Origin of the sequence: Hymenobacter artigasi, from assembly GCF_012275535.1 — a bacterium.
GTDB lineage: Bacteria > Bacteroidota > Bacteroidia > Cytophagales > Hymenobacteraceae > Hymenobacter > Hymenobacter artigasi.
Window position 1 is genome coordinate 1 of sequence record NZ_JAAVTK010000025.1, and the last position, 48,217, is coordinate 48,217.

The window sequence follows — 48,217 nt, forward strand, 5'->3', positions numbered from 1 at the left end:
GGGGCCTGCACTTGCAGCACTAAATTATCGAAGAAAAAGCGGCCGTTTCCTTCCAGCCCGGTGTACAGATAGACGAGGTCGGCTTGCGGGGCCAGCGTCCCTTCCAGGGTAAAGGTGCGCCACTCGTTGGGCAAGATACGCTGGGCGAATCGGTCTGTTTTCTTGAAGTCGCCGGCCTGCTTGCCCCACTGGACCGCCCATATTTTAACCTTGGCGGTGGTGTCGGCTGGCTCATAGCGCATGCTGACGGACCAGCGGTAGAATCGGCTCTTGTACTTCCCCAGCGACGCCTCCGCCACGAAGGAAAAATTGGTCGAGCTACGATACGCCTGGCCCAAGCCAGCGATGGGCAATCCGAGCAAAAGCAGGGCAAACAGTAGTTTAAAGGGCATGGTTGGGTGAGGGAACTCCGGGTCCGAAAGCAGTTGGGCTGCCCGACAAATATGCACCAATTGCGGCCATTAGCCCTGGCAACGGGACCCTGGGACAGCTTTTGCTATCCCCTCGGCTGCCACCGCAGGGACGGACCGGTCCCCCACTCGGGGTTCCAAGTGGGCAAAACGTCTATTGCGCCCACGTCGCAGTTTTTGAGCTTACGCCCCCAGCAGGTGCCACGATTTAAATAAGTCATACACTCTTTTACGTGTTGTAAACGGTCTGAAGGTAAGCGAGCTCCGTTTGGCGCAAGGAAGTTTATTTTGGTGCAAGGAGCAAACTCCATGCGCCGACTTCGCCCCAGTTATCTCCCGAAATCCTTCGGGCCGTCCATCGACGGGATTACCCGGCACTGGACCAGTTGGTGACAACCACCACTGTCAACCTGCCCGACCGCAATGGCCGGAGCTTGCGGTGGTTGGTGGTGAACCCTGGAGACGCGCCCTTGCTGCAGTGGCTGCTGCCCAAAGGCCCCGCGCTGGACCAGCAAGACCGCAACGGCTGGACGGCGTTGCACGTCGCGGTCCAAGGCCATGCCGTGGACATGGCCGCGTTGTTGCTCGCAGCGGGTGCCACGGTCGACGTGGCGGACGCCTATGGCAATACCCCTTTGTGGCGAGCCACGTTTGAATCGCGTGGGCGGGGCGAGATGCTCCGACTCTTGCTCGCGCACGGGGCAAATCCCGACCAGCCCAACGCCAGCGGCGTGAGCCCGCGGCAACTGCCCCAAACCATCGCCAACTTCGATGTCAAACAGTTCTTTTCGCTGTAGCCCATCACGCAATGGCGTTTAAGCAAACGGTCCGAAGCTAAATGCCCGTTGTTTAAAATAATGAGCTTTTTAGTCATCGATTCCGCTCTGGTTTACCGCCCGTGCTTGGCAGCTTGTTTGGTGCAAGTCGTCGCCCCTATCTTGCGTTCTTCAACCTTTCGTTGCCCTGATGCGGTCACCTGCCCTGTTTTTGTTATTGCTGTTCGCCCTAGGCGCCTGTAAACCTACCGGCCCATCCCCTTCGACGCCCACCGCCTTGCTGACGGCGCACCCGTGGCACGTGGTCGCCCTGACGACCACAACAGGGGGGCGAACGACGGACCGTTACGCAGACATTCCTTCCTGTAGCCGCGACAACCGCCTCCAGTTTTACACCGACCACCGGCTCGTTACCGACGAGGGGGCAAGCCGCTGCGCCGCGACCGACCCGCAGCAACAGACGGGGCAATGGCAGTGGGCGGCGGGAGAAACGCAATTGACCGGGTCTGTCCCCTATTTGCCCTATTTGCTGGCCAGCACACTAACCGTTCGGGAGCTGTCGCCGTCGAGCTTGCGGTTGCGTTACCAAGAAACCAATTCCCCGGACTTTGCCGATTTAACCTTTGAGGCCGACTAAGTGCTGAAGTCCTTCCGGTGGCGCTTTAAGTAGGATGCCACGTACTGTCGCTTTTTGGTGTTCAGGAAAACGGTAGCAAGGTGAACGCGCGCTAATAGATTGTAGGAGCAACTCTTTGTTATACTCTTGTAAAACGGAGGGAAGAAACCGCCTCCTTCTGCTTCTCAACTCCTTCTACCTTCGCAGTTCACGGGACTTGCGACAGTATTACCCACCTAATTGCAGACATGAAAGCAAGGATACTCTTTTTGTTCGCGCTCACCGTTTCTTCCGCCGCTTTGGGTCAAATCCCTTGGCCGACCACGCAGTGGGAGGCCGCTTCTCCTGCCCGTTTGGGCCTAAACAAGGACGCGCTGGCCGCATTGGACCGTGCCCTGGCCAGCGGCAAGTACGGGCACATCGACGGCCTGCTGGTCATCCGGCACGGCCAGGTGGGCTACGAGAAAGCGTACCGCCACGACTACGCCGCCCTCTATAAAACAGAAGCCTCGACGAAAAGCGCCTTGAACAGCAGCGACCCCGGCGGGCCCTACAACTATTTCAATCCGTGGTGGCACCCCTATTACCACGCAACGGACCTGCACACCCTGCAGTCGGTGACGAAAACCGTCACCTCCGTCATCATCGGCGTGGCCATCGCCCGGCACGAGTTTCCGGACTTGGACACCCCGGTGCTGCGGTTTTTCGACACCACCGCGGTCCAACACATCGACGGCCGAAAACGACGGATGACGCTCCGGCACCTGCTCACCATGACGGCCGGCTTGGCCTGGAACGAGGACCGCGTGCCCTACGCCGACCCCACCAACGACGGCAGCCGCATGGAAGCGGGCCACGACTGGGTAACCTACGCACTGGACAAGCCCATGGCGGCCGAACCCGGCACCGCATTCAACTACAACGGCGGCGCCACGCAAACGCTGGCGCACGTCTTTCGGGTGGCCACCGGCCTCGATTTGGAAGAATACGGGGCGAAGTACCTGTTTAAGCCGTTGGGCATCCGCCGGTATTACTGGAAACGCGCGCCGACCGGCCTGGCCGACGCCCAAGGGGGGCTCTACCTCGCGCAAAGAGACCTCGCCAAAATCGGTTACCTCTATTTACACGCGGGCAAGTGGCAGGACCAGCAACTGGTGAGCGCCGCGTACGTGCGCCAATCGGTCGCCCCGGTGGTGCGCGTTTCGCCGGACGTGGCGTACGGCTACCAGTGGTGGCGCCAGTCTTACGGGAAAACAAGCCGGGAGGTGGCTTGGCGCGCCAGCGGGTTTGGCGGGCAGTTTGCGCTCGTGTTGCCCGAGTACGACGCGGTGGTCGTGCTGACGGGCTGGAACATCCTGCCGAACATGCCCTACCCCACGGCGGCCTTGTTGATCGACGCCCTCCGCCGCGCCGTCGACGGGCCCACCCAAACAAGCCGCGTTCGCCCCTAGCGCGTGGCGCCAGGGGCGAACGCGGGGTTGCACGCGGAGGCAAGGGCGGGTTGCGACTTCGCGGCCGCGGCGTCGCGGGCGATTCCTAGGCGCCCCTTTGCGAAAACGCCCGCCGGCCCAGCAGCGGGAGCCGGCGTAAATCCGTCGCCGGTTCGCTCCGGCCGCCGCGGGGCCGGGACTTGGCCGCTGCACCCCGCCCATCAGCCCGGTGTGCCGGCATGCAACGGCCCGGCGGGGCATCTTTTCCAGCGCGGCTGGTCCGCCGAACCAGTGGGCCGGTGGCAGCGGTCCGTTTAAATGAACGAGGATATCATTAGCTGCCCAAAGCAATGAGGGCCTGCCTATATTCCTACCCCGTTAACGCCTCGATGGACCTAAACGACATCATCCCACCTGCGGACCACGCCCACCGTGAGGGCTTCACCAACGAGCCGCTGCTCGATGCCTTAGGCGCGCCCGACCGCCGGGCGCTCGAACAGGTATTGGTCGCCGACTTGCAGGCGGGCTCCATGGATTTGTTGGTTGTCGAGACGTTAGCGTACCTGCAAGCCGAATCGGCGGGGCCTGTAGTCCGGACCTTTATCGCGCGGTGCTCCGACCCCAGTACCCGGCTCGGAGCAATGGCCGCCCTCTACCGCCTTACTCAGGACCGGACGCTGCTCGCTCCCGCCTTGGACTGCTTCCGTGCCTTGGAAGCGCGCGCCGACGCCTATCGCGTCTACGCCTTACTGGGCGGCTTGTACTATTTGGCCCGGTTCGAAGGGCCCGAAGTGGACCTCGTGCTGGAAACCTACACTCACCACACCGACTTTCTGCTCTCGTACAACGCGACCCGTGCCCGAAGTATGCCCCGCCGCGTCATCAGGCCCCTACCCGGGGAGACGACGCCTGAATAGCCAAAGGGAAACCACTAGAGCCAGCCGACAGAAAGATTCGCAATTAGTGTTCACAAAAACGGTCGTGGCTTGAACGCGCTCCGTTCAAAGGGAGGAGGGTATTAATGCCTAGGCCCGCTCCGGGGTGCTGTCATCAGCGCGTTGTGCGCGTTCGCTTGACCAACGGAGTCCCGGGTGGGTCGACGAATCCCCACTCGGTGGTGATGTGAACGTGGGCACTATCGCGGACAATCTGCATGCGGTTGGCTCCGGCCACTTTGATGACCCGGTCCCCGCTGCGCAGGTAAGCCCCAGCGGGAACCGGCATGGCCAGAAATAAGGGGCGAGAGGCAGCGGTGTCCGACAAGCGCCTGACCACAGGCAATCCATGGCTGTAACCCTGAACCAGCACGTAGGCATCGATGCCCATACTGCGAAAATTCTCTTGCGCCCCGTCGAACCCCGACAGCATATAATTGAGCAGGCCGGCCCCGCCCACCACGAGCAGAAAGAGGCCCGCCCATTTTCGGGAGAAGGATTCGCGCCTGAAATTCACGGATGCTGGATGGACACAAGAGTAAGGGACGACGGATGGGCCGGGTCTTCCCACACCATTGACCAAAGGACGCGGCAAGGTACTGCGACAACCGTACTAATGTAGGCTCAGCCGACGACCTGCTATAGTTCACTCAAAGGGTCGTGGCTGTTGCTGAACTCGGTTTGTGAGATTCACTTTCTGAATAGCCGCTTCTGGATTGTCCGGGTTGGTGCTTCGGGGCGTCTGTGACGCCGCCAGGAGCGCCTGTTGGCCGCTAATAATGGACTGGGCAAGGCCACGGCCAGGCTCAGCTGCTGTTGCGGGCGGTACTTGAGCAGCTTCTTGAGGTTGTAGGCCACGGCCGTGAGCAGCATGGTTTTATGGGCCCCGGCGTGGCCGCGTACGTTCATCCGGCGCAGGCCGTAGTGGTGAATTAGGCTGCCGAACACGGGTTCGACGGTGCTTTGCCGGACCCGGCGCATGCGCTGCCCGCGCCGGCTTTGCTGGCGTTGCCACGCCCGGCGGTAGGCCGCGTCGTAAATGTTGCGGGTCAGTTGCTTGCGCTTGGCCCCGGGCACACACGTGGGCTTCAGGGGGCATTGCTGGCAATCCGAGCAGGTGGCCCAGTAAATTTTGAGCCAATTGCCGTCGGCCCGGGTGTCGTACTTGCGAAACGGCAGGACCTTGCCCGCCGCGCATAAGTAGTCGTCCGTTTGGGCACGGTAGGTAAAGCCCTCGATTTCGGCTTTGTACTGGCCAAACACCGGAATCCAAGCCGTGACTTTCTGCCCTTCAAGCAGGGCGTAGTTGGTGCCGTTGGCGTACCCGGCGTCGGCCAGCAGCTCGCGCAGGCGCAACTCGTGGGCCTGGAGTCGCTGCTGCAGGCCCGCGAGCAGCCGGGGCAGGTGCAGGCTGTCGCGGCTGTCGGCCAAATCGGCCTGCACGTGGCTAATGACGCCCGTTGCGGTGTCCACGGCCAGGCTGCAGAGGTAGTTCAGGGCCCGGGCTTTGCCGGGCTTGATGGAAATGCGCGCGTCGGGGTCGGTCGGGCTGTAATGCGTTTTGTTGCTCAACAGGCGGGCTTTTTCGTGCCGGGCGCCAGGTACGCTGGAGTGGGCGACGAGGCGAGCCTGGTGGGCGGCCAGGTTGCGCAGCTGGTGGGCGGGGGCCGTCACCACCGAGCCGGCCGGGGCCGGCCCAGCCGGCGCGTCCGTGGCCAACACCGGGCCTCGCGGGCCAGGTGGTTGCTTCTCCAGCACCGTTTCCAACGACGCGTTGGCCTTGACCGGCGCCGAATCCACCGCCTGTCGCTCGCCCGCTACCAGGCCGCGGGCCACACACTGGGCAAAAACGTGGTCGAAGAGGCGCTCGAAGACGGCCGCCGGAAACAGCTGGCGGGTGCGGCTCACCGTGGAGTGCCAGGGCAATTCCTCGTCTACTTCGTAGCCCAGAAACCAGAGGATGTCCAGGCGCAGGGCGCAGTGCTCGACCAGGCGGCGGTCGCTGACCAGGTTTTCCAGCCGGCCCACCAGCACGAGCTTGAAGAACACGACCGGGTCCAAGGAGGGCTGCCCGGTGCGGCTGTAGAGCGACCGGGTCTTCTCGTAGAGAAAGGACCAATCCACCAGCTCCGCCAGCCGGCGGTACAGGTTATGGGGCGGCACCCGTTCGGAAAGTTTGAACCGGGTCACCTCTTTATCGAGGAACTCCTTCTTGCCTTGCATCTTCCTTCTACGAACCCGGGTTCTGCAACAGCCACGGTCGAGAAGGTAGCCCGGTAATGAAACCAACGGGCCCGTGTAAATGTACTTACAAAGTACGTACATTTGGATTATGAACACGCGCCTGATTCGGGTGGGCAATTCCCAGGGGATTGTCCTGCCCAAGAAGCTCCTGCAGCAGTACCATCTCGCCGGCGAAGTCGACCTGCGGCCCACGCCGGACGGCTTGCTCATCACGCCCGTTGCCGCGCCCCGCCGCCAGGACTGGGACGCGCGCTTTCAGCAGGCCCTGGCCCAGGGCCACGCGCCGGAGGGCGAGTTGCTGGAAGGCTTTTCCGACGACTTCGAGAACGCGGAATGGCAGTGGTAAGCGTGGCGCGCTTCGAGGTGTGGCTCGTCAACCTCGACCCGACCCAAGGCAGCGAAATCAACAAGACCCGCCCCTGCCTCATCGTCTCCCCCGACGAGATGAACCGCTACCTGCGCACGGTCACGATTGCCGCCCTGACCAGCACCCGGCGCGACTACCCCTCGCGGGTGGACTGCGTCTTCCAGGGAAAGGAGGGGCAAGTGGCGCTCGACCACCTGCGGTCCGTGGACAAGACCCGCCTGGTGCGCCGTTTGGGCGTGCTGCCCAAGGCCACGGCCAAGGCCGTCTGCGAGCGCTTGCAGGAGATGTTTCAGTTCTGAGGCTCAGCTCCAGCGAAGCTGGCTAGTAACGGCCTGTTTACTCAAACGAGCGTTTTGCTAATCACTGCTTTCCTCATCTTAGCTAATGTCCTTTTATTTGTTGATAAATTACTGATAATTAGCGTACTATTAGTTGATATGCGCCGATTAAACAGTCGAATAAGACCATAATTACGCTGGGAAGAACACAGAATGCGCCCTACGTTAGTGGCCCCGTCCGGAGCCCAGACGCCCTAGCGGGCGGAACGTGACTCCGGTTTTCGCTTTTCTTCCACGAGCACATGCGCCCGTTCCGGGGCAGTGCGAGATAACGCCGTACCCCCATGCCCAGAAGAATCCCCTGGCCAACGCTGCTGCTCGTCTATGGCTTTTTTAGCAGCGGGTGCGTCCTGGTCAGTCAGCGCAAATCATGGCAATACACGCAGCTAATCCCTAAAACGGAACAGGCCAAGCCGTTCATCCAGATAAACTTGGAGAAACCAACCATTCCGCTGCCTTTGCCCATTATCATGTGGGAAATAAGCACCGCGAAGAGGTACTGTTTCGACATCGACTTTCTGACGAAGAATAGGCAGTACCAACGGCTGGATTCCATTGGTTTTGCCCTCTACACCCCGGACAAACAACTGGTCGCTTCTGGCGTGTTACCCATCGTCAATGGCGAGCTGAGTTACCGCCCGTATTCCCCGGACGTCCACCGCGCCCAATGCCAGACCTCACCCCGGATTGCCTTGGGCAACCAGCGCCAAGAACTCACCGGCACCTTCGTTCTCTACGCAACTGATTTGAATAACCAGCGAGCATTAATCCCGCTTGACGGGGTTGCGCTCCATTACTTCAAAGCTAGAATTGCTAGTTTTTTCTAACCAATGGGTTCACGGAAACGGTCGAGCCCTAAACTTAGCTTCGTTTAGTAAAAGAAGGGTCTTAACGAATTTGGCAATTCTTACATGAGGGGCCAGGTTTCCAAGGCGGGGTGGACCTGCAGCTGCTGCGCAATGGCCAGCGAACAGCCCAGTGCCAACTCTTGGTCCTCCCCCTGGTAGAGGCACCACGTCCGGTTCGCGGCAAACGTGTAAGTGGGCCAACGGCGCTCCTGCTGGTACAAGTCAACTACGTCCCCGGCGTGCCCTTGCTCCAGCCAATCGGTAGGCAGACCCTGCGCGTCCCAGTGGTACGCGCCTTCGGCCACCGACCCAAAAAAGTACGTGTCCGTCTGCGGGTCCAACACCTCGACCAACTGCTGCGCGAACGCCACTTCCAGGGCCAGGCTGCTGCCCAAGTGCGGGGGCCAGCCGCCGTAGGCGCGGGAGATGGCCTCGTTGCCAAAGGCGGGAGTAAAGGCCACGCCTAGTTCGGCTGCCACTTGGCGGTATGTTATCGGAGTTAAGCGGCCTGGGGCCGGTTGGCCGTGGTGGATGCCGTGCGTGTTCCAAAACGCTACGCGGGCGTTGAGTTGCTCCACCGTGCGGGCCTTAAACGAATAGGCGGCCACTGGAATGGAACGGTCAATGCCCAAGGGAGGCAACAGCGTCAGGTACGCCGCGAAGCCCAGCGGCAACCCTGAGACGGCGGTTACGTCGTCGGTCAACGGCAACCAGTCGAGCGGAGAGAGGTCGGAAACGGGGCATCGGCTCATGTCGGCCACAGCGGCAAGGAGGAAGTAAGTACCGCTCATAAAAGTAAGAGCACTCGTTCAGCGAAACGGTAATTCAAGCAAACAAGCCCAATCATGCGTAAATAAGCGATTTCGCCGTATTGTGCCGCCGATATAGCCAGATTGAGGGGAGTGCAGGCCGCGATTGGCTGGGCCAACCCGCTCCCGAGCTGGGCGAATTCGCCCGCCGGCTCCGGGCGAATTCACCCCCACGGCGGGGAGAATACACCCGGTTGGCTGGGAGAATTCGCCCAGGTCCAGCGGGCGAATTCTCCCGCGCCGCTTAGCTTTGCTTCCCTCCCCGGACGGGCGACTCCGCCCCGCGGCCGCGCCGACTTTTCCCGGGTAGCCCCCATGCCATACCTGAACGACACGCGGCGCACGATCACGCTCAACTTCCAGCCCGCCGAATACGCCGCCGTAGCCGAGCAGGCGCTCGCCGCCGGCTACCCGACGCCCGGTGCCTACGCCAAGGCCTTGGTGTTGGACCCGCCGGCCCTGACGTCTCTCGTGGCGGCTTCGGACCCCGCCGTCCCGGCCAAAGCCGTGGCCAAAGACGCGGCCAAGCTTGCGGCCGCTGAGGCGCGGGCCAAAAAATGGGAAGTCCGGGCCAAGCAGGCCGAGCAGGCCTTGGCGACGACCCAGCAGGCGCTGGCCGCGGCCGAGTACGCGGTGGCCCACCCCCCGGAGCAATTCACGGAGGCGCATCGCCAGGCGTTCGAGCTGCTGCGAAGATGAGGGCCCCCTTCTACTGACCCATTCGCAAAACCCCGATTTAAAAGGCCCCGAAAGCACGTGTTTTCGGGGCCTTTTTCGGGCTTCTCGGGACCGTTCGGAATTTGGTAGTTTTGGGAATCACTTTTAATTGATATGAGAATGGCTCGCTACAAGTATGTGGACGTGATGTATGAGGGTCAATATCCCATTCATTATGGTTTGATATTGATGGAAGAAGTAATGCGAATGGAAAACCCTGCGCAACTGGCTGCTATTCTAGAGGAAAGGTATCCTGATAGAATAGTAGCAGTTGATGTCTGGGACAGCGACATACTTCAAGCACTTCCATCTAATACAGAGCAATACGAAGTTGCTCTCAAGTTTCTCAATAGTGTAAATGCTTATGCTTTCAAGGGGAAGTGGAAAGATGGTGAAGTTTAACTTACAGAATGATCGCCGCCCTCTACGCCCGCGTTTCCACACGTGACAAGGGTCAAACCACCGACAACCAACTCTTGGAACTGCGCGCCTTTGCCGGGCGGCTGGGCTTCGCTGTGTACCGGGAGTACTGCGACCAGGAAAGCGGCAGCACTGCCGAGCGCCCCCAGTTCCAGCAGCTCCTGCTCGACGCCCACCAGCGGCGCTTCGGCGTGGTGCTATTCTGGAGCCTAGACCGGTTCAGCCGGGAAGGGGTGACCGAAACGCTCAACCACCTGCAGCGCCTGACTGCGGCCGGCGTGCAGTTCAAGTCCTTCACCGAACAGTACCTCGACAGCACCGGCGTCTTCCGGGACGCCCTCATTGCCATTCTTGCAGCCATTGCCAAGCAGGAGCGCGTGCGGCTGTCTGAACGCATCAAAGCTGGGCAGGCCCGCAGCGCCAAGAAGCCGGGACGGCCAGCGCTCGCCGCCACCAAACTGGCGGAGGTGCGCCGGTTACGAGGGGAAGGGCTCAGCTTCAAAAAGATTCAGCTCCCCACGGGCGTGCCCGTGGGGACCATGCACCGCTATTTAACAACCGGGGCCGCCGGGAACGGGGCGTGAGCCCTTGGTGAGCCCTTTCACAGAAGCAGCGGCCCGTCTAAAAAGCACCCATGGATGTCAGGACAGCGGTTTTACGGCCGATGGGTCGCCCACCCGGTCCCCCGTTGAACCCTTGGTGAGCCCTTTCCGACCGCATCTGGCCGCCAGCCCACCCGTCACGGGGCAGCCGGTGGGCAACTCTGTGCCCGGCCCGTTGGCGCACCGGGCCTATTCTTCCGTCAGGGGCGTTCCCCGAGTTTCGGCGGTCGGCGTGGCGCCCAGGGCCGCTTCCAACTCGTCGCTGCTGGGGAGGCTGCGCCGGAGCTCGGGTGGCAGGGCGCGCGTGAGTTGCCATTCGGCCACGCCGATAGGCTGGCTCAGCCCGCGCAGGGCGTACTCGGACACCACCCGATTGTGGGTCTTGCACAGGATGAGCCCGATGGTGGGCTGGTCGCTGGGGTGGCGCAGCAACTCGTCGGCCGCGGCCAGGTAGAAGTTCATCTTGCCACTGTCCTCGGGCTTGAACTCGCCCATCTTCAGGTCGATGACCACGAAGCAGCGCAGGGTGAGGTGGTAAAAGAGCAGGTCCAGGTAGTAATCCTGCCCACCGACTTCCAATGGGTATTGGCTGCCGACTAGGGCAAAGCCTTTGCCTAGCTCTAATAGGAACGAGCGCACGTGTGCCAACAAGCCACGCTCCAATTCTCGTTCCTGGGCGGCGGGGCCCAACGCGAGAAAGTCAAATGTGTAGGGGTCCTTGAGCAACTGCTGGGCCAAGTCCGACTGCGGAGCGGGTAGCGTGTGGACAAAATTGCTCACCGCGCGGCCTTGGCGCAGGTAGAGGCTGCTCTCCACCTGCGCGACCAGCACGTTGCGGCTCCAGCCGTGTTCGATAGTTTGCTGCGCGTACCAAGCGCGTTCGGAGGGGTCCTGCACCGCTTCAAGCAAGCGCACATTGTGCCCCCAGGGAATTTGTGCAACAACTTGTTGCACAAACTCGGCGTCGGGCCAGGCCTTGGCGAAGGCGCGCATGTATTTGAGGTTGCGCGGCGAGAAGCCGGTCAGGGCAGGGAACTCTCGGCGCAGGTCCTGGGCTAAGTGGTCAATCACTTTGGTACCCCAACCCTGCTGCTCCTGCTGATGCAGAATCTCGTGGCCGATGCGCCAGTATAGCTCGACCAAAACGGCGTTAACCGCCAACGCGGCGCGCACCTGGGTTTGGCGGATGCGCGTGGTCAGTTGGGCCAGAAAGCCGGGATAATCAGCAGGGAGGGAAATGCCAGTCATGTTCGTGGAAGCAAGTCCCAAACCTACGTACGAATCCGCAGTCGCGGCCAAGACAGGAGTCAATGAAAAGAGCCCCTCAAGTACCGAAAATCGGGCCTTAAAGCCTAGAATTAGGTGCTTGGTTTTTGCTATATGGCACTATGCCCTTGCACAGGAGAGCTTAGACAAACGCTGCTCCCTTGTCGGTGAATAACCATGTTTAGAGCTAGTAGCTAGGGCTAAATTATTCCGCAACTTAGGTTAGTTAAACTCGAATCCGAACAATCCACCACCAGGTTCATCAGTCAACCGTGGGGGAATGATATAGTCCTCCAAAGGAAAATTTGTGACCCTTTCTTTCGGGATTTGGTCTGAATTCAAAGTTACAATGTATTGAAAGCCAACCTGCTCAGCCAGTCGGGCTCCATACTCCAAGGCTCTCTCTTTCTGCCGCTCGTCAATAGGGTCAAATAGGCTGCTGTCATGTACCAAGAACCCTGGAGAAATTCCGCGCCTAGCAGCCATTTGCATAAGCATCATGTCAAAGCAAAATATCTGTGCATTGTTAACCCCTTGGCTTTTCATTCCCTGAATGGTCACCTCAAAGTTCGGCCCCGTTTCACTAGGGTAAATATTGAGATTGCCGGCATTCTCATATAGGGCTCGAGAAGCCTCCTCAAATGCCAAAATCGCATCTTTTAATAGTTGTTCGTTTTCGATAAAGTCGCGCTGCAATCTTAAGTACAAGCGTTGTTGGTCAATTTTAAACTGAGCAACGCGCTCAGCTACTTCGTGTAAAATAGACTGCTGTTGCTTTATCTGTTCTGCCCGGGCCTCTGCTCTACTCAATTCGCTCTGCAGCTTTGAGTAATGCTGTAAGGCACCATGGGTCTTTAAAAGCGTCATGACCTCAGTACGCTTATCATCAAGTTGCATCATTTTGCGCTGCCTGGTTTCAACATTTAGGCGAGCCTGTGTCAACTCTTCTTCCAAATACATTTTGCGATTGCGCACCACTGATTCGTGAAACTTGCGGACCTCTTCAAAACGCTGCAATGCTACTCCTGGCAAAGACACACCTGCCTCAGAGTACATTCTCTGCACATCATCCAGTTGCGGAGCTAACTCCGAGCTTAGCGAGACTTCCAAATCATGGATGTACAGGCTGTCTTGGGCATTCTCGTCCGCTAGCTTATTTATCTCGCGGGTTAGAGCATTTGCTTCCTTCTCTCGCTCAGCATAATCAGGTAGCATTCGAAAGCTGCGAACAGCCTCTGTCATTCTATTGACATCTTCTTGGACTAGAACAGATTGAGTAAGCAGTTGCTTAGGGTCACCAGTAAGTCCTTCTAGGAGACCATCCTGTGCTGCTTTCTGCAGCTTTTTTGTGTTTTCCGCAGATTGCCTTAATTGTTCCCGCTCCATACTGATGCGCCAATCCAATCCCAGTAGGTAGGAAAGAGCTACCCGAGTATCCGCCGGGCTCTGTTTGCTTGACTGTTGTTGTGGATTGAGAAATGCCCCACTGCTAGCTCGGCGAGCGAAGTAATTGAACAGCATGCCGAACTTGGGCCCAAACTTCTCCGATCTTTCGGGCAGTTGAAAAATGATTCTCCCTAAATCGGATTCCCATTTTGCGCTAGAAACAGTTGCCTCCCATTCTCCGTCTAGCGCATCAACCGGCCATTCATTGACAGCTTTGGATGCATCAACTTGTCTTAAATGCACCTTGCCGAAAGTACTGCCTGAGCGGGTTGCGCGGACGCGTACTCCTCGGAGGTCAAATTCTATCCCGAAATCATGGTCTTTCAACTCGGGCTTGCGGAACAGGGAATTAGGGTCTCCTTCTTTGCCGAGCGCAAAATGAATCAATAGGACTATGCTTGATTTACCAGCCTTGTTGCGAGTTTGCCCCGCTCCTGACGCTTCGCCTTTATCAGCAATAATAATATTTAAGCCTGAGCGGAAAGCATAAGACTTAAAACTAGGCAAGGAACTGAAAATAGAATAAATCATGCAGTGGTAATCCGGGCAATGCGTTCGTTTGCGAAATGAATAATTCCCATTGCGGATAAAAGGTCAAGCGCGAGCACGAACCAGTCGAAGGAAATCGAACTATCCTGAGAAGAGTCATGCTTAATATCTACCCAAAGCCGTGAAACTGATTTGGGTTCTTGCAGATGCATCAGCAATTGCGCACCAATAGTGAGCAAGGCACGCTCAGTGGGCAGATGTTTTGTAGGTAGAATCATGCCTCCTGCAAAGTTGGTGTGCTACTGAGAGGCTCAAAAATGTCGCACCGCTCGAAAAAATAGGCTAAAATTGCCAAAGCTGCTGCCTCAGATGAGTGTTGATGCTGCCTAATTAGATTAAAAAGAGCACTGTAAATCGCATCCGGACCAATGCGAGACTCTTTTAATCGTAGGTATTCATTTCTAAGCACTTCAGCAACTCGATTCCCAAGCTCCGGGTCAAATCTATGGGAGCCAAAAAAATCGCCAACACGTGGAGCAAGTCCCATTCCCATACGAGCTAGGTTTCGGCTATTTGAGCTAAGGCTGTTTGCATCAAGCTTTCCTGGAGGCACCTCTTGTATTTGAGATGGTTGCTCGGGAAGCGAGTGTGTAAGTTGTTCTAAAACATGCTTAATCTCCTCAAAGGTTATTTGTGAAGGTCTCGTAGGTTTGTAGGGCATTCCCAGAACCGCGATAATGTCATCCTCATCCAAGCAAAACAGCTTTTTTGAGAGGTCAATTGGGCTGAAAGGAGTAAGTTTTATAGGGTGGTGCTGCTTTTCCAAAGCGAATATCGTCTGTTGGATATGAGGTCCTAATCCATCAAATGCATTGTGCACAAAGGACCACTTGTCGAAATCAGAGCCCCAATGGGGGAGTGCACCTAAAAAGTCCTCCTCAATTTTCTTGACGGCTTGCGCCGCGGTCATATCATTTGGGGCATAAACTTGGTACAGATGACGCTCCGATTTCAAAAAACCATCATTCTTTTTGTCACCTAGGTTACCCCATGGCCGTGTTTTCATGAAGTCTTCTGGATAGGCCCGCTGCATTACATCAGAGAACAGAGCTTGATATACATCGCCCTTGCCTTCGTAAACGCGAACCTTGAATCGCATTTCATACATTTCACGAGCTTCTGGATGCATCAAGTAAACAGGTTTGAATAGTGGTTTAAAAGTCCGAGCTGGCCTTCCCGCAAGCTACGACACCTATACGAAAGGAGTGAAGTTGCCTGCTTTTTACAAGCCTAGCTCTTTCGCTGAATTATGCTGGCGGACGTTGTCGAGGCGGGTGTAGCGGCGGATCATGGCACTCGTCTTGTGTTTGGTCTGGTTCATCACTTTGCTATCATCCGCGCCGTTAAGCTTGGAGACGGTGACAAACGACGCCCGGAGCGAGTGGGCCGTGTACTGGAGCCCCAAGTAGTGCTGGGCAATGAGGTTGATGTACTTGGTTGTCATCCGTCGGGTGGTCAGGTGCTGGTTTTTGCGCAGGGACACAAACACGCACCCGGTGTCCCGGTCGAGCACCCGCAGCCAGGCCTGCAGCGAGCGGATGGGGCACAGGGCCGGGTCGGGGGAGTAAAAGATGGCCTTTTCCTCCGCCTGCCCGAGCTGGTTGGTTTTGCTCTTGTCGAGCGAGACCACGAGCCCTTCCTCGTCGAAGGCTAGGTCCTCGATGTTGAGCGCTTCGAGCTCCGACCGCCGAAAGGCCCCGGTAAAGCCTAGCAGCAGCAACGCCCGATTCCGCAGCCCCGTGGGCGTGGTGACGTCAATGGCGCGGATGGTGCGCTTGAACGAAGCCAGCGAGAACGCGGCCGCCTGCTTAATGCGCGTTTTCTTTTCCCGGGCGATGCCCTTGAGCAAGACCTTCACTTTCTTATCCGCCGTGGGCGAGTCCAGGCCGGCCAGCTCGTGGGCCTTGGCGATGGCGGCGGCGTGGCGCTGGATGGTGGCCACCTTCTTGCCGGCGTCGGCCAGCTCGGTCAGGAATCCGGCGAGCGCTTCCACCGGCGCGGGCAGCGACGCCAAGCCGTGGAGCGCGCACCAGGCGGTGAAGCGTTGCCAGTCGCCGGCGTAGGCGCGGATGGTGTTGGCCGCCCCGCGCAGGCCGGACTCCACGTAGCGGGTCGAGGACTCCAGTAGGTGAGCCGGCACCTGGGCCGCGGGTGTTTGGGGAATGGCAATGGTTGTACTCACGGCAGCTATGCAGTACGGAGGAAAACGACGGAAAAATGCCGTCTCCCAAAGCTACTTCATAAGGCCTGATAAGTAAACCTTATCAGGCCTTATGCCTTGTGCTGGCCCGCAGCAGTTTTGGGCGCCGGCGGCCTCCCCGGCCAAGTGGTTGAGCAGCTTTTCGGCGTCTGCCTTCAAGTAGGCGGTGCGCACGTATTCGTGCGCCTGGGTAAGGAAAGCGACGGCGTAGACGATTTCGCCGAGCACGACCGGGGGCCCTTCGTCGAGTAGGGGTTGCGTTAGTAACTGGACAAAGAATTACGGTAAGGCCTTGTCGACCGCCTTTGCGGTAGCCACAGGGGACTTTTCATTAATCTGGCAGCCAGCGAAGCGCAGGATTTTGTAGAGGGTGCGTCGGGAGCCAATCTGGAAGTAGGCCATAAGCTGGCGGGTGGATTGCTGGCCCGCCTCGTAGAGTTCCTTGACCGCCGGCGCAATTTTCTGGTAGCGCGGGGCCAGGCCGGGGGGCCGGCCGCCCTGGCGGCCGCGGGCGCGGGCCGCCTGTAGGCCGGCGCGGGTGCGTTGCACGAGTACGTTCCGCTCGTGCTCGGCCAGGGCGCAGAAAATCTGGAACACGAGTTGCCCGCCGGGCGAGGTCGTGTCAATCGGGTCCTGGAGCGAAATCAGGTGCAGCCCACGCCGGCTCAGGTCTTCGACGACTTCAATCAGGTGCTTCGTGGAACGGCCCAGTCGGTCGAGCCGCCAGATGACCACTGTGTCGCCCGCCCGGGCGTACGCCAGCAGTTTTTCCCAGTTGGGCTTGTGGGCCTTCACCCCGGAGACGGTGTCGGTGAACAGGTCGTCGCAGCCGGCTTGACGCAAAGCGTCGAGTTGCAGGTCGAGCACCTGCTCCTGGGTACTGACGCGGGCATAGCCGAGTTTCTTCATGGCAAAAAACGCGTGAGTGGTACCGGAAAGAGGCGAAACACGAATTTACGGTATCTTGATTGCCGGAACCAGTTTCGGGTACCGTAATCCCCTCGCTGGAACGCCTGTTTTTGCGGGCGTCGGGGTGGTACCGGAAAAGGGGCGTTTGTTTACCACTTGCCGCCTGCCCATGCCCGCCGACTTCCTGACCGCCCTGGAGCGCCAGCGCTACCAGACCCTGCCCGCCGACCTGCGCGAAGAAGACCTACAAGCCTCCTGCTGGCTCACCCCTGCCGACCAGCAACTGGTCGCGCAGCAGCGGCGGGGCAGTAACCGCCTCGGCTTCGCCGTGCAGCTAGTGGTACTGCGGCTGCTGGGGTACCTGCCCCCGGAGTGGTACCGCCAGGTGCCCGATAGCCTGGTGCAGTTCGTGGCCCGCCAGCTGGAACTCGACCCAGGGCTGTTTCAGGCCTACGGTGAGCGCGAGGCGACCCTGACCGAGCACCTGCGCGTGCTGCTGAGCCATTTGCAGGTGCGCCGCTGGCAGCCCGTGCTGGATGCCCCGTGGCTCGAAGCGTGGTTGGTGGAGCGCGCCCTGGAGCACGACAACGAGCGTCTGCTGCTCACCCTGGCCCTGGGCCACCTACGCCAACACGGTATCCTGCGGCCCGGCATCGTGGAGTTGGAGCGGCTGGTTGGGGCGCTGGCCGAACGGGCCCAGGCCGAAACCTACCGGCGGTTGCTCTTGCTGCTAACGCCCGAAGTCGTCACCCAACTCGATGCCCTGCTGGTGGTCGACCCCGCGCTGGGCCTCTGCCGGCATACCTGGCTGCACCAGCCCCCAAACAGTAGCTCGGCGACCAGCATCCAGCAGGTGCTGGGCAAGCTGGCGTACCTCGACCAGCTCGGCGTGCCGGATTGGCAAGCGCCGGACCTGCATCCGAACTGGCAGAAGCGCCTGGCCCACACTGCCCGTAACAAAACCAACCAGGTACTCCAGCGCTTCGCGCCGGCCAAGCGCCATCCGCTGCTGGTCGCCGCCTGCCGCGAGGCTTACCGCGACCTGACGGATGTGGTCCTGAAAATGGTGGACGAGCACTGGGAGCACGCCGTGGCCCGCGCCCGCCGGGCGCTGCAGGACGACCAATTGACGCACGCGCGGGCCAAAGACCAAGCCTTGCGTACGCTCGGGCAGGCCGTCGGCTTGGTCATGGACGAGGAGCACGTGCCAGACGAGGCGCTACGGGAGCAGATTTACGCGCAGGTGCCCCGCGAGCAGCTGCAAGCTGCGCTCACCGCTGTAGCCGACTTTGCCCGCCCGGCCCGTCACTCGTATCTGGACTACCTACTACCCGTGGCCGCCCGCTTGAACACGCTGCTGGGCAGTCTCTTGCAGCAAGTAGCGTTCGAGCAGGCCTTTGCGAGCGACGACTTTGCCGACGCGCTTATTCTGGTCAGCCAGCTGCACACGGGCCAGCGGCGCAAACTGCCCGAAGACGCCGCCACAGCCTTTATCCCCGCCAGTTGGCGGGCCTTCGTTTTCGACCAAGACGGCCACGCGCACCGTCAGCGTTACGGCTTGTGCGTGTTGGCCACGCTACGCGAGCGGCTGCGGGCGGGCGATACCGTAGTGAATGCTTCGCGCAAATACGCTTCGCTCGATACCTACCTGCTCTCGCCAGCCGAATGGGCGCGCCAACGCCCGGACCTGCTGACGCAGTTGGGGAGCGCGCACCGGCTGGACGAGCGCTTGCAGGAAGTAGAAGCGCAGTTGCCGCTGCTGGAGCACTTGCTGACCCAGGGCCAGGACATCCGCCTCGACGAGGACGGGGAGTTGGTCGTTACGCCGCTCCGGGCAGAGGAACTGAGCCCCGAAGTCGAGCAGCTGCGCGCGCTACTAACCGCTTCGTTGCCGCGGGCGGAGCTCACGGAAGTGCTGGTGGAAGTCGACCAGTGGACGGGCTTCTCGGCCGAACTGACCGGCCTCGACCAGACCACGCCCCGCGCCCCGGAGCATCAGGCCCTCCTCTACGCGGCCCTGCTGGCCAACGCCTGCCATATTTCCCTGCGCGAGATGGCGCAGAGCACGGGCCTCGACTATCAGTCCCTGTGCTGGGTGGCGGCCAACTACTTACGCGAAGACACGCTCAAGCGCGCCACCACCCGCCTGGTCAATCACCAGCACCACCAGTGGCTGGCCCAGCACTGGGGCGGGGGCACGCTCTCGTCTTCCGATGGCCAGCGCTTCCCCGTCAGTGGCAAGATTCGCAACGCCCGCGCCATCCCCCGCTACTTTGGCTACGGGCAGGGCCTGACTTTTTACACCCACACGGCCGACCAGTACGCCCAGTTCGGCAGCCGGGCCATTTCCTCCACCACGCGCGACGCCACCTACGTGCTCGACGAGGTGCTGGGCAACGAAACGGAACTGCCGCTGCTCGAGCACACCACCGACACGCATGGCTACACCGATATCGTGTTTGCGCTCTTTGATTTACTGGGCCTGCAGTTCTCGCCCCGCCTGCGCGACCTGGCCAATCAGCGTCTCTGCCGCATCAAGGGCCGCGAACTGAGTTATCCTTCGCTCAAATTCACGGCCCATTTCAACCCTGATTACGTGCGTCAGCACTGGGACGACCTCTTGCGCGTGGCGGGCTCGCTGAAAACGGGTTGGGTCAGTGCTTCGCTGCTCATCAGCAAGTTACAGGCCTATCCTCGCCAGCATCGCCTTACGCACCTACTCCAGGAATACGGGCGGCTAGTCAAAACGGCCTTCATCCTGCGCTACCTGCACTCCCCGCCGCTGCGCCGGCGCATCCACGCCCAACTCAACAAGGGTGAGCAGCTGCACGCGCTGCGCAGCTGGCTCTGGTTTGGGGGCGACGGGGTACTGCGTCAGAAACAGGAAGAGGCCCAGCAGGAAGTCGTACGCTGCCTCAACGTGGTCACCAACGTGGTCGTCGTCTGGAACACAGTCTATTCGCAACTGGCCTTGCAACGCCAGCAAGCAGCGGGGCCACCGGCGCTGCACGAGCACCTGGCGCAGCTCTCACCGGCTCGTTTTGCCCATTTGAACCGCCTGGGCCGCTATTCTTTCCAGTTGCCAGCCAACGTGCTGGTCAACGGCCTGCGACCCCTGAGGTCCTTACCGTAATTCTTTGTCCAGTTACTAACGCAACCCCGAGTAGCAGCCAGAACCGGCCGCGCACCGTGTCGGCCGGGTCGGTGCGCCGGCGGGCGTCAAAGGCCACCTGCACGTCGGCGGAGAGCTGGAGTTGGGTGGCGAAAATCGCGGCGAGGTCCTTCATGGCGCGTCGGGGCAGCCGCTGACGGGGCTATCCTTACCGCGTGGAGCCAGCGTCGAACGCGGCGGGTGGGTGCTGGAGCAGACTGGTTAAGCGGGCAAGTTAAAGACCGAACGGTGCTGGACCAACGAAGCCGCGCGGGCAATACGCTTAGCCGGCCCTTGAGCGAACACTTGCCGAACGCACGTTTAACAAACGTTATAAACCCCGTGATTGCCCGTCTGATGTGGTAGTGACTGCTGGGAGAAGCTCATCAGGCCTTATGATGAGTGCCGATATGACGCTTTCATTCGCGAAATGGAGTCTTTCTGGACAAAACCAATATTCCAATAAATTGCCCCAGCGCGCTGGGCTTACAATCTCTCGACCTCAAGCCCGTAACTATTTAGTTTATCGATTTCCGTTCCGGGCGAGATACACCCTGTCCAACTATTGGCTCTACTATGATGCGCCATTGGCCGCGCTGCACGACGATTATAAGCCGTAAACTCGATAGTCTCGCTCAATAGCATGCTGCAGGTAGCCAACGCCCGGTGACTTAAGTAAAGGTTATTGAGCGCCTCCTCACGACTACCTTAAACACGTTAACGAGGCTTAAGGCAGTTTTATTAACCGTTTTGTTTCAATGACGTGGCCCTCTGTTATCAACTGTAGCCAGTATATTCCAGAGGTCAGATTATCCCCGATCGGGAGCACACACTCTTTTTGACCTGTGGAAACTGGAATGCTTTGGCGTAACACTTCCCGACCAACGGCATCTTTTAAACACACCTCAACCGAGCGCGACAGTTGAGAAACATCCACCGTCAGTTGACGAGAAAACGGATTGGGGTATGCTTGCCAATTCAATGCCTGGGACTGTTTGCTGCCCAGAAGCGCATTGTCTTGGATTTGTAGCACAACCGTGTCAAATTTGCCTCTGCTGCTAGAAGCAAAGGGGCCAAATTGTGTGGTGTTTCCAAACCCAACTGTTAAAGATAGTCGCCCATTTACCCCGTAGGCGACGCCCCTGGCAACTTCGTATCCTACCCCTCCACCACGTACGGCCCACGCAGTATTGCCCATTGTACTCAATCGTTCCAGAACGACATCCCCGCTTCCGGCACTTATCAGCGTTTGGCTACCCAAAGTAATTGTTCCTTCAAAGCTGCTCAGTGCGTATACATCGCCGTTGAGACCAGTAGTTAAACTCCCTACTTCATCATAGCCGATTCCCCCTATGCGATGGACCCAAGTGGCGTTTCCTGCTCCGTTACACTTCAAGACAAATCCATCGGTATTGCCCTGGCTGACCAATGACAGGGCAATACCAAAAGACGCGGTTGCGTTGAATACCCCACCCAGCCAAGCATTGCCAATCGCATCAACGGCTACAGCGGTGGCAAAATCGTCACCCGCACCGCCGTAATTATTCGCCCAGGCAAGTATGCCTTGGGCGTCGTACTTGGCCAGAAAAGCGTCGTACAAGCCATTGCTCACAATGCTCTGCCCACCCAACGTGAGGTAAGAGGCGAATGAACCGGCAACAAACACGTTGCCTTGCGAGTCCAATCGGATACCGGCAACATCGTCATCCGATGAGCCGCCAAGGCTACGCGCCCACTGGATAATGCCTTGGTTATCGTACTTGGCCAGAAAGGCATCGGTGTTTACCGTACTTAGACTCGTCAGCGAAAGCGCACCGAATGAAGCCGTTCCCGAATAGGTGCCGGCGACAATTACGTTTTCGTTGGCATCGACCGCAACGGCATGGTTATCAGAGCCAGTTTGGCTGCTAATGGTCTTCGCCCATACCGGTATTCCACTGGCCGAGTACTTAACTAAAAAGGCATTGATTCCGAAGTTGTTTCCCGTGAGCGTTATGGTTCCAAAAGTAATCGTTCCGGTATAATCGCCTACTACATACACGTTGCCGGCATTATCAGTGGTGATGTTGAGACTGGTAGCGGTGTAGCCATTGCCCGGGCCAGCGTCGCCAGCCCGGCGCGCCCATAACAGTGCGCCGGCACCATCGTACTTGGCAACGTAAATGTTGCGGGTGCTACCAGTCTGGCAGGACAAAGAGGTCGTTCCTAGCTGCACGGTGCCTTCGAAATAGCCAGTGGCGACGGTATTGCCTATTATATCGGTCGCAACTGCGCCCGGGTAATCGTCGCCAGTGCCCCCAATTTGCTGCGACCACAGCCAAGTGGGGGATGATTGCGCGATGCTCCGGTGAGCAAGTGAGAACAATAGGGCTACGCAAAAAATAAGACTACGCATGACAGAAGGCTAACATTATTTTCCGGTGTTGGAGGTACGAGGTTGTGCTGGGCCGCTTGGTATCACCGGTGTTCCACCACTACCAGGCGTACACACTATGGGCGTTTGTGGGATATCCTCAGTATAAGTTGGACCAAATTGATAAGTTTTCCACCAATTCAAGTGACCACCAACGCAGCCCCTGGCGTCCTGCCTGCTACCAATCCATTGCCCGACGAAGCACGTCCCGGCCCCCCCCCCGGTTGTTGGTGCCACAAACCGTTCTAGAACATTGGGGTCGGAGTTGCAGACATGGCAGGTACTGGCCTTCCCGTTGACCGCCTTAACCGTATTAGTGGTATTGTACGTTGGACTCAAGGGATTCACATCCATTTCACTCCGTATTTCGTAACCATTGATGGCCCCGTCAGGGTTTGTCTCGCATTGATAGCTCACGGTTACCCAATTGGGCGCAGTACCCCGGGCATAATTATATTCGTATTCCTTTACCAACTTCTGCGCCGTCGTAGCGTCGTTCGGGCGGTCCAACGTTTCCTTATACACGCGCTTGAGTTTGCCCGCTTTATCGTACTCGTACCGAACATAGAGATTTTCGTTGTCGAGGGAGTAAGTCAACCGGTTGGTTGGGGTGTCGTACACCCGACTAGACATGGACGCCGTTACGGGGCAGACCCGGAAATCGTCAAAATAAACCGGCGTCGCGGCCGTATTTGCGCAGCCAAACGTAATGAGTTGGCCACTGGCACTGCTCGGTAGGGTGGCAACCAACGATAGACGGTACCAACTCCCCGCTTTTTTCGTTTCAGCGGCCGCAATAGACGTTTGGGCGACCGTAGTGCCATTAACGGCAATATACAATCGTCCGGCGTGGGCTACGGCATCATTGGCGTGTACCCAGACGCTTAGCCGGTAAGGCTTATTTAAGTCAAGTTCAGTCCCCCCGGTTGCCTGATAGACAAACCCTTGTTGCCCATTCTCCAGGCGTAAGCTTGCCAGTCCCGTATGGGCCTTCGTAACGTCCTGAACCCCGCCGGCAATGACTTCCCCTCCGAAGTGGGCACTGCCACTTACCGTTACCAAGTCTTCCGCGCCAGAGTACGCGAGCTCGGTATAGCGGGTATTGGTGGCCGCGGCAATTACTTGGGTTTGGTTGTAGCCAATCTTCTGCGCCGAGGGAAGGGCGTTGATGTCTCGGGCTTCGAGGGTATGGGAATAATGGTCGTACCGCACGGTTTCCCCCGTTTTCACCCAATGACTATTGGGCGTACCGGTCCAGGCAAAATTCACAAAGTTTGCGTACGTCCCGTTGGGGTTGAGTTGGGACGACTGCCAAGCATAGCTGGCGCTTTCCCGCCAGACTGGTATGGCCGTGGCCGTCTCGTTTTGGTACGTACTCCCGATGAAATCACGGTAGGTGTCCCACGCGCTTTTCCAGGTTTGAATGCCGGCCGATAGCAGCTGGGACGTATTACCGGACTCCCTATACACATAAGAGGCGGCCATTTGGCTCAGCATGTTGTGATTGGTCCGGTCATCGCCTTTTGCTCCCATAGCCACGTAGGGCGATTTGCTGTAAGCGGGCACGTTAACGGTCCGATAGGTTTCCCCACGGGAATTTACGAACCGTGACTCCAGGACTTGCCCCGTGTAAAAATCGAACAGCGAGTTGGTGTTGGCAATGCTCACGCCGTTGCGTGTGCTTTGCGAAGCATACATCACCGAGGGTAGATACCGCTTGGTGGAGCGGTTGATGCGATAAGAGTATAGGTCCAGCATCTCGTTGTTCATCACCCCTTCCGTGAACTGGCCCTGCCCTGCGATATTGTCCGGGTTGGGGATGGTCGAGGTGTAGTCGAAGGTGGTATTTAGCTCCTCGTCTCCCCGCCGGTTGTATTTTCGCACCCATCGCGGCTGCCCTATTTTGCCGACATCGACCACGGCGTTGTTACCGAAATATTCAATATTGTTGTAGCTTTTGTTCGTTGGTGTCACATTATCAGGGTTGTAAAAATTGGTTGTGCCGTGCCAGGCAGGGGCATTTTGAGAGACCATGGACGTATGCGGCGTATGAAAGGCGTACACCTCGCGCTGGTCGTAATCATTATTGCCGTTTTTGAACGTGCCCCGCAAAACGGTCACTTCACTGTATAAGACGGGAGTCGCAGGAAAGTCGAAGGCGGAATAATGCGCGTGTTCAAAGCGCCCAATGAAGGGCGGCTCTTTCGCCAAGACACCAGAACTGTTGCACACGTCAGGCCCGCTCTTTTGGTACTTATAACGCACTTGGTATGGGGTGCCATTCTCATCGGCCGTCACAATTGAGCTCACGCGAATATCACCACCTTTTATGTTGTTGGGTACGACTGTCTCCACACGCATGCCGGTACCCTGCCCAGCATTAGAGCAGTCCACGTTTTGAGTCGGACTTGGTATTTGTGCCACTGGGGCATTAACCAGCGTAAGAAGCCACTTGCGATTTGCTATGTCATATCTCAAACTACGAATTTCCCCCTCTTCCGCATCATAAATCCTATCCGTGGATACTGGAAGTGAAGCCGTGACAATACGACGTGTACAGGGTGTAAATCCTGCTTTCCCGGTTAATGGTATTTTATCGCCTGCTTTCAGTACGTCACCTAACAGAGGCATCGCAAATCCTGAATTACGAGCGTCAGGGACAGCACTCACTTCAAGTTCCGCAGAAGAGTTAGTATTTGTTAAGCTCAACCGGGCTGTTCCAAATTCAGCGACATGGGAATATTCATCCCGCTCGTAATTGATTTGCGTGCTTCCTCCTAATGGGTTGGTTATTTTGGTGAGCGACCAAGCGGCTCCATCAGTATCAGCACGGTAACTGACCAGATGGCTCTTGAGCGAATATTTTCCGTCGTAGTTGTACATCCCAAATCCATCCCATTTTTCCTGTCCATACTCCGGATTGTTGGTGTAAGCCCGGCCATATGCACCAGTATTACTGGCAGATACATAAGTGTCACCCCCGTATTGAAATACAAAATCCGGAATGATTTTAGTAGGCACTTGCCCAACCGAAGGGCCGAAGAAGGAAACGCTTCGCAGGGTTAACTTCCCTCCCGAGTCAGCGTTCGACCCGTATTCTATGTATGGGCGTGGATTACCCAAGTCACTCTCATAAGGGTAAAAGGAATTAGGCGTGCCCCGGCACAGGTCGTAGCTGTAGTTGAAAACTACCCGCTTTAGCGCATGTGCGTCCACAAACTGCCGGATGCGGGCATCAGCATCTAAGTCGTGCTTATCCAGCACATTGCCCATGTTATCATACGGGCTATAGGATGCATCTGGGGTAGCGTTTGCGGTGTATGGTATAGGGCCGGTTGTTGCTACAGGATAATACCAGCGGCTTAGTCCACCTAGCTTGGGGTCGGGTCGAAGATAAGTTGCTGCATTGCTGCCGGTATCGTTTGTCAGGCTTGGAATGACTGGGCCGGTGTCCGAAGAAGTGCGGATACCATTTTGCGTCTGGAGCTTTTCCAAGGTCGCGTTATCCAATAGAATGACTTCATCCAGCCGCAAGGAAGCCGAAGGAGCGCGCTCGTCAATCTTTAACAATGACCGGTCAACTGCTTGGGCCAGTGTTTCGTTGTCTAAGCCGCGGCTGAAAGCGCCACGCCCGTCCTGGCGGATGCTTTTCACAAATAGTGCCGTATGCGTACGCGTGCTGATGGAATTAAGGTAATAAGAATCCCGGTAACCCGAGCTGAAATTCCAACTGGCAATGATGTCGCTGTTCGGCACGTTATTCACTACCGGGATGTCATCCGGGTAAGAGCCGCCCACATAGGGCTGCCGCCATTTGAACTGACCAGTAAGCTTGCCGTAATCGAACTTAACCCAGCCGCCCCAGTCGTCTTTATCGACCGTGCCCGAATTATTACGGTCAATGTAGTCGGAAGAGGTGATGGCGGTAAGCAGCCAGGAAGTAGCCGTTTCCTGGTCCGACTTCTGCGTGGCGATGCCGCGGCTGCCCGTTAAGGAATTATCGGTGTGCGTGGCGGTATTGTATGATTGCTCAATGGACTTGCTATAGGTCTTGTGATTGTAAACCGGCAACGAGTAATGATACGTAGTGCCATCCTCGGCCGTAACGGCAAACGCGCCGATGCCTTTGGACGGCAGGCCCTGGCGAAAAGGGTTGTTGGATGCCGTACTGCCCGTGGTAGCCGTTGGCTGGGCAAACTCTAAAAATCCGTTCCCGTTGCCATTGACCGACGCGACATACATGGCTTTAATTTCCTCGTTCGTATACCATTCAACGTGCTTGCCCTGCACCAGCCGGCGAGTGCTGGAAGAAGCGGAGATATTAAGCAGGCCTTTGCGCGCTGATCCAGTACGGTCTGCTCTGGTACCCGCATCGCTCACCAAACGAGGGTCGACGATGGTTAGCGTCCCCCGTTGACTACTGTTCTTATCGCCCTCACTGAAGTCAATTCCTTCGGGCTGATGGGTTGAGCCGCTAGTCGGCACGTACTCGTGGTAGTCATAGCCGTTCGAAATACTGTTCTCATACCGGAAGCCTACTTTGTAATCGTCCAAAAATGGCGTAACCATGTATTTGAAGTGCTTATCGCACTCGTTACGGCCCATTTTGGGGTACGCGATGCTGCCTACTTCGAGTCGGTACGGGCGGATGCTACCGGAAACGCCTTCGCCCATCACGTTGAAATTGTCATGGGCGATGCTGATTGGGCGGGTGCTGGCTTGGTAGTAGCTGGCATCGGTTTTCCTAATTTCCTGGGAGATGTCAGCGGCAGTTTCGTACGTTTCGTTGCCATCATCGTTGCAGACCCGGATGGTCTTGAAGGGCTTGGCCTTGAATGTGGGAGTGTTCGCCCCCGGCGCATTAATCGTTGGCCCGCGTTCGTAGGGCGTGCGTTGGCTGGCAACCCAGTTGTTCGATGCTTTGGTCGGGTCGATGTCGGAGTATTCTGCCGCATTGTAATTGGCCATCTGACTGGAAACAGCTTTGCTCATGTCGTCAAAGTGCAGCGAGCCGTAGGCAAATTCCGTCGAATTATTGTCGAAGTGAACCCAGTAGTTATCATAAAACCAGTGGTGCTCCGTAGTAATCGTGGGTTGGTTCATGAAGCCATTCACTTCCCCCATCCGGCCGACGCCAAACGCGCCCATGCCAACCCCAATGGCTACGGACGACGCGGCCTGAATGCCAATATCCGCTGCTGCTGACAGGCCGGCCGTCGTGCCCAAAGAAGCCACTGTTATGATGGCAGACACCATTTTCACGGGGTCGATGCTTATCCCGGCATCTCCCATTTTGAGGCCCATTACCTCGGCATTCCCGCCATCTTTGTCCCAGCTGTAGCCTGCCAGCCCCAGCAAGTCGACGGACCCGGAATGGCCGGTATTGGAGTTCCAGCCCAAATCGATTATGCCCGGAACCCCTCCGGTCCAGCCGCGTTCCACTTGCTTGGTGTACGTGGATACGTTTGTGTCGTGGTCGGCATCGTCGGCGTAACCGTTTACGCTCCGGGCAATGGCCCCGGGATTCAGGCTCCAGCCCAAGCCGACCCAGGTTGCTTCCTGCTCCAGCTGAATGCCCGCTTTGTAGTTCAGCGGCAGCGAAAAGCTCCGCTCCGGGCCGGGGATGTCGAGCACGGGCACGTTGAAGGAAAAATCCCCCGTGCTCAGGTTCACCATGTCGGTCGAGCCGGGGGCCTCGTAGCTGGTAAACTCGTTCTGGGAAGGCCCCATCATGGCCCAGCTGACGGAAGGCAGCACCAGGCTGCTGATGCTTTCGAGGAGCAGAAAGCAGGCCATGGCCCGCGCCACGCGGCGGTTTCGGAAAATCATAAAAGGCAGACCGTAGAAGTGGAGCAATAAACCGGGAGGAGGCTAGGAGAACGTCAAGGCCGGGATGGCCGCCAAGCTGGCCGCCGTGAAGGGGAAGCGGAGCGTGCCCAGCCCGAAAGCCGTGCCGCGAAAGGTCAGGTGAAAGCCCTGCTCCGGATGGAGTTGGTGCGTATCGAAAATGAGCAGCACCGTGGAGCGGCCCGTGGTACCGTACTGACGGGGGTACATGCTGGCCAACGCGGGCACCGAATCGTGCGGGCTCGTCACCAGGAAGACATCGGCTGCGATGCCGGTGTTGAGGTAAGTTAGCGCCTGGGTGAAGGCCGTGGCATCGGTGGCAAACTGGTTCTCGATGGCGGCACTATCCTTGGCCAGGGCCAGGACGCAATACGTCTTGCCCGCGTAGCTGCGGCGGAGCGAATCAAGCTGAGCCGAAGAAACCGGATGGGGGATGCTTCCTACTTCCTGGGCGACCAGCAGTTCGGTGGGGCGGTACATGCAGGTGATGCTTACCCGGTCTACATGCTGGGTCTGGGTGAGGCCGTGGTCGGGGTCGGCCAGGTAGGCTCGGTATTGGGCCGAATTGAGCGGTGCCGAACAACCCGTCGCCAGCAGTAGGCAGCTACATAGCAGGCCATGGCACCAAGCCAACAAGCGGGAAGATGAATTGATAGCGCGCATTTAGTGGGCTGAAGCTGGATGCTGGCGGTCGTACTGGGCATTGAGTCCTTTCAATACATCGTCGCTGATATCGGTACCTTCCGCCGCGTACACGATGTTGCCGGTTTCGGTAGCCCCGAGAATGAACGCACAGCCCTTCTCCTTGCCGTACTGTTTGATGTAAGCGTTGATTTCATCCAACACCGCTTTCGTCAGGCGCTGATTCTCCTGCTGCGCCTGCTGCCGCACGGCATCACGGTAGCGTAGGAGTTGCTGCTCCTTGCCGGTCCGGGCAGCTGCGGGAGAATTGCTTAACGCTTGTAGCTCGGTGCTTAGCGAATCGACCCGTTGCTGCCAGACCTTAGCTTTGACTTGGAATACCTCGTGTTGAGCAGTTGCTCCGTGGTAGCCTTGCATTAGCTTATTGGGGTTGACGTAGGAAACCGAATTGTTTTGATTGCATGAAGACGCAATCAGCAAACTCAAAAATGAAATATAAATATTTTTTTTCAAAATAATAAGCTAAAAGCGACGTGAATGACTGGAAATATTTCCTTAAGCTTTCTATGCCCTTGCATCAAAACTGGATTAATACAGCAATCAATCAGCGCTGGAAGTTAATATGATATGCCGTAATGAGTCATTGCTAAATACAAAGTAGTTATTACACGATTGCTCATCGGTATCTACTTTTATTGTGTCGCACGCACTATATTTAGCACCAATCAACTTGAGAAACTTCGCTTTAGGCATTCCTATAAAAACTCCATTATAAGTAGAAATGTTATTATCTCTGATGTCCGCGTCAATCCATATTGGAATTTTCGACTTAGTATTAAGGGGATTAAAATTTTTTATTTCTAACCAACTATTGCCGCTAGTAATGGTATACGTCGTATCCGTAAAAGCCGGGTCGTAGGTGTTTTTGGAAGTAACAAAGCTTGTTTTAAAGCCCGGTTTAGACAAATGGATTATGCCAAATTTTGATATCCCAACAACATCTATTATGTTATTGGAAAATCTGTTATTGATGACTAAAATTTTGCAACCATTTTGTTTGCCAATAGAGGGTATTGTACTCTTGGCAGCTTTAGTCATTCTCAATTGATTAGGTCCTTTCGATTCTTGTGGTAAGTGATGAGCTGTTGTTTCATCATTTTTACGACCACAGGAGGCTAGGGCTACTATTGTAGCTACCAAAAATATTGTCTTATTCATTGATTCTCTGTTTTTATCTGCCATAAAACTTACGACTTCCTCTTTGCGCAGGTAGCGCATCAAATTCAGGTACTATTAATCCTGGGTCGACACGCTCGCCGCCTAAAAGAGTTTCTATGTGCAGGTGAATACCGGGAGCTTCTGGAGTCATGCCTGTACTGTGTCCAACGCGGCCAATAACAGTGTATGGGGTTACCCATTGACCATTAATTATACTTGAATTTGAACCTGGCATCATATGCATATACCGAACTACTAACCCAGTATTCGATTGTATATTGACCCTAATCCCTCCGCTATTCCCATCTAATTGATGAACTGCCTTTATTACTCTTCCAGCAAGGATTGGGGTTATGTTCTGCCCTTTGATAGCACCAGCAGTTTTGTATGTTTCATCTAACCCGCCATGTGTATAAATTGAGCCATTTTTACGTGTCCTTGGACGGTTGTATTCATCAGATATTGCTAACTGGCCACCTACCGGCATATAATATCCACTGGCCAACGGAGATTTACTTGTATTGGCTATCGGTTTGGGAATTGAAGATGGATATGAGTTCATAAAAGTTCTAATAGAAGCCTGTAAGATTGGACTCATCACCGCTTTGAGTAATTGAGATGAACCTTCTCTAACTACTGTAGCTCCAGCAGTCTTTGCAACACCTCTGAAACCAACTATATGATTACCCCTCATAACTGGGCCACCACCTCCACAACAGGTTAAACCTCCATCAGGGTCCACTTGCGAGACAGGATTATTACCCATACCCACGTACGGCGAATCAAACTGTCCTTCCGGGTCGTAGCTAGCCCAGCGTCCAATTCGGGAATTATACAAACGCAACTCGAAGCTTTCGAACCCTATCTCCCCATCCTTCTCCGCATACTGCCCCTGGTAACCATAGCGGTAGCGCTTGTTGCCCACGGCATAGTTCAGGCCCACCAGCGGCGAGCCATACGCATACTGGTGCTGCTCCTGCACAATCATCCCCCCCGTCTGCTCCAGGCGCAAGTCGTCGAAGTACACGTCGTAGTTGGGGTCGTCGGTGCCGACGGTCACTTCCACGGTGCCGGCCTGCTGCACGCGCACGGCCGTTTGCAGTGCCTGCCAGGTTTGGGCTGTAGCGTTGTTCAGGTAGAGGTACTGCTCATCTATTTGGTCCTTATTTTCATCGTAGACGCGATAGCGCAACCAGACACGCGTTCCCGTGGTGCGCGCGGCCATGGCCGGGGTCACGGGCTTACGGCCACCCCACCCAACCAGGGCGACTCCGGCGGTCAGGCGGTTGAGCAAGCCCGGACTTGATGTTGGCACGCCGTCTTTCGCCGGTAGGGCAAGCGCAGAGCTAGGTGTCAGCACCGGAATTAGGTGTAAGCGAGCTGCTCGTTCCTCCGGTGAGATGATGATGCCGTTGTGTTCCAGGAAAACCCAGGAGGAAAACGTCAAGGTATCCCCCTTTTCCACGGTCACCGTGCGCCGTGGCCCCTCACTCTGGCCCCCGTACACGGGCGGCGCGACGTGGGCCACATAATCGCTGGGCGTAGTGACTCCTTGGTGAGCACCCTTGCCGAAGTAGTGGCGGGCCGGGTCCAGGTCCTGCCACTGGTCGTTTTCCTGGCTGGCTTCCCTGGTCAGCTCACAACTTGCCGTGACAGTGGTGGTCGTGGGCCGGTGGAACACCACGCGGGCATCGCCGAGGTGGTCGTTCAACTCGTAGCGATAGTCATCGGTGCCGGCCGTGGTGCCATCGTCGAGGTGCGTCAGCACGCCCACCCGGCCGGAGCCGTAAAGGGGGACCTCGCTGCGCTGCACCACGTTGTTGGTCTGCGCGCCCTGCTCGTAAATGCTTAGCACGTTGCCGCTGGCGTCGCGCACGTAGTACGTGGTGCGCACTTGGCCGGCGCTGGTGCCCGTGCCGTAGCTCTTTTTGCTCACCCGGAAGCCCTTGTCGTCGTAGGCAAATTCCACCACGGCCTGCTGGTGGGCCGCGTCGAGGTACACGCCCGTCGTTTTGCCCGTCACGTCGTAGGTCAGGTAGCGCTGCCCCTGCTCGTCGCGCTGCCGGGTCATCTGGCCCAGGGCATCGTAGTCGTAGTCCAACACGGTGGTGCCCGTGGGGCTGCCCCCGCCATGCACGGCGCTCAGGCGGTTGGTTCCCGGCGTGTACTCGTAGCGGAAGTTATCAGTGACCGAGCCTGCTTTGTCGGTGCGGTGCAGGGCCTGCAGGTTGCCATTGGCGTCGTAGCTCAGTCCCCCTTCCCGGTAGGCCTGGGACGGCGTGACGAGGTAGGTCGAATTGGCCGGGGTGCCGGCGATGGCGAGCGCGCCAAAGGTGGACTGCGCCAGCTGGCTCTTGGCATCGTACGCATACACCGATTGATGATTTTCGGCGCTGCCGGCGGTGCGCCACGAGGCGGTGCGAATGGTGCCGTCGTAGCGGAACGGGTTCGCGGCCGTGCTGGAGCCGGCCAGGTTCACGGCGGCCTGGGCCCGGCTCTGGTAGTCGCCGCTAAAGTAGTCCAGCGTCAGGCCGAACAGGTCCTTGGGCCGGCCGTTGCCAGCCGGCGAATCGCCGCCGGGGTCGAGGCGGCCGTTTACGTGGTTGATGCCCTTGAGCCAGCCCTGGAGGGTGTAGGTATAATCCATCCCTTGCAAGCCCTCGGCCAGCTCCACGCGCTTGAGGGGGCCGTGCAGGTAATAGTAATACTTCGCCTGCAAAGTCCGAGCCGTTCCGTCCGTACTGGTGAAGGCTTGGAACAGCCGCTGGGCCCCGTCGTATTCGTAATGGTGGTAAAAAGCGTCGGGTTGCCCTTGTTGGTAAGCCACTTTCAGGACGTTCCCGGCCGGGTCGTAGGTATAGTCAAGGGATTTCACCCCCAGGGCGGCGAAATCCTGCACCATCCATGTGACGCGGCCGGCCTCGTCGTAGCTGTACCACGTCGTTACATTGTCGTTCTGCGTTTTGGAAACGGCCCCGTTAGTGAACTCCTGCAGGCGGCCGCTCACTGTGGTCGCTTCGTCGTAGACCACGAGGTTGCGTTGGTTGCAATTTGCTGCGGCCAGCGCATTGATGGGCATCCGCTCTTCAAGCAGATTGAGCACGCTGGTGCTCGTGGGCATTTGCTCACTGACCACTTCGAGGTAATCCAAGCTGACGTATCCCTCGTGTATCTGGTCTTGAGCCGTGGGGGCACGATCCACTTGGAACAGCAAGCGATTAGCCCCCTGAACGAGCGCTAATTCCACGGTCTTTTCGTCCCAACGGTTCCAGTTCCACGTGGTCGGGAAATATTGGTGGCCGACGTAGCCCGACCCCGTCGTTTGCGCGTTTTGCACATACAACGGAAACGAGCGATAAGGGAAAGTCGGGTCGCCGGCAGCGTAACGGATGCGGACAGAATACGTGCCGGTGGCGGGAACGGTGACGTTGAAGCCCACTTGAGCCCCCACTTGGTTGAAGCTGCCAACAAATCCGGTGCTGTGAAAGCCGCTGCCCGTGCTCAACGCTTGAGCGCCGCCGCCCCGGTCGGTACTGGCTTCGGCCTCGTACACGGTGCGCAGGGGCGTTTGCGGCTGAAAGGTGGTGGCGGTCGTACCCGCGGGGGTGTATTCTCCCGATTCTACGACCCGTCCCACTTCATCGTAGTTGGAATACGAGAAGCGTCCGGTGGCACGTTGCAGGGCGCTTTGGGAGAAGCGGATGCGCCCGTCCTTGGCATACACGTAGTCTGTGCGGCCGGCTTCGTTATTTTCGGTGCTGAGCAGTTGGCCCGTGGTGTTGTAAGTGGAGCGCGTCACGTACTGCAAGCCCGAACTGGCCGGTGACGTTGGATTACTGTTGGGCACGTGAACGGAGTTCCAAATCCGAACTTCGTCAATGGCTCCCACAAAGCTTTCGTAACTGAGAAGCTGCCGACTGCCAATCCAGAGCTCACCACCACGGTATATAATCGCACCGCTGCCTTGATAAGTCGTACCACTGGCTACCCCGTTTAAGTAGGCTGTTACCACGCCGTTATCATATGTGAGGGCGATGTGGGTCCACGTATTGAGGGGAGCGGTGATAGTGGTCGATACCCAATCCACTGCCGCTGTGGCATTGTTAAAATAACAGCGAATGGACCCGTCAGGAAAACGGGCGACCTCGTACTCGTATTCCTTGTTGACAATAATTTCCTGTTTATCCAACGTCGGATAGATCCACGCCTCAATGCTCAAGGTGGTGCCCATGCGCAACGCCGGCGGGTCGCCAATGCGCACGTAATTGGAGCCATTGAACACCAAACAGCTCCCTCCCGCCGGTGAAGCGGGAATACCTGCTGGAGCAGCTGCCGTGCTCCAGGCTGGGGTTCCAACCAACGTGCCGGTCAGGCCATTGCCCGACTCGTCGCCAGTGACCAAGCCGGTTCCCTCGTTCAAGGCCCAGTGCCCCGTTTGCTGCGTGGACGCTGTCGTGGGGGGCTGCTCATCGCCCGGCTTCCGGGCAAACACCACATCGTCGAAGTAGATGAATTGGTTGGGCCCGGCATCCGATTCAAAACCGATGTCGCATTGGCCCGTGCTAACGACGATGTCGTCTATTTTCACCAACGTCCACGCCCCGGCCGGGCCATTTGGGGTTGCCGGAATGGTCGTGTACAGCAAGCCGCCAAAATTGCGGGCCAGCAGAAACGCCTTGTTTTGTCCCCCGCTGCCCTTGACCCATGCCTGCAGGGTGTAATGCCCGTTGGGGATGTTGGCAATGACTTGGTGCGTAAACGCGTAATACGCGGCATTGCGGTAGTGCGTGCCGTGCAGGGCACCGGTATGGGGGCCGCCGAATGCCTCGGCAAAAACCGCCCCGCCATCGCCCAGGGTTTGCCAGCTCGGCCCGGGGGCACCCGGTTGGGGGGATTCATCAAAGCTCGGGTCTTTGACAAGGTTATTGCCCGCCAAGCCGTTGGGGGCCACCGTCGCGACGGCTCGGCCGGCATCGTCGTAGTACGTGTAGCTGAAATTGCCGTACTCGGCGGAGTAGTTAAACCCCTGGGTTTGATCCGCCGCCGTCGCGCCGGGCAAGGACACCAACCGGTAGAAGCCGGGCAGCAGGTAGGCCACTGCGGAAGTACTGGTCTGCACGGCGACGTCAACGCTGTCGAGGTAGCCGCTGCCGCTGGTCAAGCTAACGCCCGCTCCGCCATTCAGGTTGAGGATGCGCACCCGTCCGCTCATGGTAAAGGTGAGCGGGTGTTCGCCCGTCGCCGGGATGTGAATGTCGAGAAAGGCCGGGGCGTCCGGACGGGTCGGGTCGGTGCTGATGAAGCCGGAGACGGGCATGGCCGGGTACTGGGCACCGGTGAGGCAACTCACCAGCGCCTGCCCCTCTTTGTTGGCCACGACGATGCTTTCGCGCCCGTCCGCGTCCACGCGAATGCTTTTGGTGCCCTGCCGCCGCAGGGGCACCGCGTTGTTGCTGCCGGGCACGAAATGGTGCCGCAGCGTGGTGTAGTGGTCAAACTCGTTCAGCAGCGGAATCTCCCGCCCCTTGGCTTCGTGGCCGCTCCCCAGGCGAAAGGCCTCGCCCGGAGCGCCCGCCCGCTTGAGGCCGCCCAGCGGGCCCTCGGCGGGCGTCGCCAGGCTGAAGGGGTAATCCGTCGCCGGCGTCAGGGGTTCGAGTTGGTTGTCGGTGCTGTAGTAATAGCCGAGGGTCCCGAGTGTGCGCACGTCCAGGCCGTCGGGGTTGGCGGCTTTGGACCCTTCAAAATTGGTGTAGTCATACGCTTTTGGGGCCGTTGGATTAACGGCGACAAACTGCTCTTTGTAAGCGAAGGCTTGGTTATTGGTCGGGGCAGCCAGGGTCTGCCCCACGGGCTGTCCGCCGCTGCTGTAGAGGGTTTCGCTGGCAAATACGTGCGGATTGGCCCGGCTGCGGGCCTGCGCCTGGGTGGCGCGGCCCAGGCCGTCGGTGAACTGCTTGGATTCGGCCAGGATGTTGCCGGCATCGTTGCCGGACCCGTCGTAGGTCCGCTCGACCGTCCAGTTGCGGTTCAGGTCGTCGGCCGGGGCCGACGGTGGGGTGTACACGGAGGCGGTGCCAGCGGTCAACAACGCCGCTTCGCCGGGCGTCAAGGCCCGGTCGTACACCCGCAAGTCGTCGTAGTAGCCGGCAGCGGGCAGCCCCTGGTTGACCGTCGACCCCAAGGCCAGGTTTCGCCACGGGGCCGGCATGGTCATCCCGCTGCGGGATGCGATGAGTCGGTCACCCCGGTAGTCACCCTTGTAAAGGGCGGCTGCCCCCCGATTGAACGTGAAGGTAAAGTGCTGCCACTTCTGCTCTTCGAAGGTGCCTTGGGCGGTCTCCAGCCAAGTGCTCTGATCCGTGCCCACATAGATACGACCCGTGGAGGTGGTGTGGAACAAAAAACCGCTCCACGGGTCGCTCTCATCCAGGCTGGCCCCCACGGCTTGCGTGAAGTTGCCCACTGTTCCTTGATCGGCGTAGACCCACCAGCTGACGGAAAAAGCCGTGGGCTGCCACGCCAGCGGCACCTGAACGGCCGCGCCGGCCATGAGAAGCCGCACCCCCCGCCCAATTTTGCCATTATCGTGCCATTCGGCTCTGTTTACTAATTGCCCTGCTTTACCGGCCCCGGATGCATCAAATGCGCGCGTTCCGGTTTGTTCATCGAATTGGAGCCAAGCGACTAGTCCATTGGTAAGCGCACCTGCTCCTGGCGTTTGGGCAAAGGCGGCAGTGGCCAGGAAAAAATAAAACGCAACAACGCCAAAGCGTAAAAAGTGCTTCATGCAAACGTGGGTAGAACGTGAGCGACAAGACAGAAACCTAGATTTCCTCAGAGGAATCCGGACCCGCAATATGAGGAAGCGATGCCGGTGTGGAAAGATACCGTAATGCCTCAGTGCAGCAAAAGTAGAAGAAGTTAGCTCTTACGCAATAGAAATCGGCGCTATTATTTTCTTGAATTTTATACATTACCCACTGGGGGAGGCCATGCGTGGGTAAAGTGAAATGTCCATTTATTCGACCAACGCCCAGGCCTTATTCGAACTTTTAACATATTATTTTATATAAATGATCGGCATACCCTTGCCTGATAACGATGGGTGTTATGTGTGGTTAGTATGTGTCTCAACTTTCAGTTCAGGACCTTCCAGGCCAACTGGGAAGGCAACTAGAGAGAGTACACTTACCTGAACAATCAGTACGAATCACTATTTACTGGCAATCAACAGTTTGTTAAGTACTAAAAAGTACACACTGCCCCCACCCGAATACCCTTTTATACCCCCTAGCACTAGGCGCGACAGCGACTTGATGACACTCTAAGCAACTCAGATTTTTATGTTCTTCTGTACTGAAGTAGATCTGAACCTTAAGATAGTAAGACACCAAAAGTGTAGTCGATATACTCGGACTAGAGTTAGCTCCAACACCAAAAATGTAGTCGATACACACCAAAGTTGTAGTCGATGCATTTACAAAAGAGCCTCTTTCTAGCATCTAGAGGCAATATTTTACGAAAATCACTTTTCTAATGAGCTTCCGCACTTGGTGTCAGACTACTTTCACCAGCTGGATTGTCCGGATTTAAAATCCTTAAAAGTCAAGCTACAAAAAACTAGCTGTTTATTCTTTTTATAATCTCTTTATAGTAGTTTACGGTGCTCGTAACCATTTGACATACAGTTATTTATAGAGGGTATCGACTACACTTTTGGTGTGTATCGACTACACTTTTGGTGTGTATCGACTACACTTTTGGGGCGCATCAACTACACTTTTGGTGTGAACTGTAGATATAACGACTACACTTTTGGTGTGTATCGACTCATTTAATGATATTTTGTAGTCGATACGGTTTTTTCACTGTATATTTGAGTCTCGCCAGTCATCACATACTACCAGATGGTCCCCTCTCCTACCCTAGTTACCCACCCACTAGTTGTACAGCATAATGCACTAGTTAATGCGCGCTTCGACCTAAATACTACCGAGGCGCGGATGTTTCTTGCCATGCTAACACGCATCAAACGAGATGATACATCCTTTACCAAATGCGAGTTAAGCGTGCGAGAAATACTCGACCAAGGCTCTAGTCAGAACTATGGTCATGTGCGGAAGGTATTGGAAAAGTTTGCCAGCAGACTGATTACGATCGAAACCTTGGACACAGGCGGAAAGCGTATGAAACAGCGCACCTATTCGGCAATCCCTCTGCTAGCGAGGGCTGATTATATTGAAGGTGAAGGACAAATCGTACTGCGTTTCAACGATGAGTTGCACGATTACCTCTTGGAACTGCACGATAACTTCACAAAGGCTCAACTTACGGAGCTCATGAAGCTGAAAAGTGCTGCTTCTTACCGCATCTATTGGCTCTTACGCGAATATGCTGCGTTTGGAAAGCGTACTATGCAACTCGATGAGTTAAAATCAATCCTAGGTCTTTCTGAGGGGTATGACCGGTTTAATAACTTCCGTGCCCGAGTCCTTGAACGAGCCAAAGAAGAACTGGCTGAAACTGACTTGCCTTTTACTTACTCTACCATCAGCAAAGGGCGCTTAGTAACTCATATTGAGTTTCTGTTCAAGCCTATAGAATCTGCGACTTCAAACGTATTCGCCCAACTGCCTGGTGCACCTATTAGTGAATGGGCAACAGCGGTATTGGCTGCTGGCGTATCGCCCGGTAGTTTACTACAGATTCAAGAGCGTGTGAGTGCAGGTGATTATGATGAAGGTTACGTGCACTATGTACTAAATACTGTAAAGGCTCAGGTAAAAATTGGGAAAGTCAAGAATGAAGGCGGTGCTGTTTTCAAGGCCTTGACCGATGGTTATATGTTGCAAGCCTACCGCAAATCCCAGCACACTGTGACCCCACCTAAGGCAAAGGTCAATCCTGCAATAGCTTCTAAGCGCAAGAAGCTGTTAAGCGAACTAGAAGATGCTCACGGCAGCTTACAATTTGTGAAAACTGCTGTTATCTATACTGAAGAAACTCGGCCAGATGTAATCGCGCGCGTGCAGGAAGTCATTGCGAATTTAGAGCAACAGTTAAAGCAAATAGGTGGGTAATCTCTTATTGATTAATGTTAGTGAAATTCTGAAAATCAATACGATGCTTATATAAAATGCACCTAAAAAGAGGTTTTGTTTTACACCTTTTTTTAGGTGCAAAACAAAACCTCTTTTTAGGTGCTAAACCTCACCCATTTTTGTACTTCTTCTTTTCCCGGTCTAATTTTTCCGCAATAGCTTCTAAAATCCAATCTTGGGTAGATATGCCAAGCTTAGGGCTTGTCGGCTTACGAGGTCGTTTGGCCCTTACGTCATCAATGCTAGCTAAGGTCTCCGCAGTGATTTTGATGTTGAAGTTCTTAAGTTTAGTAAGCGCTGAGGGCGCTGTTTCTACTGATGAGCTACCTCGATTGATGATTGCCTCAATCTTCTTCTCATCTATTTTATTTGGAACTGGGGATTGGTGTACCGCAGTGTTTTTTCGGGGGGGCGGTGAAACGGCCATTAGTTCTATTAAGCAAGGTGGGTAACATGATGGAATAGGGCATCCAGTTCACCAATCGCTTTTTCATCTGGTGGTGTGGACTCAAAAACCGATAACCCTTTGCTGGCAGCTGTGGCAAATGCTTTACGGCTAACCAATGGAAAATCCACATAATTCAACTCTGGATTTTCGCGTAACACCTCAGTTGCTTCATTATTGTCAACTCCCCTTGTGTCGGCTTTGTTGAGGAATGAATAAATCTGTAGAGGATTGGCTCTACCAGGCTGCACCTCGTTCAACAAGGCCAGAACCTTAGATAAGGTCCAAATTTCGTAGCTTCTTGGTGCAAAGGGCAATAAATAGATGTCAGATACAAATAGTGCTGCTCGCTGGCTCGCTGTATCACGTCCACCAGTGTCTATAACAATATGGTCGTACTTCGGTCGCAGTTGCTCAATTTGCCGGCGAACTGCTCCGCCAGTGAGTTGAACCAAAGTATAACCTAACTGGCCTTTACGCGTCTCATCACGCCATGCAGTAAAGTCAGATGCTGACTCTTGCTCATCGGCATCCACCAATAATACGTCAGTTCCTTGACGAGATAGCCAAACAGCTAAGTTTGTTGATATGGTTGTCTTTCCTGTACCACCTTTGATTCCTCCAACAGTGAATATCATGCGGTTAACGTTTTAGATAAGGTGTGATTTAAGGTGTGGAAACGCATCTAGATTACGGTGTGCAATAACACCTCTAATCTTGTATGATGGCCAAAAGTAAAGATTTCAGACGAGTTAACAGCAACCTTTGATCATGCTTGTTGATATCAGTATATCCATAAGGTCCAAAAAGCAAAGAGGATTGATTTATCGGAACGCTGAGTCAGTTGCAGTTGAGTCAGTTGCATATAATGCGTTATCGGCTTTGATGATGCACTACCTACCGCTCTGCTGAACGCTTCATCCGCCATAATCCATCTACTTTTCCCAGGTTCTCTGACGACCGCAACCAGTCGCCGCGGCAGCGCAAGTGGGTGAACCGGTTCGCGTTAGTGCTCTTTATTCTCGCGGCCCTAATGGGCTTAGCAGTTAAGTGCCTGCCCTCGCTAATCCTTGCAAGGAGATGTGAGTCTATGCTGCAATAGCAGATTTTATAAGTCCTCTGGATTACATTGCTGAAGAGGGACTCATCATTGTGAGGCCGTTATTATCCATCTTACTATATTTTGACTGATAATCATATTGTGATGATTGTCAATATGGTTTATAGCAAAGTACAGGTGTGTATTTAGGTGTGAAAATACACCTTGTTAAAGGTCGATAATTACACTCGTAACTAGGTGTTAAAACTTGATTTTGAGTGAACATGCGTTATAAGGTTTTAGCCTTCCTAGCCCCTTATCAAGGGCTTTAAGTAGGTAAGATCAACTTTACATAACTCCGCTTCTGGGACGTGGTGTGGTACCTAGGGCGAAGTGCAGAGCAGCCCGGCGAGCACGGCCTTGGCCGGATCGCCGCGAAACTGGCTGAGCAGCCCCCTTTCCCCGTTCTATTTCCCCCATTTTCCCAGTTTTTCCCAGTTTTTCCCAGTTTTTCCCAGTCGTTTTACACAGTCCGTGCCAGACCAAATTCCCTGCAAATTGATTATAAGCAATTAAATGTCAATAATATATAGTGCGTGTTAGGCGTCGTGGCTGGCTTGTCCAACGCGGGTGGGAAAGTGGGAAGCCGGGAAACAGAAAAAGAGGGGGACCCGGCATATATTTCACAAAAAGGGGGTGAAAAATACATTGTGCTAAACAGTAAAGTTTTTGTTTGTTTTTATCTGCGCTCCACGCCGCGATCGATCTGTGGCGTCGCCCTACGCGCCGGGCAACCCGGGCAGGGATGGCGGCACCCTACCGGAGATAACAAAAAGGGGTAACGGCTCAAAAAAATGACTGTATGTCTATACAAATCAGCAGTTTATGCTGAAAAACCGCTTTTATGCCTTTTTTCAGCATAAAGGCGAGCGGAAAGAGCCGATTTTGTGTTTCCCACTTTTCCACTTTCCCATTGCCTGGCAATGAGCACATTGTGGGAGGGGGTGGAAAACCCAGGCTCCCACTTTCCGGCCCGGGGATTGCTGGCCTCACGGCCGGGGCCGGCAAGAGGGGAGGGGCCCAGACAACGGCCGCTCAACGGGAAACCACCGTCGCCAAGGGGCGAAACGTTCGTTCCTTACATACCAAATTCACCGTTTTCCTGAACGGTGGCTACCTTGCCGAGAAACCTTTTGCGCCAATGCCTCCCGAAGAACTGACCGAATTTTGGCGCACGCGCGGCGTGGCCCTGCATTGCTACGGGCCGGAAGCGACGGCCTCTTTGGGCCTACAACCGGCCACGCGGCACTTCTTGGCAACCCAGGGCCTGCCGCCCGATTCGGCGCCGTTTCTTGACTTTGACACGGTCTTGGTGCCCGTTGGCCGCCTGTACCGCTTGGGAGCCGGGTTCGACCACTACATTCGAATCGGCTCCGATGGCGCGGGCAACCCACTTGTTTTGAATACAGCGGCGGACGACCGCGTGGAAGTGCTCGACCACGAAGCTGATTTTTTGCCCCAGTACGTCAACCAGTCGCTGCCGGCCTTTGCCGCGTCGCTGGTAGCCTACACCCGCTTTGTCCAGGAGGTGCAGACCACCCGAGGAGTGAGGTGGTCTAGATAATCTGGACAGAACAGGGTGGTATCTTTCCTTCGTCATGAAAGACCCTATAAAACCCGACAAACGCCGCAAGTATGATGCGGCCTTCCGTGCCGAGGCCCTGCGCCTGGCGGAGCAAAGCCGTTCGACTCAGGCCGCCGCGCGGGCGCTCAATATTGACCCCAAACGCATTTACCACTGGCAGAAAGCCGCCCAAACGCCGATTGCGGCCGCCTTGGGGACGGCCCTGGACCCGGACACGGCGGTCGAGTTGCGCCAGTTGCGGGCCCTGGCCCGGCGGCAGGCGCAGGAACTGGACATTTTAAAAAAAGCCATCGCCATCTTCTCGCAGACCGAGACCCCATGAGCCGCTACCGCTTCATCGCTGCCGAGCGCGGCCAGTATCCCGTGCGGCGGCTCTGCCAGGTGCTGGGCGTGCCGGCCAGTGGCTATTACGCCTGGCAGGCGGCGCAACAGACGGCGGTGGGGCCCTCAACCCCAACGTGGGAAACGGCGCTGGTCAAGGTCTTCCGGTACCATAAACGCCGCTACGGTACCCGCCGGCTACAGGTGGTCCTGCGCCAGGATGGGCACTGGGTGGGCCGCCAGCGGCTGCGCGTGGCCATGCGCCGGCAGGGCCTGCACGCCCTACAGCCCAAGGCCTTCACCCCGCGCACCACCGACTCCACCCATGGCCTGCGCTGTGCGCCCAACCGGCTGCTCGACCAACCCAAGCCCACCCAGGCCAACCGCGTCTGGGTCTCGGATATTACCTATTTGCCGCTGGCCAACGGCTGCTGGGCCTACTTGTGTGCGTTCCAGGACCAGTGCACCAAGCACGTCGTCGGCTGGAACGTGGGGGACACCATGCCCGAGGAACTGGTGACCACCGCCTTACAGCGGGCCTTCCTCTCCCAGCCGCCCACCCCGGAACTACTCGTGCATTCCGACCGCGGCGGGCAATATTGCGGCAAGGCCTACCGCGCCCTGCTCCACCAGCACGGGGCGGTGCGCTCGCAGAGCCGGCGCGGCGACTGCTACGATAATGCGCAAGCCGAAAGCCTCTGGTCCCGACTCAAAACGGAGGTGCTCGAACTCCGTGAATGGCCTGTTTTTGCCGACCTGGCCGACGCCCAGGCCAGCGTCGCCGACTATTTTGACTACTATAATCACGAGCGCCTGCACTCGAGCATCGGTTATCAGACGCCCTATCATACTCACCAACAGCTTCTTCAAACTACTGCCCTAAACTGTCCAGCCTAAATGGACCACCTCAGGTTTCCCTATCGCCCTTGGTTTGCAATACCAATAGCACATCATATAGCTCTCAACTGAACACAGCGCGTTCAAGCCACCACCGTTTCAGTAAACGAGTCTGCTTAGAGTAAGTAGCTTTGGTCATGGGCATTTATTCCGAGTCCATTTTCTTCGAGCACCGCGTGCCGACGGCCGCCGAGCTCGTCACGGCCCTATGTCGCCATACCGGCGAAGCGGTGCTATTTGACGCAGCCACGGACGTGCTTTCCTGCCGCGCTACCGGCGAAGCCTTTTGGGCGTATGCCGACGAGGCCGACCGCACGTGGCTCTTGCGGAATGTGAACCTCGACGGGGGCTACCTCTGGGAAGCGTCGTTGGCAGTCCTGCAACTCCTGGGGGCCAGTGGACCAATCCGCATTTTACGCAACCGCCCTCCCTCCCAGTGTGGGCCTATCAACCCTGGCAACTAGCCAAGAAAGACTATAACAAGCGATATAAGGAGCATTTTCTTTGGCTGGCCGGCAGCGGGTTGCTGCAGCGGGTATGGAAAGCCGCATATCAAACGCAACGGGTTCCGTGGCTGACCCATGAGCAAGCCTGTCAGCAAGGGCTCGGGTGGAAGTAGCGGAGTGAGTTTGTAATGCCAATTAATGGCTCGTTCAACGTCGTACCGTTTGGGTAGACTAATTGAAGCAGGAGCAAGAGGTTCTAATAAAACACCTTCTTAGTTTTCCCATCGATGTATTCCCGATGTTCAACTGCCTTTAATTGGCCGTTGCGGTCTGGCGTAAACGTTATCACCGTCGAATCAGGAATCACCCACCGTCTATCCTGCCATTGTCGAACGCCCCGTGGACCATGGTTCCGCATTTTGAAAAGCAGATAGGGACCGTTGACGGCATACGCTCCCGTTGTTCTAACCTCCCCTTGACGGGTAATGCTTTTTAGAAAACCACTGCACGGTTGCTTTGCACCGGAATTGGCGCGTGTGACCGTGAAGTAGGTATTGTCGGCATCATCGTCATGCGCATAGGATGTTTTGAGGGCAATGTCGTAGCGGTACTTGCCGACGAGTAGGTGGCGAGCGGGACTTGTCTTCCATGTCAGGCCCCCACCATCGAGCACAACCACAGAGAGCAAATAGATTAGAAGCCTCATAGCGTCCAATGTAAGACTCGGTTTACTAAACCACTAGCAGGGGCTCAGAATAAATGGCCCGTAAGCTACTGCAGCACTTGGTGAGTTTATGAAACTCGTCTACGAATCAACGTTTACGAAACGTGCCGATAGGATGAGTTTCGTAAACTCGGCGGCCTCCAAAAAACGGCCCGGAAAGGCAGGTTTTTCGGGCCGTTTTTTTACACCGTTTTTGGGAGGGCTCGCGGTTCACAAAACTCATCCCTGAAGGGTCGTTTATTGAACTCATTAATTGAACCAGTTTTTTGAACTCCGACTGCTCCACTGGCTGCTAAAGCGAGTTGGTTAGCGGCCGATGAGCCAAGCGAGCCCAATCTTGGTTAGAAATGAAACGCAGCGGTATAAAGCACGTAGCGGGGAGCAGGTTTTGGAATCGTCGGGCCAGACGCCATGTATTCGGCTTTTATCCGGAAGCACCGCGTGGCAGCCTGTTGCGGCAGGGTCGATGGATAGGCAATGACGATGGTTTCCCGGCGCTTCTGCGACGACACGTAGGGCGTAGAGTATCCATTGGGCGGGTTAACCCGATGAAGCACGTTTTCCAGTACTCGACCCCATTCGCCGGCTGAAGTCTGCATTTCTAAACTGTATTTGTAGACAAAATTGCGCTTGCATGAACGCGTAACTACGAGCTCTGCCCGATGCTTCGCGGCATCTAAGCGCCCAATACTAAGCGTCAGGCAGCTGTTTGGCTCCCCGGCCAAGCAGGTAAACATGCAAACGAGAAGGGTGAGGTTCATAACGAGCGTTATGTTTTTTCTTTTCGCAGATGGCGCCAACTGGAGACGACCCCGTAGGTTCCCATGACAAAGATGCCCACCCACGCCCAGTTCTCACCTTTACTGTAATAACCGGGAATGAGAAATACATCGGGATAAGCGTCTAGGTGTTGCAAGAGCATGGTGCTGCCTTTCCGAAGGTCGTCGCAGTCCGCTCGACCCACCTTTAAGGAATGCTCGCGGTCCCGAAAGGTGAAGTGAAAGGAGCGGAAGTGGGCAGACGTATTGCAGTTGGTACGCAAGACTTGAACAGGGACAAGCTGCCCAGCCATTGCCACTTCTCGTTCGGCTTTTTTCCTAGGGAAAACAGCGCAACACAGCACGAGCATCAACGCTGAACCTATCAAGTTGAAGCGGTGCATAGAGGCTGTTAGGGCAGGAACAAGAGGGTATTTCGCGCAAGGTGGCTATAAAAATAGCCGTTCATTCAAACGGTGATTTTGGTTAGCAGCCGTTCAAAATTGCGAGCTTATTTCGTCACCTACTGCCCCGGTCTACTTCCTGCCGCATCCGCCCCGCGCCGTCTCACCCAGTGCCAGTAGAGCCCGCCGTAGAGCGCCCCGGCAACGGCGTAATTGACCAAGTCCACCGCCCGGTGGGTGCTGAAGTGGGGAATGGTGGGGGTGGGAAAGTGCCGGTTGTATTCGTTGAGCATCAGCGCCCCGGGCACGAGCACGGCCAGCAGCGCGCCTATCGTCAGGCTGTGGCCTAGCGCCGGGTGCCGAATCCCGCCCAGGGCTAGCCGGTGCAGGCCCAGCACCGGCCCGTACACCCACCACCCGTAAAAGACGAGGATAAACCAAGCATAGAAGACCATGCCGCCCCCGCCCAAACTGAGCCCGCCCACCAGCGCCGGCCAGCCCAGACAGAGCAGCACGGTAGCCAACAGGCGTAGCAGGCGAAGAAACGTCATGGCCCGAAAGATAAGACCCAGGGCCCGCTGCCAAGCACGGACGCTTGCTTATTGTCGGTTCACCCTAACGGTGGCAAGGTAAACGCGCGCTGTTCAGTTGAAGGAGGGTTACTTTGAAGAATCATGTTCAGCCGTCTCCTTCACGCAGTAAGTACCCCGTTCGCCGTTTCGCTACTCGCCATCGGGCTGGTCGGATGTCAGCAAGGGGAGCCCCATAAGGTAGCGGTCAAGCCCTTGGTAGATTCTCATTGGATAAGCACCGATAGTTTGATGCAACTCGCTATTGGCTCAACTGCCTTCGCTATCACACAAGGCGGCCTCACCGAAGCGGAACCCTACCGACTCCTTGAGAACAACCAACTACTTATCGGCACGGATACCGTTGAATTGTACCTCACTAGCAAAGGAGCCTTGTCGCTGGAGCCGACCAGCCGCGCCGTGAGGGAGGCGGAGTCCATCCGCCTCATTTACGCCCTCCGATTCACTCAACTCCCACACTAAGCGGTTAGAAAAAGTCCGGCGAAAATGCCCGTCGGTCTAGTCTACTTTAACGGTGGGTCGGTAAACGCGGCCATTTAGTTTAAGGAGGGGGTTGTTTGGCGCTCGGCACAAGGGCTTAGCTCCGCCTCTACTCTGAGCCCAGAACTCACGGCCTACAGGAGCCCGAAATTTCATGTCCTCGACTCGCACCGCGCTCCTGCCGGGTTCCCTTACTTTGCTGCCAGAAAGGCCAGCACGGTTTGGTTGAACAGCGCCGGGTTCTCCTGCGGCGCATAGTGCGTGACGCCTTTCAGGATGACCACCTGAGCACCGGGAATGTGCGCGGCGATGGCTTTGGAATGCGCTTCCTTGATAATATCCTTCTCGCCGGCCAGCACCAACGTGGGCGCTTTGATGGCCTCGATTTCGGCGTAGCTCATGTGTGGCTCGGTGAGGACCAGGGTAAGCAGACGCTTATTTTTTAGGTCCCCTTTCTTATCCAGCAGCTTCTGGGCCTGCTCGCTCTGGCGCAGCATCTTGCCGTCCACGGTTTCGGCCGAAGGATACAGGTTGGCTCCCATCGTGACGAGCTTGTGGACGTACGTAGGGTAACGGAGCGCCATAAGCAGGCCGGTGTTGCCGCCATCGCTCCACCCCAGGACGTTCGCTTTCGGCAAGCGCAGACTGTCGAGCAAGGCCTTCATGTCGTCGGCAAATAACTCGTACGTGAGCCGGGCCGTGAGCGTATCTACGCTCTTCCCCTGGGCGCGGGTGTCCACAGCAATCACGTGGTAATGCTCCGCTAGGTCCTCAATCTGCCTGCTGAAGGAATGGATGGACTCCCCGTTGCCGTGCAGCAAGAGCAAGGGCTCGCCCGTGCCGTAGGTTTCGTAATAAAGGTTTACCCCCTTCAACTGGCAGTACTTACCGGCCGCCTTGTTGCTGCCGTAGGGCAGCGGCACTTTCACCAGCCGGTTGCCCGATAGGGTGAGGCGCAACGCCTGGCTCTGGTCCATGCCCTGGCCCGCCACCAGGTCGGCCACGACGCCAGCGGGCAGTTGGCCTTTCAGTTGCGGGTCCAGGACATAGCCGGCCAGCGGCGTCCGGGAGTGCTCAAAATCGCTGTTTTTAAGCGGCACATGCTGCCACGTCTGGTCAGGGGCCTGCACTTGCAGCACTAAATTATCGAAGAAAAAGCGGCCGTTTCCTTCCAGCCCGGTGTACAGATAGACGAGGTCGGCTTGCGGGGCCAG

Annotated in this window: 39 protein-coding genes; 17 read left to right on the forward strand and 22 right to left on the reverse strand. The window is 56.7% G+C overall.

The features are described from left to right. Positions 1-392, reverse strand: a 392-nt coding sequence (locus tag HBN54_RS22075) for a hypothetical protein (RefSeq protein ID WP_168675412.1), incomplete at its 3' end; no start/stop codon positions are given. 359 nt (positions 393-751) lie between these two features. Between HBN54_RS22075 and HBN54_RS22080 the strand changes: the two genes are divergently transcribed. The 4 genes from HBN54_RS22080 (at position 752) to HBN54_RS22095 (ending at position 4,149) form a co-directional block, all read left to right on the forward strand. Then, positions 752-1,207 carry an ankyrin repeat domain-containing protein gene (locus tag HBN54_RS22080; protein ID WP_382214734.1) on the forward strand — a complete coding sequence of 152 codons (456 nt, stop codon included), beginning with the start codon at positions 752-754 and terminating at the stop codon, positions 1,205-1,207. A gap of 169 nt (positions 1,208-1,376) precedes the next feature. Beyond that, on the forward strand, positions 1,377-1,823 hold the full coding sequence (locus HBN54_RS22085) for a hypothetical protein (RefSeq protein WP_168675414.1): 447 nt from the start codon (positions 1,377-1,379) through the stop codon (positions 1,821-1,823). Positions 1,824-2,101: 278 nt separating this feature from the next. Then, positions 2,102-3,253, forward strand: coding sequence for a serine hydrolase domain-containing protein (locus HBN54_RS22090; protein WP_210428151.1), 1,152 nt, complete (start codon positions 2,102-2,104; stop codon positions 3,251-3,253). 368 nt (positions 3,254-3,621) lie between these two features. Further along, positions 3,622-4,149: a hypothetical protein gene (locus tag HBN54_RS22095; protein ID WP_168675416.1), complete on the forward strand. Its 528-nt coding sequence runs from the start codon at positions 3,622-3,624 to the stop codon at positions 4,147-4,149. Positions 4,150-4,282: 133 nt separating this feature from the next. Here HBN54_RS22095 and HBN54_RS22100 read toward each other — a convergent pair whose 3' ends face one another. Together HBN54_RS22100 and HBN54_RS22105 are read right to left on the reverse strand one after the other, a co-directional pair. Then, positions 4,283-4,684 carry a hypothetical protein gene (locus tag HBN54_RS22100; protein WP_168675417.1) on the reverse strand — a complete coding sequence of 134 codons (402 nt, stop codon included), beginning with the start codon at positions 4,682-4,684 and terminating at the stop codon, positions 4,283-4,285. 173 nt (positions 4,685-4,857) lie between these two features. Continuing rightward, complete coding sequence (locus tag HBN54_RS22105) at positions 4,858-6,390, reverse strand: IS1182 family transposase (protein ID WP_210428152.1); 1,533 nt, start codon at positions 6,388-6,390, stop codon at positions 4,858-4,860. 109 nt (positions 6,391-6,499) lie between these two features. Here HBN54_RS22105 and HBN54_RS22110 point away from each other — a divergent pair, with 109 nt between their 5' ends. From HBN54_RS22110 to HBN54_RS22120, 3 genes are all read left to right on the forward strand, one after another. Further along, positions 6,500-6,757: an AbrB/MazE/SpoVT family DNA-binding domain-containing protein gene (locus HBN54_RS22110; protein WP_168675419.1), complete on the forward strand. Its 258-nt coding sequence runs from the start codon at positions 6,500-6,502 to the stop codon at positions 6,755-6,757. Then, positions 6,745-7,077, forward strand: a complete 333-nt coding sequence (locus HBN54_RS22115) for a type II toxin-antitoxin system PemK/MazF family toxin (protein WP_168675420.1) — start codon at positions 6,745-6,747, stop codon at positions 7,075-7,077. The genes HBN54_RS22110 and HBN54_RS22115 overlap by 13 nt, the downstream gene beginning before the upstream one ends. A 323-nt stretch (positions 7,078-7,400) precedes the next feature. Further along, positions 7,401-7,943 carry a hypothetical protein gene (locus tag HBN54_RS22120; protein ID WP_168675421.1) on the forward strand — a complete coding sequence of 181 codons (543 nt, stop codon included), beginning with the start codon at positions 7,401-7,403 and terminating at the stop codon, positions 7,941-7,943. Positions 7,944-8,023: 80 nt separating this feature from the next. Here HBN54_RS22120 and HBN54_RS22125 read toward each other — a convergent pair whose 3' ends face one another. Continuing rightward, positions 8,024-8,755 carry a hypothetical protein gene (locus HBN54_RS22125; protein WP_168675422.1) on the reverse strand — a complete coding sequence of 244 codons (732 nt, stop codon included), beginning with the start codon at positions 8,753-8,755 and terminating at the stop codon, positions 8,024-8,026. A 333-nt stretch (positions 8,756-9,088) separates the two neighbouring features. Here HBN54_RS22125 and HBN54_RS22130 point away from each other — a divergent pair, with 333 nt between their 5' ends. The 3 genes from HBN54_RS22130 to HBN54_RS22140 all read left to right on the forward strand — a co-directional run bounded on the left by HBN54_RS22130 (position 9,089) and on the right by HBN54_RS22140 (position 10,494). After that, the gene (locus HBN54_RS22130; protein ID WP_168675423.1) at positions 9,089-9,472 is read left to right on the forward strand and encodes a hypothetical protein; all 384 of its coding nucleotides are present in this window, start codon (positions 9,089-9,091) and stop codon (positions 9,470-9,472) included. Positions 9,473-9,610: 138 nt separating this feature from the next. Beyond that, positions 9,611-9,892, forward strand: coding sequence for a hypothetical protein (locus HBN54_RS22135; protein WP_168675424.1), 282 nt, complete (start codon positions 9,611-9,613; stop codon positions 9,890-9,892). 8 nt (positions 9,893-9,900) lie between these two features. Then, positions 9,901-10,494, forward strand: a complete 594-nt coding sequence (locus tag HBN54_RS22140; RefSeq protein WP_168675425.1) for a recombinase family protein — start codon at positions 9,901-9,903, stop codon at positions 10,492-10,494. Between the two features lie 207 nt (positions 10,495-10,701). On the opposite strand, the gene HBN54_RS22145 is transcribed toward HBN54_RS22140, so the two are convergent. From HBN54_RS22145 to HBN54_RS22170, 6 genes are all read right to left on the reverse strand, one after another. Continuing rightward, positions 10,702-11,760, reverse strand: coding sequence for a PDDEXK nuclease domain-containing protein (locus HBN54_RS22145; RefSeq protein ID WP_168675426.1), 1,059 nt, complete (start codon positions 11,758-11,760; stop codon positions 10,702-10,704). A gap of 240 nt (positions 11,761-12,000) precedes the next feature. Further along, entirely contained in the window at positions 12,001-13,755 is a 1,755-nt protein-coding gene (locus tag HBN54_RS22150; RefSeq protein WP_168675427.1) for an ABC-three component system protein, read from the reverse strand. Further along, positions 13,752-13,991 (reverse strand): ABC-three component system middle component 6, encoded by a 240-nt coding sequence (locus HBN54_RS22155; protein WP_168675428.1) that lies wholly within the window; start codon positions 13,989-13,991, stop codon positions 13,752-13,754. The genes HBN54_RS22150 and HBN54_RS22155 overlap by 4 nt, the downstream gene beginning before the upstream one ends. Then, positions 13,988-14,902, reverse strand: coding sequence for an ABC-three component system protein (locus tag HBN54_RS22160; protein WP_168675429.1), 915 nt, complete (start codon positions 14,900-14,902; stop codon positions 13,988-13,990). The genes HBN54_RS22155 and HBN54_RS22160 overlap by 4 nt, the downstream gene beginning before the upstream one ends. Before the next feature lie 93 nt (positions 14,903-14,995). Beyond that, positions 14,996-15,955: a tyrosine-type recombinase/integrase gene (locus HBN54_RS22165; RefSeq protein ID WP_317170266.1), complete on the reverse strand. Its 960-nt coding sequence runs from the start codon at positions 15,953-15,955 to the stop codon at positions 14,996-14,998. Between the two features lie 297 nt (positions 15,956-16,252). After that, on the reverse strand, positions 16,253-16,882 hold the full coding sequence (locus HBN54_RS22170) for a recombinase family protein (protein WP_168675430.1): 630 nt from the start codon (positions 16,880-16,882) through the stop codon (positions 16,253-16,255). 169 nt (positions 16,883-17,051) lie between these two features. On the opposite strand from HBN54_RS22170, the gene HBN54_RS22175 reads away from it, so the two are divergent. Then, complete coding sequence (locus tag HBN54_RS22175) at positions 17,052-20,015, forward strand: Tn3 family transposase (protein ID WP_168675431.1); 2,964 nt, start codon at positions 17,052-17,054, stop codon at positions 20,013-20,015. Between the two features lie 745 nt (positions 20,016-20,760). On the opposite strand, the gene HBN54_RS22180 is transcribed toward HBN54_RS22175, so the two are convergent. The 6 genes from HBN54_RS22180 to HBN54_RS22205 all read right to left on the reverse strand — a co-directional run bounded on the left by HBN54_RS22180 (position 20,761) and on the right by HBN54_RS22205 (position 36,715). Next, the gene (locus HBN54_RS22180; protein WP_168675432.1) at positions 20,761-22,428 is read right to left on the reverse strand and encodes a T9SS type A sorting domain-containing protein; all 1,668 of its coding nucleotides are present in this window, start codon (positions 22,426-22,428) and stop codon (positions 20,761-20,763) included. Between the two features lie 15 nt (positions 22,429-22,443). Continuing rightward, the gene (locus tag HBN54_RS22185) at positions 22,444-28,302 is read right to left on the reverse strand and encodes a hypothetical protein (protein ID WP_168675433.1); all 5,859 of its coding nucleotides are present in this window, start codon (positions 28,300-28,302) and stop codon (positions 22,444-22,446) included. 15 nt (positions 28,303-28,317) lie between these two features. After that, entirely contained in the window at positions 28,318-28,926 is a 609-nt protein-coding gene (locus tag HBN54_RS22190; RefSeq protein WP_168675434.1) for a hypothetical protein, read from the reverse strand. Positions 28,927-28,956: 30 nt separating this feature from the next. Continuing rightward, complete coding sequence (locus HBN54_RS22195) at positions 28,957-29,448, reverse strand: OmpH family outer membrane protein (protein WP_168675435.1); 492 nt, start codon at positions 29,446-29,448, stop codon at positions 28,957-28,959. Positions 29,449-29,535: 87 nt separating this feature from the next. After that, positions 29,536-30,213, reverse strand: coding sequence for a hypothetical protein (locus HBN54_RS22200; protein ID WP_168675436.1), 678 nt, complete (start codon positions 30,211-30,213; stop codon positions 29,536-29,538). Next, positions 30,167-36,715, reverse strand: coding sequence for a LamG-like jellyroll fold domain-containing protein (locus tag HBN54_RS22205; protein ID WP_168675437.1), 6,549 nt, complete (start codon positions 36,713-36,715; stop codon positions 30,167-30,169). Before HBN54_RS22205 ends, HBN54_RS22200 begins: the two co-directional genes overlap by 47 nt. Before the next feature lie 1,345 nt (positions 36,716-38,060). On the opposite strand from HBN54_RS22205, the gene HBN54_RS22210 reads away from it, so the two are divergent. Both HBN54_RS22210 and HBN54_RS22215 read left to right on the forward strand, forming a co-directional pair. After that, the gene (locus HBN54_RS22210; RefSeq protein ID WP_168675438.1) at positions 38,061-39,233 is read left to right on the forward strand and encodes a replication initiation protein; all 1,173 of its coding nucleotides are present in this window, start codon (positions 38,061-38,063) and stop codon (positions 39,231-39,233) included. 56 nt (positions 39,234-39,289) lie between these two features. Continuing rightward, the gene (locus HBN54_RS22215) at positions 39,290-39,706 is read left to right on the forward strand and encodes a hypothetical protein (protein ID WP_168675439.1); all 417 of its coding nucleotides are present in this window, start codon (positions 39,290-39,292) and stop codon (positions 39,704-39,706) included. Here the strand turns inward: HBN54_RS22215 and HBN54_RS22220 are convergent. Then, positions 39,690-40,337, reverse strand: a complete 648-nt coding sequence (locus HBN54_RS22220) for an AAA family ATPase (protein ID WP_168675440.1) — start codon at positions 40,335-40,337, stop codon at positions 39,690-39,692. The two genes, HBN54_RS22215 and HBN54_RS22220, sit on opposite strands and share 17 nt — an antisense overlap. 1,602 nt (positions 40,338-41,939) lie before the next feature. Between HBN54_RS22220 and HBN54_RS22225 the strand changes: the two genes are divergently transcribed. From HBN54_RS22225 to HBN54_RS22240, 4 genes are all read left to right on the forward strand, one after another. Then, positions 41,940-42,362, forward strand: coding sequence for an SUKH-4 family immunity protein (locus HBN54_RS22225; protein ID WP_168675441.1), 423 nt, complete (start codon positions 41,940-41,942; stop codon positions 42,360-42,362). A gap of 34 nt (positions 42,363-42,396) precedes the next feature. Continuing rightward, positions 42,397-42,705, forward strand: a complete 309-nt coding sequence (locus tag HBN54_RS22230) for a transposase (RefSeq protein ID WP_168675442.1) — start codon at positions 42,397-42,399, stop codon at positions 42,703-42,705. Then, a complete protein-coding gene (locus HBN54_RS22235) occupies positions 42,702-43,601 on the forward strand; it encodes an IS3 family transposase (RefSeq protein WP_168675450.1) in 900 nt (299 codons plus the stop codon). The genes HBN54_RS22230 and HBN54_RS22235 overlap by 4 nt, the downstream gene beginning before the upstream one ends. A 137-nt stretch (positions 43,602-43,738) precedes the next feature. Beyond that, positions 43,739-44,065: a hypothetical protein gene (locus tag HBN54_RS22240; RefSeq protein ID WP_168675443.1), complete on the forward strand. Its 327-nt coding sequence runs from the start codon at positions 43,739-43,741 to the stop codon at positions 44,063-44,065. Positions 44,066-44,303: 238 nt separating this feature from the next. Here the strand turns inward: HBN54_RS22240 and HBN54_RS22245 are convergent, their stop codons facing one another. The 5 genes from HBN54_RS22245 to HBN54_RS22265 form a co-directional block, all read right to left on the reverse strand. Then, positions 44,304-44,726, reverse strand: coding sequence for a hypothetical protein (locus HBN54_RS22245; protein ID WP_168675444.1), 423 nt, complete (start codon positions 44,724-44,726; stop codon positions 44,304-44,306). A 386-nt stretch (positions 44,727-45,112) separates the two neighbouring features. Continuing rightward, positions 45,113-45,532 (reverse strand): hypothetical protein, encoded by a 420-nt coding sequence (locus HBN54_RS22250; RefSeq protein WP_168675445.1) that lies wholly within the window; start codon positions 45,530-45,532, stop codon positions 45,113-45,115. Between the two features lie 8 nt (positions 45,533-45,540). Further along, positions 45,541-45,933, reverse strand: coding sequence for a hypothetical protein (locus HBN54_RS22255; protein WP_168675446.1), 393 nt, complete (start codon positions 45,931-45,933; stop codon positions 45,541-45,543). A gap of 119 nt (positions 45,934-46,052) precedes the next feature. Further along, a complete protein-coding gene (locus tag HBN54_RS22260; protein WP_168675447.1) occupies positions 46,053-46,484 on the reverse strand; it encodes a hypothetical protein in 432 nt (143 codons plus the stop codon). A 710-nt stretch (positions 46,485-47,194) separates the two neighbouring features. Beyond that, a partial coding sequence (locus tag HBN54_RS22265; protein ID WP_168675448.1) for an alpha/beta fold hydrolase occupies positions 47,195-48,217 on the reverse strand: 1,023 nt, incomplete at its 5' end.

Coding starts and splice junctions, on each gene's coding strand:
- HBN54_RS22085 (WP_168675414.1), top strand. CDS start 1,377: ATGCGGTCACCTGCCCTGTTTTTGTTATTGCTGTTCGCCCTAGGCGCC.
- HBN54_RS22095 (WP_168675416.1), top strand. CDS start 3,622: ATGGACCTAAACGACATCATCCCACCTGCGGACCACGCCCACCGTGAG.
- HBN54_RS22105 (WP_210428152.1), bottom strand. CDS start 6,390: ATGCAAGGCAAGAAGGAGTTCCTCGATAAAGAGGTGACCCGGTTCAAA.
- HBN54_RS22110 (WP_168675419.1), top strand. CDS start 6,500: ATGAACACGCGCCTGATTCGGGTGGGCAATTCCCAGGGGATTGTCCTG.
- HBN54_RS22115 (WP_168675420.1), top strand. CDS start 6,745: ATGGCAGTGGTAAGCGTGGCGCGCTTCGAGGTGTGGCTCGTCAACCTC.
- HBN54_RS22120 (WP_168675421.1), top strand. CDS start 7,401: ATGCCCAGAAGAATCCCCTGGCCAACGCTGCTGCTCGTCTATGGCTTT.
- HBN54_RS22125 (WP_168675422.1), bottom strand. CDS start 8,755: ATGAGCGGTACTTACTTCCTCCTTGCCGCTGTGGCCGACATGAGCCGA.
- HBN54_RS22130 (WP_168675423.1), top strand. CDS start 9,089: ATGCCATACCTGAACGACACGCGGCGCACGATCACGCTCAACTTCCAG.
- HBN54_RS22135 (WP_168675424.1), top strand. CDS start 9,611: ATGGCTCGCTACAAGTATGTGGACGTGATGTATGAGGGTCAATATCCC.
- HBN54_RS22140 (WP_168675425.1), top strand. CDS start 9,901: ATGATCGCCGCCCTCTACGCCCGCGTTTCCACACGTGACAAGGGTCAA.
- HBN54_RS22145 (WP_168675426.1), bottom strand. CDS start 11,760: ATGACTGGCATTTCCCTCCCTGCTGATTATCCCGGCTTTCTGGCCCAA.
- HBN54_RS22150 (WP_168675427.1), bottom strand. CDS start 13,755: ATGATTTATTCTATTTTCAGTTCCTTGCCTAGTTTTAAGTCTTATGCT.
- HBN54_RS22155 (WP_168675428.1), bottom strand. CDS start 13,991: ATGATTCTACCTACAAAACATCTGCCCACTGAGCGTGCCTTGCTCACT.
- HBN54_RS22160 (WP_168675429.1), bottom strand. CDS start 14,902: ATGCATCCAGAAGCTCGTGAAATGTATGAAATGCGATTCAAGGTTCGC.
- HBN54_RS22170 (WP_168675430.1), bottom strand. CDS start 16,882: ATGAAGAAACTCGGCTATGCCCGCGTCAGTACCCAGGAGCAGGTGCTC.
- HBN54_RS22175 (WP_168675431.1), top strand. CDS start 17,052: ATGCCCGCCGACTTCCTGACCGCCCTGGAGCGCCAGCGCTACCAGACC.
- HBN54_RS22180 (WP_168675432.1), bottom strand. CDS start 22,428: ATGCGTAGTCTTATTTTTTGCGTAGCCCTATTGTTCTCACTTGCTCAC.
- HBN54_RS22200 (WP_168675436.1), bottom strand. CDS start 30,213: ATGCGCTACCTGCGCAAAGAGGAAGTCGTAAGTTTTATGGCAGATAAA.
- HBN54_RS22210 (WP_168675438.1), top strand. CDS start 38,061: ATGGTCCCCTCTCCTACCCTAGTTACCCACCCACTAGTTGTACAGCAT.
- HBN54_RS22215 (WP_168675439.1), top strand. CDS start 39,290: ATGCACCTAAAAAGAGGTTTTGTTTTACACCTTTTTTTAGGTGCAAAA.
- HBN54_RS22220 (WP_168675440.1), bottom strand. CDS start 40,337: ATGATATTCACTGTTGGAGGAATCAAAGGTGGTACAGGAAAGACAACC.
- HBN54_RS22225 (WP_168675441.1), top strand. CDS start 41,940: ATGCCTCCCGAAGAACTGACCGAATTTTGGCGCACGCGCGGCGTGGCC.
- HBN54_RS22230 (WP_168675442.1), top strand. CDS start 42,397: ATGAAAGACCCTATAAAACCCGACAAACGCCGCAAGTATGATGCGGCC.
- HBN54_RS22235 (WP_168675450.1), top strand. CDS start 42,702: ATGAGCCGCTACCGCTTCATCGCTGCCGAGCGCGGCCAGTATCCCGTG.
- HBN54_RS22240 (WP_168675443.1), top strand. CDS start 43,739: ATGGGCATTTATTCCGAGTCCATTTTCTTCGAGCACCGCGTGCCGACG.
- HBN54_RS22250 (WP_168675445.1), bottom strand. CDS start 45,532: ATGAACCTCACCCTTCTCGTTTGCATGTTTACCTGCTTGGCCGGGGAG.
- HBN54_RS22255 (WP_168675446.1), bottom strand. CDS start 45,933: ATGCACCGCTTCAACTTGATAGGTTCAGCGTTGATGCTCGTGCTGTGT.
- HBN54_RS22260 (WP_168675447.1), bottom strand. CDS start 46,484: ATGACGTTTCTTCGCCTGCTACGCCTGTTGGCTACCGTGCTGCTCTGT.